The sequence below is a fragment of the Nonomuraea jabiensis genome, assembly GCF_014204795.1.
GTDB lineage: Bacteria > Actinomycetota > Actinomycetes > Streptosporangiales > Streptosporangiaceae > Nonomuraea > Nonomuraea jabiensis.
Window position 1 is genome coordinate 12,250,646 of sequence record NZ_JACHMB010000001.1, and the last position, 57,671, is coordinate 12,308,316.

Annotated in this window: 47 protein-coding genes and 1 pseudogene (2 of these 48 running past the window's edge); 24 read left to right on the top strand and 24 right to left on the bottom strand. The window is 70.6% G+C overall.

Annotated elements, in window-relative coordinates; all coding sequences use genetic code 11:
* Positions 1-1,073, bottom strand: the 5' portion of a protein-coding gene (locus HD596_RS55890; protein WP_185077502.1) for an acyl-CoA dehydrogenase family protein. The gene continues 586 nt to the left of window position 1, outside the view; 1,073 of the gene's 1,659 nt are visible here — the first part of the coding sequence; its start codon is at positions 1,071-1,073; its stop codon lies beyond the left edge, outside the window.
* A 31-nt stretch (positions 1,074-1,104) separates the two neighbouring features.
* Between HD596_RS55890 and HD596_RS55895 the strand changes: the two genes are divergently transcribed.
* Positions 1,105-1,857, top strand: coding sequence for a PaaX family transcriptional regulator C-terminal domain-containing protein (locus HD596_RS55895; protein ID WP_185077503.1), 753 nt, complete (start codon positions 1,105-1,107; stop codon positions 1,855-1,857).
* A 6-nt stretch (positions 1,858-1,863) separates the two neighbouring features.
* Here HD596_RS55895 and HD596_RS55900 read toward each other — a convergent pair whose 3' ends face one another.
* Both HD596_RS55900 and HD596_RS55905 read right to left on the bottom strand, forming a co-directional pair.
* Entirely contained in the window at positions 1,864-2,847 is a 984-nt protein-coding gene (locus tag HD596_RS55900; RefSeq protein WP_185077504.1) for a hypothetical protein, read from the bottom strand.
* A 317-nt stretch (positions 2,848-3,164) separates the two neighbouring features.
* Complete coding sequence (locus tag HD596_RS55905) at positions 3,165-4,055, bottom strand: helix-turn-helix transcriptional regulator (protein ID WP_185077505.1); 891 nt, start codon at positions 4,053-4,055, stop codon at positions 3,165-3,167.
* A 270-nt stretch (positions 4,056-4,325) separates the two neighbouring features.
* On the opposite strand from HD596_RS55905, the gene HD596_RS55910 reads away from it, so the two are divergent.
* The 3 genes from HD596_RS55910 to HD596_RS55920 all read left to right on the top strand — a co-directional run bounded on the left by HD596_RS55910 (position 4,326) and on the right by HD596_RS55920 (position 6,626).
* Complete coding sequence (locus tag HD596_RS55910; protein WP_185077506.1) at positions 4,326-5,342, top strand: zinc-dependent alcohol dehydrogenase family protein; 1,017 nt, start codon at positions 4,326-4,328, stop codon at positions 5,340-5,342.
* Between the two features lie 97 nt (positions 5,343-5,439).
* Positions 5,440-5,817 (top strand): DUF2255 family protein, encoded by a 378-nt coding sequence (locus tag HD596_RS55915; protein ID WP_185077507.1) that lies wholly within the window; start codon positions 5,440-5,442, stop codon positions 5,815-5,817.
* A gap of 41 nt (positions 5,818-5,858) precedes the next feature.
* Complete coding sequence (locus HD596_RS55920; RefSeq protein ID WP_185077508.1) at positions 5,859-6,626, top strand: glucose 1-dehydrogenase; 768 nt, start codon at positions 5,859-5,861, stop codon at positions 6,624-6,626.
* Positions 6,627-6,983: 357 nt separating this feature from the next.
* On the opposite strand, the gene HD596_RS55925 is transcribed toward HD596_RS55920, so the two are convergent.
* On the bottom strand, positions 6,984-7,751 hold the full coding sequence (locus tag HD596_RS55925) for an SDR family NAD(P)-dependent oxidoreductase (protein WP_185079357.1): 768 nt from the start codon (positions 7,749-7,751) through the stop codon (positions 6,984-6,986).
* A gap of 56 nt (positions 7,752-7,807) precedes the next feature.
* On the opposite strand from HD596_RS55925, the gene HD596_RS55930 reads away from it, so the two are divergent.
* Both HD596_RS55930 and HD596_RS55935 read left to right on the top strand, forming a co-directional pair.
* On the top strand, positions 7,808-8,761 hold the full coding sequence (locus HD596_RS55930; protein ID WP_185077509.1) for an ArsR/SmtB family transcription factor: 954 nt from the start codon (positions 7,808-7,810) through the stop codon (positions 8,759-8,761).
* 111 nt (positions 8,762-8,872) lie between these two features.
* Complete coding sequence (locus tag HD596_RS55935) at positions 8,873-9,778, top strand: aminoglycoside phosphotransferase family protein (protein WP_313047240.1); 906 nt, start codon at positions 8,873-8,875, stop codon at positions 9,776-9,778.
* 83 nt (positions 9,779-9,861) lie between these two features.
* On the opposite strand, the gene HD596_RS55940 is transcribed toward HD596_RS55935, so the two are convergent.
* Both HD596_RS55940 and HD596_RS55945 read right to left on the bottom strand, forming a co-directional pair.
* Positions 9,862-11,268, bottom strand: coding sequence for a glutamate-cysteine ligase family protein (locus HD596_RS55940; RefSeq protein WP_185077511.1), 1,407 nt, complete (start codon positions 11,266-11,268; stop codon positions 9,862-9,864).
* Positions 11,269-11,303: 35 nt separating this feature from the next.
* On the bottom strand, positions 11,304-12,014 hold the full coding sequence (locus HD596_RS55945) for an SDR family oxidoreductase (protein ID WP_185077512.1): 711 nt from the start codon (positions 12,012-12,014) through the stop codon (positions 11,304-11,306).
* A gap of 104 nt (positions 12,015-12,118) precedes the next feature.
* Here HD596_RS55945 and HD596_RS55950 point away from each other — a divergent pair, with 104 nt between their 5' ends.
* Both HD596_RS55950 and HD596_RS55955 read left to right on the top strand, forming a co-directional pair.
* On the top strand, positions 12,119-12,949 hold the full coding sequence (locus HD596_RS55950) for a helix-turn-helix transcriptional regulator (protein ID WP_185077513.1): 831 nt from the start codon (positions 12,119-12,121) through the stop codon (positions 12,947-12,949).
* A 1-nt stretch (position 12,950) separates the two neighbouring features.
* The gene (locus tag HD596_RS55955) at positions 12,951-13,988 is read left to right on the top strand and encodes a zinc-dependent alcohol dehydrogenase family protein (protein WP_185077514.1); all 1,038 of its coding nucleotides are present in this window, start codon (positions 12,951-12,953) and stop codon (positions 13,986-13,988) included.
* Here HD596_RS55955 and HD596_RS55960 read toward each other — a convergent pair.
* A complete protein-coding gene (locus tag HD596_RS55960; RefSeq protein ID WP_246555491.1) occupies positions 13,966-14,406 on the bottom strand; it encodes a carboxymuconolactone decarboxylase family protein in 441 nt (146 codons plus the stop codon). The two genes, HD596_RS55955 and HD596_RS55960, sit on opposite strands and share 23 nt — an antisense overlap.
* Positions 14,407-14,587: 181 nt before the next feature.
* Here HD596_RS55960 and HD596_RS55965 point away from each other — a divergent pair, with 181 nt between their 5' ends.
* Positions 14,588-15,193 carry a response regulator transcription factor gene (locus tag HD596_RS55965; RefSeq protein ID WP_185079358.1) on the top strand — a complete coding sequence of 202 codons (606 nt, stop codon included), beginning with the start codon at positions 14,588-14,590 and terminating at the stop codon, positions 15,191-15,193.
* On the opposite strand, the gene HD596_RS55970 is transcribed toward HD596_RS55965, so the two are convergent.
* The 6 genes from HD596_RS55970 to HD596_RS65405 form a co-directional block, all read right to left on the bottom strand.
* Positions 15,179-17,140: a prolyl oligopeptidase family serine peptidase gene (locus HD596_RS55970; protein WP_185077516.1), complete on the bottom strand. Its 1,962-nt coding sequence runs from the start codon at positions 17,138-17,140 to the stop codon at positions 15,179-15,181. The genes HD596_RS55965 and HD596_RS55970 overlap by 15 nt on opposite strands.
* A complete protein-coding gene (locus HD596_RS55975) occupies positions 17,137-18,816 on the bottom strand; it encodes an ATP-binding cassette domain-containing protein (protein WP_185077517.1) in 1,680 nt (559 codons plus the stop codon). The genes HD596_RS55970 and HD596_RS55975 overlap by 4 nt, the downstream gene beginning before the upstream one ends.
* On the bottom strand, positions 18,813-20,504 hold the full coding sequence (locus HD596_RS55980) for an ABC transporter ATP-binding protein (protein ID WP_185077518.1): 1,692 nt from the start codon (positions 20,502-20,504) through the stop codon (positions 18,813-18,815). Before HD596_RS55980 ends, HD596_RS55975 begins: the two co-directional genes overlap by 4 nt.
* Positions 20,505-20,567: 63 nt before the next feature.
* Positions 20,568-20,699 carry a SapB/AmfS family lanthipeptide gene (locus tag HD596_RS55985; RefSeq protein WP_103955008.1) on the bottom strand — a complete coding sequence of 44 codons (132 nt, stop codon included), beginning with the start codon at positions 20,697-20,699 and terminating at the stop codon, positions 20,568-20,570.
* 3 nt (positions 20,700-20,702) lie between these two features.
* Entirely contained in the window at positions 20,703-23,228 is a 2,526-nt protein-coding gene (lanKC, locus tag HD596_RS55990; RefSeq protein WP_185077519.1) for a class III lanthionine synthetase LanKC, read from the bottom strand.
* Positions 23,229-23,353: 125 nt separating this feature from the next.
* Positions 23,354-24,475 (bottom strand): sensor histidine kinase, encoded by a 1,122-nt coding sequence (locus HD596_RS65405; RefSeq protein ID WP_185077520.1) that lies wholly within the window; start codon positions 24,473-24,475, stop codon positions 23,354-23,356.
* Positions 24,476-24,688: 213 nt separating this feature from the next.
* Between HD596_RS65405 and HD596_RS56000 the strand changes: the two genes are divergently transcribed.
* The gene (locus HD596_RS56000) at positions 24,689-25,657 is read left to right on the top strand and encodes an aldo/keto reductase (protein WP_185077521.1); all 969 of its coding nucleotides are present in this window, start codon (positions 24,689-24,691) and stop codon (positions 25,655-25,657) included.
* Positions 25,658-25,696: 39 nt separating this feature from the next.
* Positions 25,697-27,376, top strand: coding sequence for a DNA polymerase/3'-5' exonuclease PolX (gene polX, locus HD596_RS56005; protein WP_185077522.1), 1,680 nt, complete (start codon positions 25,697-25,699; stop codon positions 27,374-27,376).
* Positions 27,377-27,767: 391 nt separating this feature from the next.
* Here polX and HD596_RS56010 read toward each other — a convergent pair whose 3' ends face one another.
* Positions 27,768-28,190: a YkvA family protein gene (locus tag HD596_RS56010; protein ID WP_185077523.1), complete on the bottom strand. Its 423-nt coding sequence runs from the start codon at positions 28,188-28,190 to the stop codon at positions 27,768-27,770.
* Between the two features lie 86 nt (positions 28,191-28,276).
* Between HD596_RS56010 and HD596_RS56015 the strand changes: the two genes are divergently transcribed.
* The 3 genes from HD596_RS56015 to HD596_RS56025 all read left to right on the top strand — a co-directional run bounded on the left by HD596_RS56015 (position 28,277) and on the right by HD596_RS56025 (position 33,064).
* Positions 28,277-29,386, top strand: a complete 1,110-nt coding sequence (locus HD596_RS56015; protein WP_185077524.1) for a serine hydrolase domain-containing protein — start codon at positions 28,277-28,279, stop codon at positions 29,384-29,386.
* 791 nt (positions 29,387-30,177) lie between these two features.
* Positions 30,178-31,224 (top strand): sulfite oxidase, encoded by a 1,047-nt coding sequence (locus HD596_RS56020; protein WP_185077525.1) that lies wholly within the window; start codon positions 30,178-30,180, stop codon positions 31,222-31,224.
* A gap of 142 nt (positions 31,225-31,366) precedes the next feature.
* Positions 31,367-33,064, top strand: coding sequence for a wax ester/triacylglycerol synthase family O-acyltransferase (locus tag HD596_RS56025; RefSeq protein ID WP_185077526.1), 1,698 nt, complete (start codon positions 31,367-31,369; stop codon positions 33,062-33,064).
* Here the strand turns inward: HD596_RS56025 and HD596_RS56030 are convergent.
* Positions 33,002-33,547: a TetR/AcrR family transcriptional regulator gene (locus HD596_RS56030; RefSeq protein WP_313047253.1), complete on the bottom strand. Its 546-nt coding sequence runs from the start codon at positions 33,545-33,547 to the stop codon at positions 33,002-33,004. The two genes, HD596_RS56025 and HD596_RS56030, sit on opposite strands and share 63 nt — an antisense overlap.
* Positions 33,548-33,673: 126 nt before the next feature.
* On the opposite strand from HD596_RS56030, the gene HD596_RS56035 reads away from it, so the two are divergent.
* Positions 33,674-34,603 (top strand): aldo/keto reductase, encoded by a 930-nt coding sequence (locus HD596_RS56035; protein WP_185077528.1) that lies wholly within the window; start codon positions 33,674-33,676, stop codon positions 34,601-34,603.
* Between the two features lie 191 nt (positions 34,604-34,794).
* On the opposite strand, the gene HD596_RS56040 is transcribed toward HD596_RS56035, so the two are convergent.
* Positions 34,795-35,805 carry a polyprenyl synthetase family protein gene (locus tag HD596_RS56040; RefSeq protein WP_246555492.1) on the bottom strand — a complete coding sequence of 337 codons (1,011 nt, stop codon included), beginning with the start codon at positions 35,803-35,805 and terminating at the stop codon, positions 34,795-34,797.
* Positions 35,806-36,099: 294 nt separating this feature from the next.
* Here HD596_RS56040 and HD596_RS56045 point away from each other — a divergent pair, with 294 nt between their 5' ends.
* Entirely contained in the window at positions 36,100-37,461 is a 1,362-nt protein-coding gene (locus HD596_RS56045; RefSeq protein WP_185077529.1) for a cytochrome P450, read from the top strand.
* Positions 37,458-38,996: a prenyltransferase/squalene oxidase repeat-containing protein gene (locus HD596_RS56050; RefSeq protein WP_313047259.1), complete on the top strand. Its 1,539-nt coding sequence runs from the start codon at positions 37,458-37,460 to the stop codon at positions 38,994-38,996. The genes HD596_RS56045 and HD596_RS56050 overlap by 4 nt, the downstream gene beginning before the upstream one ends.
* A gap of 46 nt (positions 38,997-39,042) precedes the next feature.
* Here the strand turns inward: HD596_RS56050 and HD596_RS56055 are convergent, their stop codons facing one another.
* The gene (locus tag HD596_RS56055) at positions 39,043-39,924 is read right to left on the bottom strand and encodes a terpene synthase family protein (RefSeq protein ID WP_185077530.1); all 882 of its coding nucleotides are present in this window, start codon (positions 39,922-39,924) and stop codon (positions 39,043-39,045) included.
* Between the two features lie 566 nt (positions 39,925-40,490).
* Between HD596_RS56055 and HD596_RS56060 the strand changes: the two genes are divergently transcribed.
* Genes HD596_RS56060 through HD596_RS56075 form a run of 4 tightly spaced genes read left to right on the top strand, consistent with a single transcriptional unit; the run spans position 40,491 to position 44,215 of the window.
* The gene (locus HD596_RS56060; protein WP_185077531.1) at positions 40,491-42,857 is read left to right on the top strand and encodes a sensor histidine kinase; all 2,367 of its coding nucleotides are present in this window, start codon (positions 40,491-40,493) and stop codon (positions 42,855-42,857) included.
* A complete protein-coding gene (locus HD596_RS56065; protein ID WP_185077532.1) occupies positions 42,854-43,273 on the top strand; it encodes a roadblock/LC7 domain-containing protein in 420 nt (139 codons plus the stop codon). The genes HD596_RS56060 and HD596_RS56065 overlap by 4 nt, the downstream gene beginning before the upstream one ends.
* Entirely contained in the window at positions 43,270-43,647 is a 378-nt protein-coding gene (locus HD596_RS56070; protein WP_185077533.1) for a DUF742 domain-containing protein, read from the top strand. The genes HD596_RS56065 and HD596_RS56070 overlap by 4 nt, the downstream gene beginning before the upstream one ends.
* Positions 43,628-44,215 carry a GTP-binding protein gene (locus tag HD596_RS56075; protein ID WP_185077534.1) on the top strand — a complete coding sequence of 196 codons (588 nt, stop codon included), beginning with the start codon at positions 43,628-43,630 and terminating at the stop codon, positions 44,213-44,215. Before HD596_RS56070 ends, HD596_RS56075 begins: the two co-directional genes overlap by 20 nt.
* 46 nt (positions 44,216-44,261) lie before the next feature.
* On the opposite strand, the gene pip is transcribed toward HD596_RS56075, so the two are convergent.
* The 5 genes from pip to HD596_RS56100 all read right to left on the bottom strand — a co-directional run bounded on the left by pip (position 44,262) and on the right by HD596_RS56100 (position 51,585).
* The gene (gene pip / locus HD596_RS56080) at positions 44,262-45,194 is read right to left on the bottom strand and encodes a prolyl aminopeptidase (RefSeq protein ID WP_185077535.1); all 933 of its coding nucleotides are present in this window, start codon (positions 45,192-45,194) and stop codon (positions 44,262-44,264) included.
* A 30-nt stretch (positions 45,195-45,224) separates the two neighbouring features.
* On the bottom strand, positions 45,225-45,773 hold the full coding sequence (locus tag HD596_RS56085; protein WP_185077536.1) for a dihydrofolate reductase family protein: 549 nt from the start codon (positions 45,771-45,773) through the stop codon (positions 45,225-45,227).
* Positions 45,774-45,885: 112 nt separating this feature from the next.
* Positions 45,886-46,068, bottom strand: coding sequence for a hypothetical protein (locus tag HD596_RS56090; RefSeq protein ID WP_185077537.1), 183 nt, complete (start codon positions 46,066-46,068; stop codon positions 45,886-45,888).
* Between the two features lie 273 nt (positions 46,069-46,341).
* Positions 46,342-46,587 carry a hypothetical protein gene (locus HD596_RS56095; protein WP_185077538.1) on the bottom strand — a complete coding sequence of 82 codons (246 nt, stop codon included), beginning with the start codon at positions 46,585-46,587 and terminating at the stop codon, positions 46,342-46,344.
* A gap of 147 nt (positions 46,588-46,734) precedes the next feature.
* Entirely contained in the window at positions 46,735-51,585 is a 4,851-nt protein-coding gene (locus tag HD596_RS56100; RefSeq protein WP_185077539.1) for a LamG-like jellyroll fold domain-containing protein, read from the bottom strand.
* 177 nt (positions 51,586-51,762) lie between these two features.
* Between HD596_RS56100 and HD596_RS56105 the strand changes: the two are divergent.
* Positions 51,763-52,726 (top strand): annotated as a pseudogene (locus tag HD596_RS56105) (helix-turn-helix domain-containing protein).
* Between the two features lie 60 nt (positions 52,727-52,786).
* Here HD596_RS56105 and HD596_RS56110 read toward each other — a convergent pair.
* Entirely contained in the window at positions 52,787-55,333 is a 2,547-nt protein-coding gene (locus HD596_RS56110; protein ID WP_313047267.1) for a polysaccharide lyase family 8 super-sandwich domain-containing protein, read from the bottom strand.
* 252 nt (positions 55,334-55,585) lie between these two features.
* Here HD596_RS56110 and HD596_RS56115 point away from each other — a divergent pair, with 252 nt between their 5' ends.
* Entirely contained in the window at positions 55,586-55,969 is a 384-nt protein-coding gene (locus HD596_RS56115; RefSeq protein WP_221520067.1) for a hypothetical protein, read from the top strand.
* 239 nt (positions 55,970-56,208) lie between these two features.
* Here HD596_RS56115 and HD596_RS56120 read toward each other — a convergent pair whose 3' ends face one another.
* On the bottom strand, positions 56,209-56,913 hold the full coding sequence (locus tag HD596_RS56120) for a TetR/AcrR family transcriptional regulator (protein WP_313047270.1): 705 nt from the start codon (positions 56,911-56,913) through the stop codon (positions 56,209-56,211).
* Between the two features lie 94 nt (positions 56,914-57,007).
* Between HD596_RS56120 and HD596_RS56125 the strand changes: the two genes are divergently transcribed.
* Positions 57,008-57,671: the 5' portion of an MFS transporter gene (locus HD596_RS56125; protein ID WP_185077541.1), read on the top strand. The gene runs 743 nt beyond the window's last position; only the first 664 of its 1,407 coding nucleotides appear in the window; the start codon lies at positions 57,008-57,010; its stop codon lies beyond the right edge, outside the window.

Consider the following 57,671-nt stretch of genomic DNA (forward strand, 5'->3'; position numbering starts at 1 on the left):
GCGGCCTCGACCTCGACGATCAGCTCGCTCAGCCTGCGGCGCATGAGCGGCTGGTCGATGAGCGGCCGTCCGAACGCCTCCCGGGCCCGGGCATAGCAGATCGACTCCACGAGCGCGCGCCTGGCCACGCCGACGCCCATCATGGCCACGCCGAGCCTGGAGGCGTTGGTGAGCTTCATCATGGTCCCGAGCCCGGAGCCGGTGGCGCCCTCTCCGAAGAGCGGGAACGCCTCCGCGCCGGTGAACTCGACCTCCGCCGACGCGACCGATCGGGTGCCGAGCTTGTCCTTGAGCCGCCTGATCCGTACGCCGTTGCGGCTTCCGTCCCGCTGCTCCCGCAGCACGAGGAACGGCGCCACGTTCCCGTCGGGGCGCCTGGCCAGCGCCACGAACGCGGAGCCGTTGGCGTTGGAGGCGAACCACTTGAGGCCGGTCAGCAGCCACGCGTCGCCGGCGGGCACCGCCGCGGCCTCCAGCGCCGCCAGGTCGGAGCCGCCCGTCCGCTCGGTGAACATCTGAGCGGCCTCGCCGGAGTAGTAGCCGTTGGCGAAGATCTCCCGCACCCGATCGCGTACGTCCTCGGGCGCGTACTTCTCGGCGAGGGAGACCACCATGTCCCCTCCGGTGCCGAGCGCGCAGCCCATGCCGATGTCAGCCTGATCGAGCAGGTACGTCCAGGCGGCGGCGAGCGCGGCCGGGTTCGCCCCGTGTGACCGGGCCTCGGCGGCGAAGGACGGCGAGGTGAAGTTGTCCTCCATGAGCGCCCGCCGGGCCGCGTGGAACGACGGCGGCATGACGACCTCGCTGATGTCCCTGCCCCACTTGTCGTACCTCTCCAGCCGCGGCGGGTTGCGGTCGGTCTCCTCGGCGCACTCGGCCACGAGCCCGCCCATCAGCGCGCCCAGCCGGTCCAGGCGCGGCTCCGCCCAGGCGAAGCCCTCGCCCAGGTGGTGCCGCATGAGCAGGCGCAGCGTGGGATCGCAGGTCCACCAGTTGCGCCCGGCGGCGCCCTGGTAGCGCTCGGTGGCGTAACGGTCGCTGCGGTCGAAAGGTTCGATGAGATAGCGCCCCATACTCGCGAGTGTTACATATACTCGACACGCGATGGAAGAGCGTAACACCCTGAGCGCCCGATCGGCCGTGCTGAGCGCGCTGCTGGGCAGCCACCCGCCGCGGCTGCCCGCCCGGCAGCTGGTGCGCATCGGCGCGCTGTTCGGGATCGCCGAGGGCACCGTACGGGTGGCGCTGTCCCGCATGGTCGCGGCCGGAGACCTCCTCCAGGACGGCCGCTTCTACACGCTGTCGGAGCGGCTCGCCGAGCGCCAGGCCAGGCAGGACGAGAGCCGCGACCCGCACACCAGGCCGTGGGACGGCACGTGGGAGGTCGCCGTCGTCACGACGGAGCGGCGCGCGCCCGCCGACCGGGCCGCGTTCCGGGCCACGATGACCGCCCTGCGCCTGGCCGAGCTGCGCGAGGGCACCTGGATGCGGCCCGCCAACCTGGTGCGCGCCTGGCCGGAGGCCGTCACGGCGCAGTGCACCCTGATCGACGGCCGCCCGCACGACGACCCCACTCCCCTGCTGTGGGACCTGGACGGCTGGGCGGCGGAGGCCCACCGGCTGGAGCGGGACCTCGGCAGAGTCCTCGACCGGGCCCTCGACCGCGCCTTCGACCGGGCCGGCGGCCTGGCCGAGGGCTTCCTGGTCTCGGCCGCCGTGCTGCGCCACCTCCTGGCCGACCCGCTGCTCCCCCAGGAACTGCTTCCGGCCGGCTGGCCGGGCGCGGAGCTGCGCGCCCGCTACGACGACTTCGACCGCCACTACCGCGAGGTGCTGTACGAGCACCTCAAGGGCTGAGAGCCCCTACAGGGGCACGCCGAAGATGATCCGGCGGTTCCTGAACTCGGTGACGCTCCACAGCTTGCCGCCCTGCACCGTCAGGTCCTCCGGCCCGACGGGGAACGCCCGCGTCTGCAGCTTGCCGTCGGTGTAGACGAGCAGCTTGCCGTTGGCGTTCGCGCCGGCCGCCTGGCTCAGGTACCACTTGCCGCCCCACGAGATGGCCCCCTGGATCTTGGGCTGTCCCATCACGAAGGCGTCCTCGGGCTCGCCGCCGGACAGGCCCAGGGGCCAGCGGCCCACCCAGCCGCCCGGGTCGTCCTCGCGGTACTCGCCGGTGACCAGCCGCGGCGTGCCGCCGCTGCGGTCGATCGAGACGAACGAGAAGAGCGGCCCCGGCTTCGCGACCTTCCAGAAGTCGGTCTGCGGGATCACGTACCGGTAGCCGAAGGCGTGGAACTTGCCGCCGTGCCGCCCGACCTGCTTGGGGTCGCCCAGGTCGTTCTGGGCGGTGCGCAGGTCGAGCACGTGCTTCAGGTCGAAGACGCGCAGCCCCCGCTTGGTGTCGGCGATGTAGAGCAGGTCGCCGTCGCACGCGACGCCGCCCGCGTGGATGTCGATCGGCCCGTACGAACCATCCGGCTTCGCCACAACCAGCAGCGCATGCTGATATTTCAGCGTCTTGGGGCTGAGAAAGGACAGCCTGATGCCCCGCTCGCCCGCCTCCGGCTTGAAGTACCAGGTCGCCAGGAACGCCGGCACCCCGATGGAGCCCGACTCGTCCGAGCAGGTCAGCCCCTGCGGGTACCAGTCGACCGTGTCCTGGTCCTTGCCGTCGAAGGCGTACCACTCGGCCGGTTTCGGGCTCATCGCCCCGAGCGCGCCCGGCGCCCCCTTGCGCGTCGCCAGCCGGTTCGCCTGCGCCAGCACGGCCTCGACGCCGGCGCTGCCGATCTCCCCCGCCAGCTTCGCGGCCCCTTCGGCAAGATCGCCCGTTTCCCGGCGCAAGGCGAAGGGCGCCTTGTTTGTGGGTACCATCCCCGTTGCCGCCATAACTTCCTCGCTTTGCCGTCCCTTGACCTAGTTTGACGGACGGAGTGCGATAGAAGTTTGCGTTCAGGCGGACGATCTCGCCACCGGCCTGCCGTTCTGGCTCGGCGGGCCGGGCTTTCCCGGCGTACGGTGCGGCCGGTGCACGTGGCCCCGCCCGGTACCCGGCCGAGGCGCTGACGTGGCTGTTCGCGGCAGCGGCGGAGGCGTCCGTCGGCGAGGGGTCAGCGCCTGGACGGGCATCTCGGCGTGAAGGGGATGGCGCAGGTGCTGGGTCAGCTGCTGGAGGGTGGTGCGGGTGAGGGCGTCCGAGGGGTGGCGGTCCAGGAGGCGAGCAGGCGCAGACCTTCTTCGGAGGGGGATCCGGGCTCGGCGGTGTAGATGGTGAGGGTGAGGCCGGGTTCGGCGGCCATCTCCAGGCCCTCGTAGGCGAGGGTGAGGTCGCCGACGGCTTGGTGGTGGAAGCGTTTGGTGCCGGTGCCGTGGGTGCGGACGTTGTGGGCGCCCCAGCGGGTGCGGAACTCGTCGCTGCGGGTGGACAGTTCGCCGACCAGGTCGTGCAGGTCTTTGTCGTGGGGGTTGCGGCCGGCCTCGGTGCGCAAGATGGCGACGGAGACGTCGGCGGCTTGGTCCCAGCCGGGGTAGAAGCGGCGGGAGGCGGGGTCGAGGAAGTTGAAGCGGGCCAGGTTGGCCTGGTTGCCGGGGGTGGCGTAGACGTCGCTGAAGAAGGCGCGGCCGAGCTGGTTGACGGCGAGGATGTCCAGGCGGCCGTTGCGGACGAACGCCGGTCCGGCGGTGATGGCGTCCAGCGTCCATTGCAGGCTGGGGTGCGGCTTCCACTGGTCCTTGGTGCGTCGGCGGCGGGGGCGGGTGAGGGCGTCGGTGCCGTCGGCGGCCTGGGCCAGGTTCAGCAGGTGGGCGCGTTCGGCGTCGTCGAACCGCAGGGCGCGGGCGAGGGCTTCCAGGACGGATGGGGAGACTCCGGCGAGGTTGCCGCGTTCAAGCTTGGCGTAGTACTCCACGCTCAGGTCGGCCAGGGCGGCGACCTCGCTGCGGCGCAGTCCCGGCACCCGGCGCCGGGAACCCGGCGGCAGCCCGGCCTGTTCGGGGGTGATCTTCGCGCGCCGCGAGGTCAGGAACTCGCGGACCTCTTCACGGTTGTCCACCCCTCGACGGTACGTCCTGCCTGCGGTTGTAGAGGTGTACTGCCAGTACGCCCCTTAGCCGTGCCTGGTTACGCGCGGCCACAGCGGGTTACCTAGGAGGTGTGGCGCTCCTCTGGCCGGATGTGAAGCCGATGACCGGAGGGGCTCCTACCCGGTCCGGGCGGTCGGCTACCTGACGCCTCGGGCCCCCAACCGTACACGGCGCCGCCACGCACCCTGTCGAGGACTGGGCCGGCGGCGCCCGTCCCACCACGCAAAGGACCCTTTTTCATGCGCGGAGCAGTGATCCACGCCCCCGGCGACATCCGTTTGGAGACCCTGGACGACCCCAAGATCCTCAACCCCACCGACGCGATCATCCGCACCGCGGTGACGTGCGTGTGCGGCTCGGACCTGTGGCCCTACCGCGGCGCCGAGCCGACCGGCGAGCCGCATCCGATGGGGCACGAGTACGTCGGCTGGGTGGAGGAGGTCGGCTCGGAGGTGACCGCGGTCAAGCCGGGACAGTTCGTCGTCGGGTCGTTCGCGACCTCGGACAACACCTGCGCCAACTGCCGCAACGGCTTCCAGTCCAACTGCCTGAACCGCGAGTTCATGAGCACCTGCCAGGCCGACTACGTCCGCATCCCCAACGCCCAGGGCACCCTCGTCGCCACCGACGGCGTGCCCGGTGAGGAGTTCTGGCCGGGGCTGCTGGCGGTCTCGGACGTCATGGGCACCGGCTGGTGGGCCGCCGACGCCGCCGAGGTCAAGCCCGGCTCCACCGCCGTGGTCGTCGGCGACGGCGCGGTCGGGCTGTGCGCGGTGATCGCGGCCGAACAGATGGGCGCTGAGCGGATCATCGCCATGTCCCGGCACGAGCCCCGCCAGAAGCTGGCCCGCGAGTTCGGCGCGACCGACATCGTCACCGAGCGCGGCGAGGACGGTGTGGCCCGAATCAAGGAGCTGACCGGCGGGATCGGCGCCGACAGCGTGCTGGAGTGCGTCGGCACCGCCCAGGCGATGCGCCAAGCCCTGCACTCGGCCCGGCCGGGCGGCAACGTCGGTTTCGTCGGCGTCCCCCACGATGTCGCGCTCGACGGGCAGGAGTTGTTCTTCTCCCACGTCGGCCTGCGCGGCGGCCCGGCTCCGGTACGCCGCTACCTGCCCGACCTGATCGACCGGGTCCTGACCGGCGCCATCGACCCGGGCAAGGTCTTCGACCTCACCCTTCCCCTGGACCAGGTGGCCGAGGGCTACCGGGCGATGGACGAGCGCCGCGCGATCAAGGCCTTGCTCCAGCCATGACGGGTGGTGCGGGTGGGCGTCCACGGCGAGCACCACATGGGCCTCGTGCGCAAGCGAACAGCTCTTTCCATACCTCGCACAGCGCAGGAATCCAGCCATGAGCACGTGGAACAGCGACGAGTTGGACCGCATCGCCACTGCCGACGAGCTTCGCGTCGCGCCTCGCCGCAGCGACGGAACCTTCCGCCGCCCGACCACCATCTGGGTCGTGCGTGATCGCGACGACCTGTACGTACGGTCCTGGCGCGGCGTACAGGGCAGCTGGTGGCGCACCGCCCACGACACCCACGAGGGTCGCATCTCCGCAGGCGGCGTGGACGCCGAGGTCCCCTTCGTCGAGGTGACCGACCCACGCGTGAACGACCAGGTCGACGCGGCGTACCGCACCAAGTACGGGCACTACAGCGGCTACGTCGAGCCGATGGTCGCCGACGACGCCAGGGCGACGACGCTGCGTCTCACCCCCAGGTCCTGACCATCCATCGATCACCCCGTGATCATGAAGGAGCACCAAAAGTGAATCCCACCTACGACTTCTCCGGGCAGGTGGCCCTGGTCACCGGCGCTTCCTCCGGCATGGGCCTGGCCGCCGCCCGTGCCTTCGCCGCCTCTGGCGCCGCTGTCGCCCTGGTCGACATCAACGCAGGCGCCGTCGAGCAAGCCGCCAAGGAGCTCACCGACGCCGGCCACCAGGCCTTGGCCCTGGCCTGCGACGTCACCGACGAAGACCAGGTCGCCGCCGCTGTCGACCGCACGGTGGAAACCTTCGGCCGCCTGGACATGGCCTACAACAACGCCGGCATCCAGGCCCCTCCGGCCGGCGCCGCCGACGAGACGGCCGCGGACTTCGACCGTGTCAACGCGGTCAACCTGCGCGGCATATGGACGTGCCAAAAGCACGAACTGCGGCACATGCGTACCCAAGGCTCCGGCGCGATCGTCAACTGCTCCTCCCTCGGCGGCCTGGTCGGCCTGCCCGAGCGGGCCGCGTACCACGCCTCCAAGCACGGCGTGATCGGCCTGACCCGAAGTGCCGCGGTGGAATACGCCCCCAGGGGCATCCGCATCAACGCCGTGTGCCCCGGCGTCATCGAGACCCCAATGGTTGCCGACATGCTCGAAGGTCAGGCCGAGGCCATGGCCGAAATCATGAAACAGCAGCCCATCGGCCGCCTGGGCACCGCCGACGAGATCGCCGACGCCGTCCTGTGGCTGTGCAGCCCGGCCGCCGCCTTCGTCATCGGCGTCGCCCTGCCCGTGGACGGCGGATTCACCGCCCATTGAGATCGTTCCATGCTGACCTTGCAGGTCAGACGGCAGTGCTCTTCCTCTTACCGACGGCCCGTCCGAAGCTGCACGGCCGTACCGGCTCCATAAGCAAGCACTCGCGGCACCGCCCTCGGCGGCGACTTGCCGTAGCTACAGGAGTTCGGGGCCACTTCCGAGTGCTTGAATCGCCTCCGCGCACGTCGACGGCCCCCGGGCGACGAGCAGCGCTACCAACCCGGGCGCGCCGGCTGCGGCGAGGAGCCCCAGGCCCGTGAGCGCCAGCAGGGTATCGAGGGGCTGACGGCTTGGGGGAAATGGACGTTGCCGACCGCCACCCGCGGACAAGGGCCAGCAGCGGAATCAGGGGCATGGTCAGTCCACCGGTCCGCCGGCGACGTAGACGACCTGACCGGAGACGAACCCCGCCTCCGCGCTGACCAGATAGGAGGCGGTGTGTGCGATGTCCTCCGGCCGGCCGACCCGGCCGACCGGGATGGATCGGGCCGCGAGGCGCTGGTGTTCGGCGAAGTCGCGGCCGAGTCGGCGTGCCGTGGCCCGGGTCATGTCGCTGACGACGAAGCCGGGCGCGATGGCGTTGGCGGTGATGCCGTGCCGGCCGAGTTGCAGGGCCAGCGACTTGGTGAAGCCGATCAGACCGGCCTTGGCACTGCCGTAGTCGACCCGGTCGGCGTCGCCGACCGCGGAGATGCTCGACACGTTGACGATCCGGCCCCATCCGGCCTCGATCATGTACGGGGCGACGGCCCGGGTGAGGAAGAACGGTCCGTTCAGGTTGACCCCGACAACCGTGTGCCACTGGTGCGTGGCCAGTTCCACCAGATCGGCCTGCGGGCCGATACCGGCGTTGTTGACCAGCACCGTCGGCGGCCCGAGCGCGGCGGTGATACGGGCGACGGCAACGATGACCGCGGCCTCGTCGGAGACGTCGGCCGTGCACGCCATCGCCCTTCCGCCATCGGCGATGATCGCTTCGACGGTGGCGGCGCAGCCGGCCTCGTCCAGGTCAATCACCGCGACCGCCAGGCCTTCGCCCGCCAGCCGCCTTGCCACCGCGGCGCCGATGCCGCGCGCCGCCCCGGTCACGACGGCGATGCGCTGTCCATGAGCTGCATGGTTCATGGGCGCAAGCCCAGCGCATCGGCCGGGTGTCGCCAAAGGATGTAGCGTACAGCTTAATGATCAGCTACGGGCTCAGCGTCGAGGACCTTGCCGACACCCGGTTCGCGATCTCGCCGCTGTCCGAGACGGTGTTCAGCCTGCGGGTGCTGCGGGAGCCCGGCTTGCACGCGCTGCACCTGCCGTGGCGCAGGGCGGTGCTCGGCGAACTCGACGCGGCCGACGTCGACCTGCTCCTGTCCCTGGTCGGGGAACGGCTCGTCCTGCCGGACTTCCTGACCCCTCGGCCGACGACGTTCGCCCCGGCCTTCGAGGAAGAGCTGGCCCTCGTCCGGCAGACAGCCCCAGAGCACGCCCGCCGCGACCTGCTGGCCGCGCTTGTCACCGGGCCGGTCCCCGCTGACGACGCCGCTGCCGCCAGGTTCCGCGACGCGACCTGCGAGCTGCTGCAGCGCTACTGGGAGCTGGCCATCGAACCGGTCTGGCCCAGGATGCGGCTGATCCTGGAAGCCGACATGACCTACCGGGCACGGCAACTCGCCATGGGCGGGGCGCGCCTGCTGTTCGCCGACATGCACCCGAACCTGCGCTGGCATGAGGGGGTGCTGTACATCGCCAAGATGATCGCACGGCACCACGTCCCCTCGTCCGGCCTCGGGCTGCTGTTGATGCCGTCGGTGTTCGCCCACAAGCCGGCCCCGCCCTTCCACCCCGACGTACCGCCGAGCCTGGTCTATCCCAGCCGCGCCGTCGCCACGTTGTGGACGCCGCCCCCGGCTCCGGACACGACCGCTCTGACCAGGTTGCTCGGCGCGCCCCGCGCCAGGCTGCTCCACCTGCTCGGTGAGCCACTGCCGACGATCGAGCTCGCGCGCCGCCTGCGCGTCACCTCCAGCGCCATCTCCCAGCACTTGCGCGTCATGCACGCCACGGGCCTGGTCATCCGGGTCCGCCACGGACGGCAGGTCCTGTACCGGCGCAGCCCGCTCGGTGACCAGCTCGCCGCCCCTTGAGCACGTCGAGGCATGTGACAGTCCGGCCGGAGAAATCCGGTCGACAGGCACGCCACGGTGCACTGTGATGGTCAAGCCCGCCCGCCGCCCGGAGCGGGCCGATCGCAGGAGGTGCTCTTGGCAACCGTGAGAACCGCGCACACCCGCCCCACGATCAATGCCGCACTGGTCAGGAGGCTGGTCGATACGCAGTTCCCACAATGGGCCGCGTTGCCTCTGGAGCTGCTCGATCCGGCCGGCTCGGACCATGTGATCTACCGGCTGGGCGAGCAGCTGTCCGTCCGGCTGCCCCGCCACGACGGCGCCATCGGACAGGCCGAGAAGGAACGTGAGTGGCTGCCCCGGCTCGCCCCGCGACTGCCCCTGGCCATCCCGGTACCGGTAGGAGTGGGCGAGCCCGACTTCGGCTATCCGTGGCGGTGGGCGGTGTCCCGCTGGCTGGAGGGCGAGGTGGCGACCGTCGAGGCACTGGCCGACTCGTCCGCGGCCGCCGTCCGACTGGCGGAATTCCTGGCCGCCCTTCAGCAGTTCAGGTCCGAGGACGTTCAGGCCATGGAGGCCCGCGAGGACCTCATCGGCCGGCCGCTGGCCGACCGGGATCGCGCGACGCGGGCCGCCATAGCAGAGGTCGGCGACGCCTTCGACACCACTGCCATGACCGAACTGTGGAACGCGGCCCTGAACGCCCCAGGATGGGATCGACGGCCGGCCTGGTTCCACGGCGACTTCCACACCGGCAACCTGCTGACCGTCGACGGCCGGCTCAGCGCGGTCATCGACTTCGGCGGGCTCGGCATCGGCGATCCGGCCTGTGATCTGACCATCGCCTTCACCCTGATGTCGGCCGACAGCCGGGCCGTCTTCCGCGCCACGCTCGATGTGGACGACGCCACCTGGACCCGGGGTCGCGGCTGGGCCCTTGCCACCGGTCTGAACGCCTACACCACCTATGCCGCCATCAACCCGAGGGTCGCCGCGCAGACCACCCGTCAGATCACCGAGGCCCTCATCGGCTAGAACAGACTTCGGTGGAAGGCCGGAGCCCGGGATCCGTACTGGTGGAAGCCTCCTGGCAAGCCTGGCGGGCCCAGTTTCCCCACCTAGGGACCAGAGGGCCACAAATGCACCGGAAGCCCCGACAGTGACAGCTCGCGGTAACGCTGGACGAGTCGTTCCCTGTCGCCCTCGAAACGCTCCAGAGCCTCCCGCTGCCAGACCGCGCCCGTGCGGCGCAGCCGGGTGCGCTGCGCGATCACGTCCAGCGCGCGGTCGGCGTCCGACGGCGTCACCCCCGCCCCGAGCAGCCCTTCCCGCGCCTCGGGCAGCAGGCGGAGCACCAGGTCGGCGGCCTCGAACTCGACGTCGGAGCCGGGCCAGGAGAGCTTGGCGTCCAGCCCGTGCATGGCGGCGCGGTAGAAGTTCTGGTACGCCTCCCCGAACCGGAAGCCGGTCAGATCCCGCTCCGCCTGCGACAGCGTGAGCCCGAGCAGGAACGCGGTGTTGGCCGCCATGTCCGCGCACGACGGGCCCGCCGGCAGCGCCCGCATCTCGATCCGCAGGTGGCCGCCGTCGGCCGGGTCGTACACGGGCCGGTTCCACTGCCAGATCGTGCCCTGGTGCAGCCGCAGCTCCGGCACCTCGTACGGCTCCGCGTCGTCCCTCAGATCGGGCAGCACGGGGTCGTAGTCCCGCACGTACCGCTCGAACAGCTCATACGCCCCTTCCCGCACCCAGTCGGAGCCGAACGTGACCCGCCCGTCCCTGCGCTCGCGGCGCTGCACGTCCCGGTCGTCGGCGGCCTCCTCCATCAGCGCGATGCGCGTCTCCTCCCACAGCCGCCTGCCGAGGAAGAACGGCGAGTTCCCGCAGGCGGCCAGCACCGGGCCGATGGCGAGCTGCGCGGCGTTGAACAGCCGCGCGAAGCGCTCGGGCGGCGTGCGGATGTGCACCTGCCAGGAGGTGTTGGCGCTCTCGAGGATCACGTCCTCCACCGACAGCTCCAGATCGTCGATCTTGACCAGGAACGGCTCCAGCCGCAGCCGCCTGATGCCCCTGCTCATGGCCCGGTAGCGGTTCTGGTCGCTCATCGCGCCGACCGTGAAGTCCTCGGCGTCGAGCGTGGGCAGGATGCCGATGGGCAGCGCGCCCCCACCCTCCACCGCGCCGTCCACCTTGACGATCGTCTCCTGCACCTCGCCGCTCAGCCGCTCGAAGGGCCGGCCGGCCAGCGGCGTCGGGGTGAGGTTCACCTCGAGGTTGTAGCGGCCCAGCTCCAGGACCACGCGGGGGTCGCCGAGGGCTTCGAGCACCTGGCTGTTGCGGGGCAGCGGCCGGCCCCGCTCGTCGATCAGGAACAGCTCCAGCTCGGCCCCGATGGTGGCCGGGCCCTGGCCGAAGCCGGGGGTGGCGAGCAGCTCGCGCAGCACGCCGAGCTGCTCCCGGATCCGCTCCCCGAAGGCGGCGTACTCCGCCTCGGTGAACCGCTCCTTATCTAGGTCTTGTCCCATCACCCCCTTCTGTCCTATTCACCAGGGTTGACACCTCACCAATTGACAGATCCTCGGTCTTCCAGGAACGCTCCGGTGGGGCCGTCCGCGTCGAGGGTCGCGAGCCGCACGGCGATGGCGGCGCCCTGCTCGGCCGTCCGGAACCCGCTGTGCCCGTTGAGGTCGGTGGCGCAGTAGCCGGGGTTGGCCGCGTTCACCTTGATCGGGGTGTCGATCAGCTCCTTGGCGTAGCTGACGGTGACCATGTTGAGCGCGGTCTTGGAGGAGTTGTAGGGCATGATGTTGACGTCCCAGTAGGGGCTCTCCCGGTCCATCGCCCTGGCCAGCGAGCCCAGCTCGCTCGTCATGTTCACGATCCGGCCGGCCTCCGACTCCCGCAGCAGCGGCAGCATCGCGTTGGTGACCGTCACCACGCCGAACACGTTCGTCTCGTAGACCTCCCTGAGCACCCCGGCGGGGGTGGCGCTGGGGTGCGGGTCCATGAAGCCGCCGGTGATCCCGGCGTTGTTGACCAGGATGTCCAGCCGGCCGTACTCCTGCTCGACCCACTTCGCGGCGGCGGCCACGCTCGCCTCGTCGGTCACGTCGAGCCGCACGTACGGCTGCCCCAGCCGCCCCGCGGCGGCCCGCCCGCGCTCCTCGTCGCGCGCCCCCACGATCGTGGTGACACCCTGCTCGGCCAGCAGCCGCGCGATCTCGTAGCCGATTCCCTTGTTGGCGCCCGTGATGAGGGCGATCTTCGTCATGCCGTCCACGTTCGCCCAGGTCGCAGCGGATCCGGGAGAGACCTGGGGAGGCTGGTATCAGCGGTGCCACCCACGCGCGGCCGGACATCACCGAGGATGGAGGCATGAACCGCGACGAACTCGCCGACTTCCTGCGCGTCAGGCGCTCCCGTGTCACCCCCGCCGAGGTCGGCCTGCCGGGCGGCGAGCGGCGCCGCACGCCGGGCCTGCGCAGGCAGGAGGTCGCGCAGCTCGCGGGCATGTCGATCGACTACTACATCCGGCTGGAGCAGGGCCGGGGCCCGCACCCGTCCAGGCAGGTGCTCAACGCGCTGGCCCGGGCGCTCATGCTGAGCCAGGACGAGCGCGCCCACCTGCTCCACCTGGCCGGGCACGCGGTGGAGACGCCCCGGATCCGGGAGGACCTGCCCGAGAGCCTGCTGCACCTGATCGGGTTCCTGGAGGAGGTCCCCGCGTACGTGCTGGACGCCAGGTACGACCTCCGCGCCTGGAACCCCCTGGCCGGCGCGCTGATGGGCGGCCTCGACACCGTGGGCCCGGACGACCTCAACGTCATCCGCTGGGTCTTCATGTCGCCCGACATCGCCGAGCACCTCAGCGACGAGGAGAAGGGCCGCTTCGCCCGCGCCTCCGTCGCCGACCTGCGCGCCGCCGCGGGCCGCTACCCCGACGACCGCAAGCTCCAGGCGCTGGTCGCCGAGATGCTCGCGCTCAGCCCGCACTTCGCCGAGCTGTGGGCCAGGTACGAGGTCGAGATCCGCAGGGAGCAGCGCAAACAGGTCACGCATCCGCTGGTCGGCACCATCGACGCGATCTGCCAGGTCATGCCCGTGCCCGACCGTGACGACCTCCGCCTCGTCCTCTACACCACCGAACCCGGTTCGCCCTCCCACCAGGCCTTGCGCGACCTGCGGCAACTGACCCTAAGCTCATGAGATGCGAGCGGTTGCGTTTGACATCTTCGGTGGTGAGCTCGACGTGCGCGAGCTGCCCGACCCGTCCCCTGCCCCGCACGGAGCGGTGATCAGGGTCGAGGCGACGGGGCTGTGCCGGTCCGACTGGCACGGCTGGCAGGGCCACGATCCCGACATCAAGGTCCTGCCCCACGTGCCGGGCCACGAGCTGGCGGGCGTCGTCGAGGCGGTCGGCTCCGACGTGCGCGGCTGGCTGCCGGGGGCGCGCGTGACGGTCCCGTTCGTCTGCGCCTGCGGGTCGTGCCCGTCCTGCGTCACCGGCGACCAGCAGGTGTGCGAGCGGCAGACGCAGCCGGGCTTCACCCACTGGGGCTCGTTCGCCGAGTACGTGGCCATCGACCACGCGGACGTCAACCTGATCGCGATCCCCGAGGACATGGACTACGCCACGGCGGCCGGGCTCGGCTGCCGCTTCGCCACCGCCTTCCGCGCCGTGGCGCAGGTCGGCGAGGTGCGGCCGGGCGAGTGGGTGGCGGTGCACGGGTGCGGCGGCGTGGGCCTGTCGGCCGTGATGATCGCGACGGCGGCCGGGGCCCGCGTGGTGGCCGTGGACATCAGCACCGACGCCCTGCACCTGGCCGAGCGGGCGGGCGCCACGCACTTCGTCAACGGTTCGGCCGGGGACGTGGCGGCTCAGGTCAGGGAGCTGACCAGGGGCGGCGCCCACGTGTCGATCGACGCGCTGGGCAGCCCGCAGACCTGCGCCGCCTCCGTCGAGAGCCTGCGCCGCAAGGGCCGCCACGTCCAGGTGGGGCTGCTGCCGGGCGGGCCGACGCCGGTGCCGATGGCCCGCGTGATCGGCCACGAGCTGCGGCTGCTGGGCAGCCATGGCATGGCCGCGCACGCGTACCCGCCGATGCTGGAGATGATCAGGGCCGGGATCCTCCATCCCGACCAGCTCGTCACCCGCACGATCGGGCTGGCCGACGCCGGCAAGGCGCTGGCCTCGATCGGCTCGGTGCCGGGCGTCACGATGATCACTCCTCGAGCTCCACTCTGAGGGTCCGGAGCACGAGCGCCAGCATGGTGTAGTGGGCCACGAGCACGATCAGCTCGATCCTGCCGGGCTCGTCGTAGCGGTCGCAGAGCGCCGTCCAGGTGGCGTCGGTCAGGTCGCCGGCGTAGTGGAGGTCGTCGGCGACCTGGAGCACGAGCTGGTCCTCGACCGGCCACAGGGCGTCCGGGTGGCTCACCGAGGCGATCTCCAGGTCGCTGAGCCCGGCCTCGCTGCCCAGGCGCGCGTGGTGGGCCCACACGTAGGCACTGCCGGTGTGGTAGGCGGTGCGCAGGACGGCCAGTTCCCGGTCGCGGGCGGGCAGCGTGCCGTCGAGCAGCGCGCCGCCGAATCCCAGCCACTGCTTGAAGAGCGCGGGGTGGCGGGCCAGCGTGGTGAACACGTTCTGCGGATTCGCCTTCATGAAATCGTCCCATTCTTCGGGCGGGAGAGGGCGAACGCGTGGTTCCATGTCGGTGACCATTCCCCAAAAGCAGCATGTTTGGTCTGACGGTTATTCGGCAGGACTTTTCACACTCAGGTCAATAAGTCAGGATAAGGGGGCCCGCAGACGTTGCAAGCCTGGCCGACCGCAAGGACGCATGGTGATTCGAACGTTGCTCGCTGAGGACATGAACCTGGTACGCGGGGCGCTCGTGGCGCTGCTGGCTTATGAGGAAGACATCGAGGTTGTGGCCGAGGTCTCCAGGGGAGATCGCATCCTGGCCGCGGCCAGGGCCTCCCGCCCGGACGTGGCCGTGATCGACATCGCGTTACCCGGCAAGGACGGGCTCTCCGCCGCCGGCGAGCTGCACGCGAAGCTGCCCGAGTGCGGGGTGCTCATCCTGACCGGCGTGGGCACGCCGGGCCTGCTCAGGCAGGCGCTCGACGTGCACGTACGGGGCTTCATGGCCAAGGACGCGCCGCCGGACCGGCTGGCGGACGGGATCCGCCGGGTGGCCGAGGGAGAGCGGGTCATCGACTCGGAGCTGGCCATCGCGGCCATGCGGCCGCCCGAGGCGCCGCTGACGCCGCGCGAGCTGGACGTGATCGGGGCGGCGGCGGACGGGGCGTCGATCGGGGAGATCGCGGCGTCGCTGTTCCTGTCGGAGGGCACGGTACGCAACTACCTGTCCAAGACGACGGCCAAGCTGGGCGCCCGCAGCAGGATCGACGCCATCCGCATCGCCAGGGAGTCAGGCTGGATCTGAGCCCAGGACATTCAGGCCCGTGTGCGCGGCCAGGAAGGCGAGGGCGTCCGCCGCCAGCGCGACCGACCTGCTGGCCGCCCGCGCGCCGTGGCCCACGTCCGGCTCGTGCCGGAGCAGGATCGGCCGGTCCCCGCCGGCCGCCCACTGCAGGGCGGCGCACATCTTGCGCGCGTGCATCGGATCGACCCGCGTGTCCCCCTCCGAGACCGTGAACAGCGTCGCCGGGTAGTCCGTCCCCTTCCTGACGTGGTGGTAGGGCGAGTAGGCGAGCAGCCAGGCGAGCTGTTCGGGGTCGTCGGGGTCGCCGTACTCGCCGGTCCAGGAGGGGCCGAGGCCGCTGAGGTGGTAGCGGGCCATGTCGAGCAGGCCCGCCGAGCACACCGCCGCCGCGAACAGGCCGGGCCGCTGGGTGAGGGCCGCGCCGACGAGCAGGCCGCCGTTCGACTCGCCCCAGATGCCGAGCTGCCCGGGGGTCGTCCAGCCGTCGGCGATGAGCTTGCCGGCGGCGGCCGCGAAGTCGTCGAAGACGTTCTGCTTGCGCTCCAGCATGCCGTCCCGGTGCCACTGCTCGCCCTCCTCGCCGCCGCCTCTGAGGTTGGCGACGGCCAGCACGCCGCCCGCCTCGACCCAGGCCAGGGAGTCGGCGGCGTAGCCGGGGCGCAGGGGGATGCCGAAGCCGCCGTACCCGGTGAGGATGGTGGGGCGGGGGCCGCCCGCCGACGGGCCCGCCACGACGACCATGCGGACGCGGGTGCCGTCGGCCGAGGCGTACTCGACGTGGTGGCTGCGCACGGCGGGCCTGCTCACGCGGCCCGGCGGGGCCGCCCAGAGGGTGGTCTCGCCGGTGCGGACGTCGTGGCGCCAGACCTCGGAGGGCGTGACGGCGTCGGTGTAGGCGAACCACGCCTCGCAGCCGCCGCCGGGGCGCGAGGTCAGCGAGGCGACCGTGCCGCTGCCGGGCAGCGGCACGGAGCCCAGCCGCTCCCCCGTGCGGGCGTGGTGGACGGCGATCTCCCCCACCGCGTGCCGGGTCCGGGCGACGAGCAGCCGGTCGCCGTCGAGCACCGTGAACGCGCCCAGCACCGCTTCGGGGTCCTCGGGGATCAGCTCCCGCCACGCGCCGGGCTCCGCCGGATCGGCCACGCAGAGCCTGCGCCGCGGCGCGTCCCGGTCGGTGACCAGGTAGAGGCGGCCGTCGCAGGCCACCGCGGCCGCCAGGGCGTCGGGTACGGGGCGGGGCTCGCCCCGGCCGCCCGGCTCGGCGAGCCAGAGCGAGCCGCCGGCCGAGATCGTCAGCCAGCGGCCGTCGGCGCTGAGCTGCACGCCGTACCGGAGCGGCCCGCGCGTGAAAACGGGGACGTCCGCCGCGTCGCCGATCCTGTGCAGGTAGACGCCCTCGTGGAAGCGTACGTAGTAGAAGGCCGCGCCGCCCGGCAGCCAGGCGACCGCGGAGTAGCGGCAGCCGCCGATGGGCCCGTCCACGACGGCTCCGGTGTCGACGTCCCTGACGTACAGGTCCGCCTTCTCGTCGCCCCGGCGCGAGATCTGGTACGCCAGGAGGCGCCCCTCCAGGTCGGGCTGCCAGTCGTCCAGCGTCGTGAGCCCCGTGGGGTCGAGGTCCATGGGATCGAGGACGACGCGGTCGCCGCAGTGGAGGACCGGGTGTTCCTGGGAGGTGGTCTGGCGCAGGTGGAAGCTCCGCTCGCCGCGCCAGACCGGCGGGGTGACCAGGCCCGTCTCCCTGAGTTCGGTGAGCCGGGCGCGGAAGCGCTCGCGCTGGGGCAGGCGGGCGGCGTTGTCGCGCCATAGCCGGTCCTGCTCGGCCAGCCAGGTCTTGGTGCGGGGGTCGTCGGGGTCTTCGAGCCACCGGTACGGGTCGTCGATCTCACTCGGTGTCGAGCTGCCGGGGAGGCGCTCGGCGCGCGGATACTTGTCCAGAAATTTCATGACACGGGCTCCGGGTGCCAGTGGCCGGCCAGGTCGGCGTACAGCGGAGAGGTCCTGATCAGCTCGTCGTGGGTGCCGATGGTCACGCGGGTTCCGTCCATGAGGAGGATGCGGCGGGCGCGCAGCGCGGAGGTGAGGCGGTGCGCGACGACGACGAGCGTGCCGCCGCGCCCCGCGAACGCGTTCTCCGCACGTGCCTCGGCGGCGGGGTCGAGGTGGCAGGTGGCCTCGTCGAGGATGACCAGGGGGGCGGGGGTGAGGTAGGCGCGCACGAGCGCGATGAGCTGGCGCTGCCCGGCCGACAGCGCCGCCGGGTCGAGCCGGGCCCCGTAGCCGCCCAGCTCGTCCACCAGCTCGCGGGCGCCGACGGCCGCGACGGCCTCCTCCAGCCTTCCCTCGCCGTCCGGCGTGCCGAGGGCGGTGAGGTTCTCCATGAGGGTGCCGCGGAAGACGTACGCCTCCTGGGGGATCAGCACGCGGGCGGCGGGGTCGATCCGGTGGGCGGGGACGCCGCCGACCAGCACCTGGCCCGCGCCGGGCCGCAGCATGCCGCTGACCAGGGCCGCGAGCGTGGACTTGCCGGCGCCGCTGGGCCCCACGACCGCGAGGTGGTCGCCCTCGGGGATGGTGAGGTCCAGGCGGTCGACGACGGGGGCCGAGTGCGGGCCGTACGCGAAGGTGACGGCCGACAGGCGCACGTCGCAGGCGCTGGGGCGGATCCCGGCCGCGGGCGGCGCGGCGGGCGGGGCCGAGGCGGCGATGCGGCCGAGCGTGGCGGCCAGCCGGATGCCGCTGACGCCCAGGCCCTGCACGAGGCCGCCGAGGGCGGGGGCCAGGGACTGCGTGACGTACGCGAGCGTGCCGGCGATGACGCCGGGGCCGAGGCCGGCGTCCAGCAGCCGCGGGGCGCCGGCCAGCACGAGGACGACCGGCAGCCAGCCGCCCACGGCCAGGGCCGCGGTGCGGGCGGCGGTCACCCGGGCGAGCGCGCGGGCGGCGGCGGCCTGCGCGCGGACCTGCCGGTCCAGCCGCTCGGCCACGGGTTCGCGCAGGCCGCACGCCTCGATGTCGCGCAGCCCGCCCGCGGTGGCCGTCATCTCGTCGGCCAGCCGTTCGTCGGCCAGCAGGAACGCCCGCTGCCTGCGTGCGAGGGCGGGCAGCGAGGCCAGGAACAGCCCGAGCCCGGCGGCGAACGGCGGCAGCACGAGGGCGAGCGCCTGCGGGGCCAGCGTCGCCAGGCCCAGCACCACGCCGGCCACCGTGAACACGAACCCCCTGACGGTGGTGACGACGGCCGCGAAGGCGTCCCTGGCCAGCTCGACCTGGAGCGTCACCCTGGCCACCGCGGCGCTGTCGCGGCTCGCACCCCTCAGGGCCCCCTCGACGACGCGCGTCAGGAGGTCGTCCCTGAACGGCTCCGCCACCGCCGCGACGGCCAGCACGACCTGCCGCGCGGCCACCGCCCCGACCAGCCACGCGGCGCCGAGCGCGGCCAGCCACGCCAGCCCGGTCGCGGGTTCGGCCCTGGCGAAGCCGTCCTCGATGGCCCGGGCGATGGCGTACCCGATGAGGAACGCGGGCGCCGCCTCGAGCACGGACCAGAACCCGAGCGCGGCCAGCCGCCGCGGCTCCCGCCACAGCGCCCGCCAGAACACCGTCCGCAAGGGGCTCTTCATGGCGCGCCTCCCTGGGCTCCCTGGGCTCCCTGGAAGACGGCCCGGTAGGCCGGGTCCCGCCACAGCACGTCGTGCGGCCCCCGGGCGCGTACCTTCCCGCCCTCCAGCCAGACGACCTGGTCGGCGCGGGCGGCCGTGGCGAGCCGGTGGGCCGCGATCAGGCGGGTGCGGCCCCGCCGATCGGTGGTGAGCGCCCGGCCGACCTCGCGCTCCGTCACGGTGTCGAGGCTGGAGGTGGCGTCGTCGAGCACCAGCAGCCGCTCCCCCTGCGCGAACGCCCTGGCCAGGCCGATCCGCTGCCGCTCGCCACCGGACATCGGGGCCTCGCGCAGGGGCGTGCCGTAGCCGAGCGGCAGCCGCCGTACGAACGCGTCCGCGCAGGCCGCCTTCGCCGCCTCGACGGCGGGGGGCCCGGCGGCCGCCGTGATGGCCTCCGCGACGGTCTCGCCCAGCAGGACCGGGCGTTCGAAGGCGTACCCGATGGCCCTGCGCAGCTCCTCCCGCGACAGCTCGCGCAGCGGGACCCCGTCGAGCAGGACCGCGCCCCGCTCCGGGTCGGTCAGGCGGCCCGCCAGGGCGGCCAGCAGGGACTTGCCCGCGCCGGAGCGTCCGACCACGGCGGTCACCGAGCCCCCGGGCAGCGTGAGGTCGCCGACGGTCAGGCCGTCCACGGCCACGTCGCGGAACTCGACCGTGCCCGGACCGGGCGGGAGCGTCCGCGTGCCGTGCGCGACGGGGGCGAGTTCGAAGATCTCGGCCACCCGCCCGGCGGCTGCCCGTGCCCGGGCCAGGCCGCCGACGTAGCCGAGGGCGGTGCTCAGGGACGCGCCGAGCACGGCGTAGCGGGCGGCGGCGTACAGCTCCCCGACCGTGAGCCGGCCGGAGGCGAGCATGAACCCGCCGACGATCAGCACCGCGACCTCCAGCAGCGACACCACGAGCCCCGACTGGACCGCGGCCCCGGCGTTGGCCCGCCACAGCGACATGCCGTGGGCCCGCAGCCGGGGCAGCGGCTCCAGCACGCGCCGCGCCTCCCGGGCGGCGGTGCCCGCCGCGGCGATCGTGCGCGCCCCCTCCATGGCGTCCACGAGCCGGGCGGCGATCTCCCCCTGCACCTCCTGGTATCCGCCCGAAATCGCCGTCGTCGCGCGGAGGAAGGCGCGCAGGACGAGCAGGATGACGACGATGCCCACCCCGAGCGTCAGCGTCAGGACGGGCGCGATGAGCGTGAGCGCGACGAGCGCGCCTGCCGTGGGCACGAGCAGCGCGAGGGCGCCGGTCACCGTCTCCGGGGCCCGGCCCGCCTCCTCGGCGTTCAGCCCGGCCCGGGTGACCAGCTCGCCTTCCGGGAAACGCCGGGTGGCCGCCGGTCCGGCGCCGAGCACGTGGCGCAGCACCCCCAGCCGCAGCCTGGCCGCGGCGAACGCGCCGCAGGCGCCGCGGGCCCAGACGCCGAGGCTCTCGCAGAGCACGACGGCGGCGACGGCGCAGGCACAGAGCGCCAGCCAGGACGAGCCGTCCGGCCGGCGCAGGACGAAGGCGTCCACGGTGCGCCCGACGAGGTACGGGACCGCCAGCTCACCGGCCGCGCCCACGAGCGCCGTGACGGCCAGGACGGCGGGCCAGGGGCCGCTGCGCCGTACCGTGCCGACCACCAGCCGATCACCAGCGCGGTCTCCTGCTCGCACCCGATGCCTCCTAGGAGTCGGCGTCCCCGCGCCGTGGCACGGCGCGGGGACCGATATCGCGGATCAGTGGCAGAGCGCGACACTGAGGTTGCTGGGCTTGCCTGAGTGACACGAGAGAACCGTCAGCGTGCTGCCACCACTGGCGACGTCGCTGGCCGCGGGCGCCTCGAGACCCTGCAGGTCGAGAAGTACCATCCGTTACACCTCCTTCCGGGACTCGTAGGGGGCGGGCCGCCCGGGAGCGGCCGCCAGGAACGGCAGGTGGCCAGGCTGGTCGCCCAGGGCCGTGCCGAGGGCGAAGAGCACGCCCGCCGTCCCGGTCGCGAAATCCATGGAGAGGCGCAGCAGCTGGTCGCCGGGGAACGCCAGTCCCCCGCCGTACGGCAGCGCGTGCCATCTCAAGCCCTTGACGTGCTCCCGCGGGTCGCCCGCGCGGGCCGCGAGCATGCCCGCGCGGCCGGTGAACAGCCCCGCCTGGACGAAGAAGCCGGCGTGCCCGGCCAGCCGCAGCTCCTCCAGCGCTGTCGCGAGCTCCTCGTCGTGGTGGTGGCCGAGGTAGCGCTCCAGCACGAGGGCGATGCCGGCCGACCCTTCGTCCAGGTACGGCAGCAGCCGCCAGCCCTGGTTCACCTGGAGCGAGCCGTCCGCGGCGTGCCGGCAGCGCCGCAGGTCCTGCCGGAGCGCGGTCGCGGCCAGGTCGAGCAGGGCCCGGTCGCCGGTGTGCTCGTACGCGTGCAGGAACAGCAGCGCGGGCCCCGACGAGCCGTACATGAGCCCGGCCCTCGGGTGGGTGCCGCCGCTGAGCTCGGCGACGGGTTCGGCGAGCCGCTCGGCGCAGATGTCCACGGCGCGCAGGGCGAGGTCGGTGCGGCCGAAGTTGAGGAGGTTCAGCCCGATGCCGGACAGGCCGGAGAACAGCGCCGACTCCAGCCGCTCCCATTTCTCGCGCAGGCAGGCGTCGACCAGCTCGTGCGCGTGCTCGTGGTGCCCGAGCAGGCCGAGGACGTACGCGATGCCGTGCAGCCCGTCGTACAGGCCGAGCCCGGAGCCCTGGACGGGGCGCAGGGCCCGGTCGCGTAACCAGCGCTCGTACTCGGGGAACGGCCCGAGGCCGGCGCGGTCGAGCGCGAAGAGCACGCCGGCCGCGCCGTAGGCCAGGTTGAGCCCGCCGCCCGGCCGGAACTGGGCCACGTCGCCGGGGAAGAGCCGGTCGTCGCGCGCGGGCGTGGCGGCGGCCACGATGGCCCGGCACATCGCCTCCCGCAGCTCGGGCCAGGTCTCCGGCACGGTCACGGGCTCGACGCGGCCGAACACGGGCCCGCCGATGGCCGCGACGGCGGCGTCCACCGTCGCCTCCGGCACGGGGAACGTCTCCTTGACGATCTCCCCCAGCTGGGCCGCCTTCGCCCGGTGCAGCGGCAGCATGATCGTGCACTGCGGCGCGAACAGGCCGAGCCGCAGGCAGGCCAGCGCGTAGCGGTCCACGTCCACGCCCTGGCGGTCGGGGGGCGCGATGAAGGCGGGGTGGGCCAGCGCGGCGCGGGCCCCGTCCGTGACGAGGGTGGCGACCTCGTAGTCGATCAGCGCCACCCGGCCCTCGGGGGTCAGCAGGATGTTGTCCGGGTGCAGGTCGCCGAAGACGACCCCGCGCTCGTGCAGCGACTCGACGGCCCGCTCCACGCTCTCCAGCGTCTCGACCGCCCACGCGGTGTAGTCGGCCAGGTCCTGCCCGGTGCGGTCGGCGCGGGTCAGCGGGTAGCGCTGCACGAGCCGGCGCTGCAGCGGCGTCCCGTCCACGAACTCCTGGACGAGGAATTCGTGCTCGCCCAGGGTGAAGTAGCCGCGCAGCGCGGGCGCGGCGGGCAGGCCCTCCAGGCGCCGCAGGATGTCGCGTTCGTGGCGGAGGCGGGTGACGGCGTCGCGTCCGGCCGCGTCGAGCCCGGCGTGCGGCCGGGCCTCCTTGAGCACGACCCGCTCCTCCGTATGCGTGTCCCGCGCGAGGTAGACGCCGCCGCCGTTGGAGAAGTGCAGCACGCTCTCGACCCGGTACGGCAGCCCGGTCGTCGTCACGGCGTTGCGCGCGGCCAGATGCGGCTCCAGGAACCCGGGCAGCGTCGTCCACGGCGGCACCGAGAACGTCGCGCCGCGCACGTCGGGCACCAGCCGCCCGTCGCCGTCCTCGACGGCCAGCACGCGCTCGCCGGAGCCGGACAGGCAGTGCCGCTCGGCGAACCCGCCGTACCTGACGAACAGGGGGCCGGCGCCGTAGCGCAGGTCGCTGAGGATGTACGGGCCCTGGACGCCCCGCAGCAGCTCGTCGAGCTCCTTCAGGACGAGCTCCAGCTGGCCCTCGTCCCTCGGGTAGACGGTGATCAGCTTGCCGCTGGAGGCCCGGGAGGCCGCCTTGGAGTTGACCATGACCAGGACGGGGGTGCCGCGCAGGAACTTGAACGCGATCCGGCGCGGGAGGCAGTAGTCCCACACGGCGGCGATGGCCTGCTCGGCGTCCTCCACGCGGGCGGACACGTGGATCTTCCAGCCTTGGGCGGGCAGGGGCGGCTCGTTGTCGGGGGCGAAATAGCACCACGTGTCGGTCAGGGCGGTGGACCAACCGTCGGGCAGGGGTTCACGCAGAATGGGAAAGTCGGCGTCTTCGGCCGTGCCGTGTTCGAGCGAGTCGTAGAAACGCGGATCCACCAGGCAGTACAGCTCGTACTTGTCCATCTGGCGCCGACCTCCAAGGCGATGTCCCTTAGAGATTGCCGCCCGGGGCGGGATTCGGTCTAGTTACACGTAACAACACCGAAATATGGTTATTGAAATTGCATTTGTGTATTTTTCACAATTGGCTATTTCTTTCGTGGGACGTACGCGCTGAAGGTGAACTGCCCGGTCCGGGAGGAGGTGGCCTCGAGCCAGCCGCCGAGGCCGGAGACGCGTTCGGCCAGGTTGAGCAGGCCGTGTCCCGCGTCGCCCGGGCGGCTCGGCGGGCGCACGCCGTCGTTCCTGATCGTCAGGCGGACGAGGTGGTCGCGTTCGAGGAGCTGGATCGAGCACTGCCGGGCCTCGGCGTGCCTGAGGACGTTCGTCACGCCTTCGCGCAGGGCGTGCGTGAGCGCCTCCTCCACGTCGCCGGGAAGGTCGGGGCAGGACATCTTGATCTGGCAGCGGACCCGTACCGACTCCAGGAGCGAGCGGGCCGAGCCCAGCTCCGCCGCCAGGGAGGAGCTGCGCAGGCCGTGGGCGACGGCCCGGACGTCGGTGGACAGGGTGCGCAGCAGCTCCAGCGTCTCGGACGACTCCTGCAGCGCCCGCTTGTCGCCCTCGGCCACGAGCCGCTCCAGGAGCTGCGCCTTCAGCACCAGGACGGTGAGGCGGTGGCCGACCAGGTCGTGCAGGTCACGGGTGAAGCGGCGGCGCTCCAGGGCGACGGCCTTGCGCATGACCTCGGTACGCGCCTCCGTCAGCCGCGTGACCTGCCTGCCCAGGGTCACCAGCGCGTACTCGACGACGCCGAGCACCGGGACGGCGAGCGCCCAGGCCGGCTCGATCATCGCGTGCTCCGGCGCGGCCAGCATCACCGGGCCGCAGGCCAGGGCCAGCGCCAGCAGCACGATCGAGCGGATCCGGCCCGCCATCACCAGCAGCGCGCCCGACAGCAGGGCGCACACGGGGGTCCACGCCGCGCCGAACACCGTCAGCGGCAGGTACGTCAGCCACGCCTGCACGGCCACGATCCACCACGAGCCGGCCCGCCGTACCGGGGTCTCCATGACGAACCTGACGTGCAGCGTCAGCAGGACGAACAGCGTCACCCCGCCCGCGATCCCCACCCCTGACCGCAGCAGCCCGACCTGGACCGGCACCGTCACGCCGACCAGCACCGCCGCCAGCCCGAGGCCGCCCAGCCAGCCGGGGTTCTTCAGTTTGGAACGTGCCCACGACAGAAGTGCACGGTGTGCGCCCTCCACCTCACCCCCGGTATCCGGATCCGGCCGTGTCGCGAGAGCCCCGCCCGCCGTTGCCTCGCTTCTCCCTAATCGACCCGATCGGGCCGGCCTCTGTAAAGGCCGTTGCCGCTTTTGGACACCCATGACTTCCCGTCGGGCCGCCGGTTAACCAGACCCATCCGTTCCCTCCCAGGGGGCGACGAACCACCGCAAAGCCCACCCTAGGGTGGGCGTATGGAATACACCCGACTTGGCAACACCGGTTTGAAGGTCTCGAAGATCTGCCTGGGCATGATGAGCTACGGCGACCCCGCCAGGCAGGAGTGGGCCCTGGCGCTCGACGAGGCCGAGCCGATCATCCGCAGGGCCGCAGACGCGGGCGTGACCTTCTTCGACACGGCGGACGTCTACAGCCAGGGCGCGAGCGAGACCGTGACCGGCGAGGCGCTTCGCGCGATCTTCGGCCGCCGCGAGGACTACGTGCTGGCCACCAAGGTCTACTTCCCCATGGGCAGGGGCGCCAACGACCAGGGGTTGTCGCGCAAGCACATCCACGCGGCCGTCGACGCCTCGCTCCAGCGGCTCGGCACCGACTACGTGGACCTGTACCAGATCCACCGGTGGGACGACGAGACGCCCATCGAGGAGACCATGGAGGCGCTGCACGACGTGGTCAAGGCGGGCAAGGCCCGCTACATCGGCGCGTCGAGCATGTGGGCCTGGCAGTTCTCCAAGGCGCAGCACGTGGCCGAGAAGAACGGCTGGACGAAGTTCGTCTCGATGCAGAACCACTACAACCTCCTCTACCGGGAGGAGGAGCGGGAGATGCTGCCGCTCTGCGCCGACCAGGGCGTGGGCGTGATCCCGTGGAGCCCGCTGGCGCGCGGCGTGCTGGCCAGGGCCGGCTCGTCCGCGACGACCACGCGGACCGGGTCGGACGGACGCATCGACTTCCTGTACGACCCGGAGAACGACAAGACGATCCTCGACCGGGTGGCGCACGTCGCCGCCGAGCGCGGACTGCCGGCCGCCCAGGTGGCGCTGGCCTGGCTGCTCCACCAGCCGGCCGTGACCGCGCCCATCGTGGGGGCCACGAAGGACCGGCACGTGGACGACGCGGTGGCGGCCGTGTCGGTGTCGCTCTCGGAGGCCGAGCTGGCCTCGCTCGGCGAGCCGTACCGTCCCCGTGAGGTGCGCTTCTGACGGTCCTGGATTGTCGGGGCCGACCTTTAGGGTTGTGCCATGCGGGCAAATGAGGAGGCGGCGTCGGCGCTGCAGGAGTACGCGGAGCTGTTCGCGCTCTGCGGCGGCGACGCCTTCCGGGTGCGGAGCTACCAGAAGGCGGCCAAGGCCATCGCGGGGTTCCCCGAGGACATCTCGGTGGTCGACGTGCGCGGCGTCCCCGGGGTGGGTGAGGCGATCGCCAAGAAGATGGAGGAGTTCCTGCAGCGCGGGAGCTTCCGGCAGCTCGACGACCTGCGCGGCCGGGTGCCCGAGGGCGTGCGCGCGCTGACGCGGGTGCCGACGCTGGGGCCCAAGACGGCGATCATGCTCTTCGAGGACTACGGCATCGACTCCACGGTGGCCCTGCGCGAGGCGATCACCTCCGGCCGCCTCGACGGCGTCAAGGGCCTCGGCCCCAAGACGCTGGCAAACCTGCTCAAGGGCATCGAGCAGCTCGAGCAGTCCGGCCGCCGCGTCCACGTCGGGGTCGCCATGTCGCTGGCCGAGCAGGTGATGGCCTCGCTGGAGGCCGAGCGCATCGCGTACGCGGGCTCGCTGCGGCGAATGAAGGACACCATCGGCGACATCGACATCCTGGCGGTCGCGCCCGAGTCCATCATGACCGCCTTCCGCGCCCAGCCCTACGTCGCCGAGGTCATCGCGGCGGGCGACAAGAAGACCTCGATCCGCACGACGTCCGGCATCCAGGTCGACCTGCGCGTGGTGCCCGCCGAGTCGTGGGGCGCGGCGATGCAGTACTTCACGGGCTCCAAGGAGCACAACGTCGCCATCCGGGAGATGGCGGTGAAGAAGGGCTGGAAGCTGTCGGAGTACGGGCTGTTCGAGGGCGAGCGGGTGATCGCCGCCGCCTCGGAGGAGGACATCTACGCCGCGCTCGGCATGCAGTACGTGCCGCCGCCCATGCGCGAGGACGGCGGCGAGGTCAAGGCCGCCCTGCGGGGCGAGCTGCCGGAGCTGGTGGAGCTCGCCGACCTGAAGGGCGACCTGCACACCCACACCGACCTGACCGACGGCATCGCCTCGCTGGAGGACATGGTGGCGGCCGGGCACGCCCGCGGCTACGCCTACTACGCGGTCACCGACCACGCCCCCGACCTGGCGATGCAGCGGATGACGCTGGACAAGGCGCTGGAGCAGCGGGGGCAGGTGGCCGAGCTCCAACGGAAATATCCCGACATGCGGATCCTGCACGGCACGGAGCTCAATATCGCCCCCGACGGCTCGGTCGACTGGCCCGGGGAGGTGCTGGCCGGGTTCGACGTGTGCGTGGCCTCGGTGCACTCGCATTTCGGGATGTCACGCGACGAGATGACCCGGCGGTTCATCGCCGCCTGCGAAAACCCGTACGTGGACATCATCGGGCACCCGACGACCCGCAAGATCGGCAAGCGCCCGCCCGTGGACGCCGACTGGGACGCGATCTTCCGGGTGGCCGCCCGTACCGGGACCGCCATGGAGATCGACTCCTTCCCCGACCGGTCCGATCTGCCGTCCGACCTGGTGCGACTGGCCAAGCACCACGGGGTGAAGTTCTCGATCGACAGCGACTCGCACGCGATCCCGCACCTGGGCAACCAGCGGTTCGGGGTGGGGCTCGCGCAGCGGGCCTGGCTGACCACGGACGACATCATCAACACCTGGCCCCTGGACCGCCTCCTGAAATTCCTCGCCCGCTAACCGCCACCGCCACCGCCACCGCCACCGCCACCGCCACCGCCACCGCCACCGCCACCGCCACCGCCACCGCCACCAGCCGATCGGCCGAGCGCGGGCGGGCGTTACGGGCGCGGGAGGATCGTGGCGTGGGCGACTTTCCGGCGCGGACGGCGTGGGTGGCGTCGCGGCACGGTCGGCATCACGGCACGGCCGAGTTTCCGGCGCGGGACGGATTACGGCGCGGGCGATTTCCGGCGCGGACGGCGTCGCAGCCCACCCGAGGTCGCGACCCGGCCGGCGTTGCAGCGCGAACGGCGTTGCGGCACGGCCGACCTTCGGCACGGGACGGCATCGCCCAGTGGGCGGCGTTGCGGCGTGGGGAGGCTTGGGACGGACCTTGTCGTCAATACCTCTAGCCGGGGCCGCCGCTCAGGCCGGTGAGCCGGACCAGTGCGGCGAACCCGTCCGCGCTGCCCGGCCAATGCCGCTCCACCGCCGCCATCCCGGCCCGCCGGACGACCGACCGCAGGACGGCGGCCACGATGATGGCGTCGTCGGCGTACCCGAGCACGGGGATGAAGTCAGGGATGAGGTCCAGCGGGAAGGCCAGGTAGACCAGCAGCAGGCCGAGCCGGATCCGTACGCCGCGCGGCAGGGTCCGGTCGGCGGCCAGCCGCCGTACGAGCCGCAACATGTCCGGCAAGAGCCGCAGAGACTCGCGCAGCAGCCCGCCCCGCGGACGGACCACGGCCAGCGCGACCACCAGCGCCAGCCACGACACCGCCAACGCGACCACCAGACCGATCACCAGGTCCCACCACCACGTACCGGTCACGACCCCTCACCTTCCCCGGCGGAAACGGTCAGGAAACACCTGCCGCCCTACAAAGGATCCCGCACCTCACGAAGGGATCCATCACCATGAACCATGCCATTACGGCACGCCTCGCCGGCCTGGCCTGCGCGATGCTGACGTTGGCCGCCGCCACGCCCGCGACCGCCGACGCCCCGGAGATGGCCGACGTGCAGCAGGCCCTGGACGCACTCGCCCGGACCAGCGGGGTGGTGGGGACGATCGGGGAGGTGTACGTGGACGGGAAGCGCGTCGGCCAGGGCTCGGCGGGGTCGCGGCTGCTCGACGGCAAGGGCGGACGCATCCCCGTCGGCTCCCGCTACCGGATCGGGTCGCAGACCAAGCTGCTGACCGGGACGGTGGTGCTCCAGCTGGTCAAGGAGGGCCGGCTGGGGCTGGAGGACAAGCTGAGCGATCTCCTGCCGGAGATGGCGAGCCAGGACATCGTGGAGCGGGCCGACGAGATCACGGTACGGCAGCTGATCCGGCACACGTCCGGCATCCCGAACTGGTTCACTCCCGATCTGGTCGACATATACGACTTCACCACCTATTACCCGCCGATCGACCTGGTGAAGAAGTCGCGCAGCCAGCCGCGTACCGGGCAGCCGGGCGAGAAGTTCTCGTACTCCAACACCAACTACACGCTGCTCGGCATGATCATCGAGAAGGTGACCGGCCGCTCGCTGGCCTCCGAGTTCGGCCGCCGGCTCTTCGGTCCGCTCGGGATGAGCCGTACGTACCTGGCGGTCAAGCCGCCGCAGAGCATCAAGGGCCCGCACGGGCACGGCTACAGCACCGACGACCAAGGCAAGGTGCACGACATGGACCGCCTCAACGCCAGCTACGGGAACGGCTCCGGCGGCGTGATCTCCACCTCGCACGACATCAGCACCTTCTACCGCGCCTTCCACCAGGGCAAACTCCTCCCGCCGCCCCTGCAGAAGCGCCTCACCGACCCGCCGGAGAACACCCCTTCCCAGCCGCCCCTGTGCGGAGGCGAGCCGGAGTTGCGGGTGATCGCGGGCGGCACCACCAGCTTCACCTCCGTCACCTTCAGCTCCCCTGACGGCCGCATCCAGTTCGCGACCTCCACCACGACGCACACCCAGGACCCGGCCGCCATCGGCCGAGCCATCAACCAGGCGGCGAAGAGCGTCCTCTGCCCCGCCAAGTAGACCGGACCGCCCGCCTGCCGCCCGCGCGCCCCTCCAAAACCAAGGCCACCGACTCGGGGTCCCGGCCCAGGCGATACCGCGCCCAACCCAGCCGAGCCGAATCCAGCCGACGACGGAGTCACGACTCGCCGCCCAAAGACCACAACCGCCGCCCCACCGACCGCCCCCACCTCTCACACATCGCCACCTCCGCCCCCAGCGAGCCGACCAGACGCGGGGGCGCCGGAGGCGGGGACGGTGGACGCGAGGGGCCGGGTGCAGGGCGGTGGACGCCGGGCGGTGGACGGCGGGGCAGTGGACGGCGGGGCAGTGGACGGCGGGGCAGTGGACGGCGGGGCAGTGGACGGCGAGGCAGCGGACGGCGAGGCAGCGGACGGCGGGGCAGTGGACGGCGAGGCAGCGGACTCCGGTGGCCAGCGCGGTTAGCGGTCTGGCTTCCAACACCGGCGCTCGCACCTCGCCGCTTCCGCCCCCAGCGAGCCGACCGGACGCGGGACGCCGGATGCGGGTGGCCAGCGCGGTTGGTGGTCCGCCCTGCAGCGCCGCCGCTCGCACGTCGCCGCCTCCCCCGATGGGCGGGCGGGCGCGTGAGGGGGCGGGCATGGGGTGGGTGCTGGTGGAACGATCCAGGAGGTCGTTGTGGGGGCGGCGGGTGGGGTAAGAGGCGGGGTGGGGGGATGGAACGTTCCCGTAGTGGTCGGACAGAATTCGGCAACGAGGGACGCCACAGGACAGCACGAAGGGATTAAATGGTTTACAGGTAGGAAATAGCTCTTACGGAGGCGGTGTCCATGAAGCAAGCACTGGCGACGATCGTGAAGCCGCTGCCCGACCAACTGTTCAGGGTGCACGGCGCGAGCGCGGAGATGCGGTGGGAAGCCATGTCCGGGCAGGGGTACCACACCCCGAACGACCGCTTCTTCGTGCGCAACCACACCGCCACCCCGATCATCGACGTCACCACCTGGCGGCTCCTGGTGCACGGGGCGGGCGTTCGATGTCCGCGTGAGTTCGGCTACGACGAGCTGCGGGCCATGCCGTCCCGCACGCTCGACGTGGCGATCGAGTGCGCCGGCAACGGGCGGCGCTTCTACGGCACGCAGCAGCACGACGCCGCACCCGGCACGCAGTGGGGGCTCGGGGCGATCGGCGTCGCGCGGTGGCGCGGGGTGCCGCTGAGGTACCTGCTCAAGCAGGCCGGGGTGCTGCCGGGCGCGGTGGACGTGCTGCCCACGGGGCTGGACGCGCCGTTCGAGGGGTACGGGCACGTACGCCGGCCGCTGCCGATCGACAAGGCCATGGACGACGTCCTGGTCGCCTATGAAATGAACGGCGAGCGCCTGCCGCCGGACCACGGATTTCCGGTGCGGCTGGTGGTGCCGGGATGGGTGGGAATAGCGTCGATCAAATGGCTCGGCGAAATAGAAGTTTCAACGAAAGAGCTCTTCACGCCGTGGAACACGGTCTTTTACCCGGACGTCACGACACAGCCGGTGAAGAGCGCGTTCGAACTCGCCTGGAATGCGCGCCTGCCCCGCTCCGGCCCGCACATCGTGCGCGGACGGTCATGGTCGGGCAGCGGCAGGATCGTCCGGGTCGAGGTCAGCTTCGACTCCGGACTGAGCTGGCGGACGGCCGAGCACCACGGACAGCACCTGGTCAGCGCCTGGCTGCCATGGCACATTTCATGGGCCCCCCAGCGCACGGGCGCGCACGTGCTCATGGCGCGCGCCACCGACGAGACCGGGACCACCCAGCCCCTCGTCACGCCGCGTCATCCGTTCGGGTACCACTTCGACGCGGTCGTGCGGCATCCCGTCGACGTGGTCATTGGATAGGTAATTGTCACCGACCGAGGCTGAGCTGGACATTCGCTAAAAGCTGGTACGGCGCACCTGAATTCATCTGAAAGACTCGCGCGGAAACCTTCCAGAAATCCCGTCGTGCAATGCTGCACAGATCATGGGAAAAGGAGAGCAGATGCGCCAGCTGACCGCACTCGACGCCCAGTTCCTCAATGTCGAGACCGCGACCACCGCCGCCCACGTGGCCGGGCTGGCGATCCTCGACCCGGCCGACGGCGCGGTCAACAGGGCCGCGCTGGCGGAGCTCCTCCTCGAACGCCTGCACCTGTCGCCCGCGCTCAGCCTCCGGCTCGCCGCGGTGCCGCTCGGGCTGGACCATCCGTACTGGGCGGAGGACCCCGACTTCGACCTCGGCAACCACCTGTTCGAGCTGACGCTGCCCGCTCCTGGGGACGACTGGCAGCTCGCGGACGCGGTGGCGGAGATCCACGCGCGGCGGCTGGACCGGGCGCACCCGCTCTGGGAGATGCACCTGATCAACGGGCTGACGGACGGCCGGGTGGCCGTCTACACCAAGGTCCACCACGCCGCCATCGACGGCGTCTCGGGCGCGGAAACGCTCGCCACCCTGCTCGACCTCACCCCGGACGGCCACCTCAAGAGGCGCGACATCCCGACCGCGAGCGCCGACCGCCTCCGCCGCTCCGGCCCCCGCCCGACGACCGCCCCCGCCTCCGTCCCCGCCTCCGTCCCCGCCTCTGCCTCCACCCCCGTCCCCGTCCCCGTCGCCGTCACGAAAGGCTCCCGGGTCACGAAGGGCTCCCCGGTCGCGAACGGCTCCCACGTCACGAACGGCTCCCGCGTGGCGAACGGCTCCCGCGTGGCGAACGGCTCCGGCGCCCCGGAGGGCGTCCCCGGGCTGGCCGCGATGCTGGCCGGGGCGGCCATGCGGACGGCGACCCACCCCGTGCGGGCCGTCCAGTCGGTCGTCAGGGCGGCCGAGGACCTCGACGCCATCCCGCTGGCGGCGGGCATCCCGGGCGCGAAACTGATCGCCAAGGCCGCGCGGCTGGTCGCCGGCGACCGGCACGAGCGCCCCGAGCTGCCCAGCCTCGCCGTCCCCCGCACCCCGTTCAACGGCCCGATCAGCGCCCGGCGCCACCTGTCGTTCGGCTCACTGTCGCTCAAGGACGTCAAGAACGTCGCCAAGGCCCACGGCATGAGCGTCAACGACGTCGTCATGAGCCTGTGCGCCTCGGCCCTGCGGTCGTGGCTGCGCGAGCGCGACGCGCTGCCGGAGACGCCGCTGATCGTCGCCGTCCCCGTGGCTGTCCGTACGGCCGGCGCCAAGGACCTGGTCGGCAACCAGATCTCCGCGATGGTCGCCCCCATGCCCACGAACGTCCCCGACCCCAGGGAGCGCCTGCGGGCCGTCGGCTCCGTCATGGGCCGGGCCAAGCGGCGTTTCGCCCTGGCCCCGGCGACCTGGCTGAGCGAGCTGTGCTCGGTGCTGCCCGCCCCGATCACCAGCCTGGCCACCCCGGCGATCTTCCGGCTGGCGAGCCGGGCGTTCCCGCCCATCAACCTCATCATCAGCAACGTGCCGGGCCCGCAGTTCCCGCTGTACCTGTGCGGCGGGCGGGTGCTGTCGTACTACCCGCTGTCCGTGCTGACCGACGTGAGCGGCGGCCTCAACATCACCTGCTTCTCCTACGACGGCATGCTCGACTTCGGCATCGTGGCCTGCCCCGAGCGGATGGACGACGTGTGGGGCCTGCTCGCCCATCTGCGCACGGCGCTGGACGAGTTGTTAGACGAGCGAGTGGGCGATGAGTTCCGCGACGGCGTCGGGATCGATCTGGTGGCCCGTTAGCTGGCAGAGATTTTCCTGGTAGAGCAGGACGGCGGCGAACGTGGCCGCCGCCACCTCCAGCCTGGCCGCGTCGCCGCGCGCCCCGGGCAACGCCAGCTCCAGCGCGAACCTGGCGCGCCTGATCAGCTCGCCGTTCAGCCGCCCGAGCCGTTCCTTGACCGAGCCGTGCGTGTCGGCCTCCCTGAACAGGATGCGCCGCATCGCCGGTGAGGCCCGCAGCGGCAGGCCGCGGGCGAGCTTGGACAGGGTACGCGCCGGATCGCCCGGCACGGCGTCGACCTCTCGCCCCTCCTCGACCAGCGTGCGCTCGTCGACCAGGGCCACCAGGACGTCGATCTTGCGCGGGAAGTAGTGGAAGATCAGCCCTTTGGGCACTTTCGCGAGCCGGGCGATGACCGCGGTCGGGGTGGCCTCGTAGCCGCCGCCCGCGAACAGCTCTTCGGCCGCGTCCAGGATGCGCGTACGCGCGTCACCGATCACCACAGCTCGCACCATAGCGTCACCCGCGACCGCCTCGCCATCCCGTGGAAGCGAGAGCCCCGTGCCCACCCGCCGCCGTTCGAGGGGGTGCCATCGGGCCTGTTCAAGGGAGGTGCGGATAATGGCGGAATGAGATCGATAGGCACCACGGAGCTGTCCGTTTTTCCGATATCGCTCGGTACGAATGTCTTCGGCTGGACCGCCGACAAGGAGGCCTCTTTCGCCGTCCTGGACGCGTACGTGGAGGGCGGCGGCAACTTCATCGACACCGCCGACGTCTACCCGTACTGGGTGACCGGCGAGTCCACGTCAGAAATGATCATCGGCGAGTGGATGCACGTGCGCCGCAACCGCGACTCGCTCGTGCTCGCCACCAAGGTCGGTATGCTGGAGGGCCTGACCGGGCTGGCCCCGGCGACGATCCGGACGGCGATCGAGGACTCGCTGCGCCGGCTGCGTACCGACTACATCGACCTCTACTGGGCACACGTGGACGACCACGACACGCCGCTGGTGGAGTCGCTGGCGACGTTCGACGCGCTGGTCCGCGAGGGCAAGGTCCGGTACGTCGGCGCGTCCAACTACGGCGCGGACCGGCTGGCCGAGGCCCTCAAGACCTCCAGTGACGAGGGGCTGACCCGGTACGTGGCGCTGCAGCAGCAGTACAACCTGGTCGAACGCGGCTACGAGGGCGAGCTGCGGGACGTGGTGGCCCGGGAGGGGCTGTCCAGCACGCCGTACTTCGGGCTGGCGCGCGGCTTCCTGACCGGCAAGTACGCGCCCGGGGTGACGATCGACAGCCCGCGGGCCGGGATGGCGGCCGAATACCTGCAGAAGGAGCACGGGCGCCGGGCGCTGGAGGCGCTGCTCAAGGTGGCGGCCGAGCAGGAGGTGGCCCCGGCCACGGTGGCGCTGGCCTGGCTCGCCGCCCAGCCGACGGTCGCCGCCCCGATCGCCAGCGCCCGCAACGTCGCGCAGCTCCAGCCGCTGCTGGCCGCCGCCGAGCTGCCCCTGACGCAGGAGGAACTCGCCCTCCTGGACGAGGCCTCCCGAGCCTGACGCCTCCGCCGGGCCGTGCCCGCCCGCAACGGACACGGGCCGAACGCAGGCACGGCCCGAATGCAGGCACGGCCCGAACGCGGGGCACGGCCCGAACGCGGGGCACGGCCCGAACGCGGGGCACGGCCCGAACGCGGGGCACGGCCCGAACGCGGGGCACGGCCCGAACGCGGGGGCGGGTCCGCGGGGCTTCAGCGGGCGCGGTCGGCCAGGGAGACGCACAGGGCGCGCAGGTCGGCGGCGTCCGGCAGGTGCTCGTCCATCACCCCCACCGCCGCCGCGACGTACCGCTCCGCCTGGACCTGCGCGGCGGCCCGGCCGCCGGCCTCCTCGACGAGGCGGGCGGCGTGGTGGACGGAGTCCTCGTCCGAGACCCCCTCCGCGAGGAGGTCGGAGAGCTCGCGGGCGGCGGGGTGGTCGGCGGCGAGGGCCGCGAGGACGGGGAACGTCTTCTTGTCGCGCCGCAGGTCGGAGTAGACGGGTTTGCCCGTGACGTGCGGCTCCCCCCAGATGCCCAGCATGTCGTCGATGATCTGGAACGCCACCCCCAGATCGCGCCCGGTCTCCCACATGAGGTCGCCCAGCTCGGGGGCGCCGCCCAGGGTCACCCCCGCCGCCGCGGCGGCCGCCAGCAGGCTGCCCGTCTTGCCCGCGACCATCTCCGTGTACTCGGCGATCGTGACCACCTTGGGCCCGCGCCACGGCCGGTTCTCGAAGGCCATGTCCGCGGTCTGCCCGTTGACCAGCTCGATCAGCGCCCTCGACAGGTACGACATCGCCTCGGGCCGTCCGGCGAGCTGGTTGACGGCCAGGGCCAGGAGGGCGTCGCCGGTCAGGAGCGCCGGCCCGACCCCGTACGCCTTCCAGAGCGCCTCCCGGTGCCGCCGCCGCTCGTCGTGGTCGATGATGTCGTCGTGCGCCAGCGAGAAGGCGTGCACCAGCTCCACCGCCACCGCCGCCGGGAGGGCCGACTCGGCGGTGCCGCCCACGGCCTCGGCGCTGAGCATCGCGATGGCGGGCCGCACGCCCTTGCCGCCGTCGCCCTGGTGCGGCCTCCCGTCGGCATCCGCCCAGCCCAGCGCGAACGCGGCCATCCGGGCGCCCCACGGATGCAGGACCGAGACAGCCTCGCGGAGAGCCGGTTCGAGCAGATCCCGGCAGCGGGCCACAGCGCCGCCGCCCGAGGGATGGCTGGGATTCAAACGGCGCTCCTACCCCGGTACGATCTTGAATCTACATGCACAAGCATGTGATAATCCACCCCATCGATTGACATTTGTCAGGAAATGTCCGCGGCGTGAGACGGACACGGTACGCGATGGAGGAAGCACTCGTGGCGATGGATGCCACCCCGCCCAGCGGGCGAACCGCCACCACCTCCCAAATTATGACAAATCGGACACTTAATTATAAATCGTCCTTTCCGTGGTAATTGTCCGCCTCGCGTAGATCGCCCTGAATCGGAGCGCAGCCATGTCGCACGCCAAGGAACGTCCGTGACCAAACCCGAAGTTGTCCCCTTTTACCGGGCCATCCCCCGGCTGGTGAGGAACCCCGTCACCGAACTGGCCCGGATGGGCACCGACGCCGCCGGGCGGGTCGTCCGGCTCGACCTCGGCCCCTTCCGCCCTTACCTGATTTCGCATCCGGACCACGTCCAGCAGGTGTTCAAGACGGACTGGACCAACTTCGTGCGCGCGGGCATGTTCTGGCAGCCGCTCCAGCGGCTGATCGGTCAGAGCATCATGGGCGAGGGCGAGGCCTGGGAGTCCGCCCGGAAGATCCTCCAGCCGCTCTTCACCGCGCGCTACACGGCCACCCTGGCCGAGGACATGGCCGACATCATCGCCGAGCGCATCGTCGAGCTCGACGACTTCGCGCTGGCGGGCCGCCCGATCGACGTTGAGCACCAGATGACCTCGATCGTCAACCAGGCCGTCATCAACCTGCTGTTCGGCGGCCGGATCACCCGTGACACCGCCGAACGGCTGGCGCCCGAGTTCGCCACGTGCGCCAGTTCCATCGGCTTCCGCATGCTCTTCCCCTCCGTGCCGTACTCGATCAGGGTCCCTGGCGACCGCGCCTTCCTGCGATCCACGAGGAAGATCCACGAGATCATCAACCCCCTCATCGAGCGGGCGCAGCGCGAGAACATCGAGAGCAAGGAGACCAAGGAGGTCGTCTCGGCGCTGCTCACGGCCCGGCTCGAGCAGGGGGGCCAGGCCGACCTGCGGCAGATCCGCGACGACCTGGTGAACATCTACGGCGCCGCTTCGGAGAACACGGCGATGTCGCTGATGTGGCTGTGGGCCGTGCTGCACGACCATCCAGAGGTGAACGCCCGGCTGCAGGAGGAAATCGACCGGGTGATAGGCGGCGGCCCGGTGCGGCCGTCGCACGTCGCCGAGATGCCGTATCTCCGTATGGTCCTGCAGGAGCTCGTGCGGGTCTACCCGAGCGCCTGGGTCGTCCCACGCCAGACCGTGGCGGACACGGAGATCGGCGGCGTCCGGATCAAGGCCGGCTCGCAAGTGCTGATCAGCCCCTACGCCACCCACCGGCTGGAGGAGTTCTGGCCCCGGCCGGAGGAGTTCGACCCCGAGCGCTGGGCCAACGAGAAGGCCGGAAGCCGGCACCGCTACTCGTTCATCCCCTTCGGCGCGGGCCCGCACGTCTGCCTCGGCCAGCACCTGTTCTATATCGAGGCGTCCCTGTTGATCGCCAACCTGTTCACCAGGTACCGGCCGGCGCTGCCCTACCCGCAGAAGCTGACGCCCGTACTGGGGGGAGCCACCTTGCGGCCCAAGGAGAAGCTCTTCCTCCAGCTGCACCCGATCGAACGGAATCTCGCGGCGTGAGCATCGGCGAAGCAGCGGACATCACCACGGAAGCGGGCGACCTCGTCGCGAGCCTCATGCTCAGGCCGTGGGGGCAGGTTTCCCCTTCGGTCTACGAGACCGGCCGGCTGGTCTCTCTCGCCCCCTGGCTGACCGGCCACCTGGAACGCATCGACTACCTGATCCGCACGCAGCGGCAGGACGGCGCCTGGGGCGCGCCCGACGGGTACGGCGTGGTGCCGACCCTGAGCGCCACCGAGGGAATCCTTTCCGCGCTGACGCGCGGGGACCGGGGCACGGACCGTGAGCGCCTCGCCGGCGCGGCGGACCGCGGCCTGCGGGTGCTCGCCACGTGGCTGAGCAACCCGCTCGAGCTCCCCGACATGCCGGCGATCGAGCACATCATCCCCTCGCTGGTCGCCCGGATCAATCAGCGCGTCGAGGGCTTGCCGGGCCGGGCGCCGATGCCGTTACCCGAGGCCATGAGCTACGACACGCTCCACATCGTCAGGTCCTGGGTCAAGTCCGGCATGGAGCTGCCGCAGAAGCTGCTCCACGCCCTGGAGATCGCGGCCGACGAGGCCGCCGGAGCGCCCGGCATCCGGCCCACGCCCATCGGCAGCGTCGGCGCCTCGCCCGCGGCGACCGCCGCCTGGCTGGGAGAGAGCGGGGGACCCGACGCCCACGAGCCGGCCCGCGGACATCTGGAGGCGGTGGTCCGGTTACACGGGGGCCCTGTACCCGTCGGGCTGCCCATCACGGTGTTCGAGCGTGGCTGGGTGCTGAGCTGGCTGCTCCGGGCGGGCGTGCCCGTCGAGGTGCCGCCGGAGATGGTGGCCGACATCAGGGCGGCCATCGGTCCGACCGGCACGCCCGCGGGATCCGGACTGCCCGCCGACGCCGACACGACATCCGTGGCGCTGTACGCCCTGGCGCTGTTGGGCGCGCCGCACGAACCGGACAGCCTGTGGGGGTTCCGCTCCGGCACCCACTTCTCCACCTGGCCCGGCGAGCAGGGCGTCTCGGTCAGCGTCAACGCGCACGTGCTGGACGCCTTCGGCGAGTACGTCCGCCGCAGGCCCTCCGCGGCACCGCGCTACAACGAGACGATCGCCGAGCTGGCCGCCTGGATCCGGGATTGTCAGGGTCCGGAGGGGAACTGGACGGACCGGTGGCACGCGTCGCCGTACTACGCCACCGTCAGCTGCGCGCTGGCGCTCGACGCCTTCGGCGGTGACGCCTCGCAGGAGGCGGTGCGCGCGGCCGCCGAGTGGACGCTGGAGACTCAGCGGCCGGACGGCTCCTGGGGCCGCTGGGAGGGCACGGCCGAGGAGACCGCGTACGCGATGCAGATACTGCTGCTGACCCGAGGACGTACGGATCCGCGCCACATCCGTGCGGCGGATCGGGGTCACGAGTACCTGGCACGCTCGACCGGCGGCGACCACCCTCCGCTCTGGCACGACAAGGACCTGTACGTTCCGCTCGCCGTGACCCGCGCCGCGGTGATCGCCTCCTCGCACCTCATCCGGCAGGCCCGGGCGCAGGCGGTCTGACTCTGATGAGCATCCGCTCCACATCCGGTCCCGCGACCGTTCCGGCTCAGACGGTCCAGAAATCACCGCCGTTGAAGTAAAAACCCCAGGTGATCATCATCTGGCGGCGAAGGTCTTCTGCCACGCCCGGACAGGACTGTGCGAGCCGGTCCAGCATCGGGTCACATGCCTTGCGTTCTTCGGCGATCAGTTCCCGCAGAGCGTGCTCGTCGAGCCCGAGCATCCGTGCGTTCAGGTCCTCCCACTGGCGGTCGCGTTTGAAGGTGCGCAGGTCGTTGACCAGACGCATGACCCGTTGAGTCGCGTTGGCGGCATCGATGATCGCCGGCAGGTGCTCGCGCGTGGCTTCCGGTTCGTCAGTGCTGATCAAACGGGCCACTCCGACACAGGTGGAGCCGAAGTTGGCCGCATTGCCCAGGTACTCCTTCACGGTGGGTACGGCGGCGCTCTGCCGGGCCGCGGTCTTCCAATCCCATTCCCGCGCCATCGCATCGAGCATCGCGGCCACCTCGGTGCGCCACACCGGTCCCAGATGACCGAACGCGGGCGCGTGAGCCAGGTCATCGCGGATGTGAGCGAGCAGCCGGCCCAGGGGCGTACGCGGGTCGTCGCCGGCGATGACGTCCTTGCATTCCTCGACGATGGCCCGTACCTGGGATCGCTGTGTCGCATCACGGTCGATGGCCGCGTCGAGCGGGAAAATCCAGAACGCCAGCTGGGAGGGACTCCGCAACACGCCCGGATCATGGCGCGGGGTGCCATAGACCATCATGTTCGCGATCTGACCAGGGGTGTCGGCGAACTCACCAGTGTCGAAGAGTTCGGGGTAGCGCGCGGCAGTGCGGCGAAGGTCACGGGCACAGTCCGCCGCGCGGGCGGACAGCGCACCGGACGAAAGCTCGTCAGGGAGGGACGGCGAGGGGTTCATGACGGCTCCTGTCAGGTACTCCCAGCCAAAAGGGGCACCGGGTTGCAAACTGCGCGTTGATCGAATTGGTTAATGGTCACACCGCAACTGAGATGACACAACGCGGGCGGCGCCCACGGCACACGCCGGCCCGGCGCCGGCAGCGGCGTGCGTGGCGGGGAAGCGGGGCTCCGCACCCCGCGACTCGAGGCGCCCACCGCCCGCCGGGCGTCACCGGAGGTGCGGACATGTACGGGCGGGACGCGGAAGCCGACCCCAGGACGTCGCGGCGGTCCTGCCGTGGCACGCCCTGCCGGCTGATGCGATTGTTCAAGAAGACGCTCTGCGCTGTTACGAATGCTGAAATGCCTGGAGGCAGGGCTGGTCACGTGCGGCGTATACCGACACTCACCATCTTTTGGTGCAAAATTGACTAACAGACTGTCAGAAGCTGACATCTGTGATTACTGTTTCTTGAGAGGCGGTTTGCGAGTGCGCTAGAGTTCCTTGATCGATACTGTAGGTAACGTCGCCGCACGTAAGGTGTCCGGCACACCAGATATGACTTGCACAGGGTGGGTAACATAATGCGCTTCCGCAAGACGGGGCTGCGGACCAAGATCACGGCTCTGCTACTCTCCCTGACGGCCTTGTGGGTCTTCGCTGCGTGGGTCACCCTCCGTGAGGGAGTCAACCTCCTGTGGGTCTCCCAGCTCGACTCCGCCATCGCGACCCCCAGCGATCCGGTGCTCCTCGGCCTGCAAAAAGAGCGCCGGCTTTCGGTCGTGAGGCTGAGCGAGAAGACCGCTCAAACCCGCAAAGAGCTCGAAACGCAGCGTAAGCAGAACGACCGGGTCATCGCCGATTTCCAGGAGTCGGTCAGCGCCGGGCTGGTCAGCTTGGCGTTGGACGATCAGGGCGAGAAGCGGCTGGCCGACCTGCTCAAGCAGCTCGAATCGGTCAAGGAGATACGCAAGGCCATCGACACGGGCCGGCTCAGCCGCATACAGGTGATGACCGAGTACAACGACGTCATTGACCCCATCGACAGTCTCTACGGGTCGATGGCGACGCTCGACGACAAGGAAGTCGCCAAGGACGTCCGCACCCTCATCGCTCTGAGCCGCGCCAGAGAGCTCCTCGCCCGGGAGGACGCGCTGCTTGCCGGCGCGCTCGCCGAGGGGCGGCTGACCCCCGCCGACCAGGCGCAGTTCAGCCAGGCCGTGGGCGCCTGGCGGATCGTCGCCGGACAGAACGCGGCCGAACTGCCCGATTCCGAGAAGGCCGCCTACGACAAGCTGATCAAGAGTAGGCAGTTCGTCCAGCTCCAGAACATGGAAACGCAGGTCATGGAGCATGACCCGGCCGCCCTGAGCCTGCCGTTCACCGGTGACGAGTGGAAGGCGACGACCGACCGCGTCCTGACCGACTTCAACGGCATGGTGCTCAGCGCGGGCGACCGCATGGTGGACCGGATCGTGCCCGTCGCCGTCAACGTGATCGTCCGGCTGGTCCTGGCCGGTGGTCTCGGGCTCATCGCGGTCATCGCCTCGATCATCCTGTCCATCACCACGGCCCGCGACCTGCTCTCCCAGCTGCAGAAGCTGCGCGACGCCGCACACGAGCTGTCCGACGACCGGCTGCCCGGCGTCGTCGAGCGCATCGGCCGCGGCGAGGACGTCGACCTGGCCAAGGAGGTGCCCGCGCTGGACTTCGGCGACGACGAGATCGGCCAGGTGGGCCAGGCGTTCAACACCGTGCAGCACACCGCCATCAGCGTCGCCGCCGAGCAGGCCGAGCTGCGCCGCAGCATCCGCGACATCCTGCTGAGCCTGGCCCGCAGGACGCAGGGCCTGGTCCACCGGCAGCTCACCGTGCTCGACGTCATGGAGCGCCGCGAGACCGACCCCGAGGAGCTGAAGGAGCTCTTCCGGCTCGACCACCTGGCCATCCGCATGCGCCGCAACGCGGAGAACCTGATCGTCCTGTCCGGCTCGGCCCCCGCCCGTACGTGGCGCCGCTCGGTCCCCATGGTGGACGTCGTGCGCGGCGCGCTGGCCGAGGTCGAGGACTACACTCGCGTCACGCTCCTGCCCATGGGCGACGTCGTGCTCGTCGGCCGCGCCGTCGGTGACGTCATCCACCTGCTCGCCGAGCTGATCGAGAACGCCGTGTCGTTCTCGCCCCCTTACACGAACGTGCAGGTCAGCGGCCAGCTCGTGGCCAACGGCTACGTGATCGAGATCGAGGACCGGGGCCTGGGCATGAAGCCCGAGGACCTGGAAGCCGCGAACGAGCGCATCGCGGACCCGCCCGAGTTCCGCATCACCGGCACCGCCCGGCTGGGCCTGTACGTGGTCAGCCAGCTGGCCAGGCGCCACGACATCCAGGTGGTGCTCAAGGCGTCGCCGTACGGCGGGACGACGGTCGTGGTGCTGCTGCCGCAGGAGCTCGTACAGCTCGATCCCACGCCCGAGCCGCAGGACGGCGGGCGGCACGAGCGGCTCCCGCGCCGGACGACCGCGGTCGCCGCGGCGGCCACCGGAGCGGCCACCGGAGCGGCCACCGTGTCGCGGCAGGCGGCCACCGGGGAGAACGTGCGCACGCTCAAGCCCGCGCGCCCGACCCCGGTCCCGGCGCCGGTCCCCGAGCCCATCCCCCAGCCTTCCCGCCCGATCACCGCCGTGGAGACACCACCCGAAACGCCGGCCGAACCGGAGCAGAAGCCTGTGACCGAGTTCACGTCGAACGGGCTGCCCCTGCGGGTGCCCCAAGCCAACCTGGCGCCAGCGCTGCGGGACGACACGCCCACGCAGCCCGACTTCGAGGAGGACGATGACGAGCGCTCGCCGGAGGAGATCCGCGCGATGATGGGATCTCTGCAGTCAGGCACCCGTCTTGGCCGCACCGAAGCCGCCAGGATGCTGGATGAGCAGTCTGGAGATGAGGCATGACCCCTACCTCCGGCACCGACCTGAACTGGCTGCTCGACGACCTCGTCGGCCGTGTCAAGGAGGTCGAGCACGCCATCGTGCTGTCGTCCGACGGCTTGCTGATGGCCTCCTCCGCCGCGTTGCAGCGGACCGACGGCGAGCACCTGTCCGCCGTCGCCTCCGGGCTGCAGAGCCTGGCGAAAGGCGTCTCGGACCACATTTCCGGCGGCTCCGTGCGGCAGACGGTCGTGGAGTGGAAGAACCAGTTCCTCATCGTGACCACGGCGGGCGAGCGCGCCTGCCTGGCCGTCCTGTGCGCGCAGAACGCCGACATCGGGCTGGTCGCGTACGAGATGGCGATGATGGTGGCCCGCGTCGGCCAGTACCTCACCTCGGGTGCCCGCAACGCCGAGGCCGTCGCCAGGAGCGACCGGTGAGAGGCGCGGACGAACCTACGGATGAGCACTGGGTGGATCCGGAGATCATCCGGCCTTACGTGGTCACCCGCGGCCGTACGCAGCCCGTGCACGGCCGGTTCGACCTGATCTCCATGGCCCTTGCGGTGGGTCCGCCGCCGGGCCCCGACGCCGGGCTCGACCCGGAGCACCTGCGCATCATCCAGCTCTGCCGCGAACCCAAGTCGGTCGCCGAGATCGCGGCATACCTCGACCTGCCGGCCGGCACGATCCGGGTGCTGCTCGGCGACCTGTTCGACCGCGAACTCGTCTCTGCCCAGGAACCACAATCCGAGGTGGACATGCACGACATGAAGATGTACAGGGCGGTGCTCGATGGTCTTCGCTCGCTCTGAGCGTCCGCGCCTGCCGACGGCGATCAAGATCCTGATCGCGGGCGGCTTCGGCGCGGGCAAGACGACGATGGTGGGCGCTGTCTCCGAGACCCGGCCGCTGCGCACCGAGGAGGTCCTGACCGACCGCGGGATAGGCGTCGACGACCTCACCTCGGTGGAGGCCAAGCGCACCACCACCGTGGCGATGGACTTCGGCCGGATCACGCTGGGCAACGACTACGTCCTGTACCTGTTCGGCACGCCTGGCCAGGAGCGTTTCTGGTTCGTGTGGGACGAGCTGGCGGAGGGGTCGCTGGGGGCGGTCATCCTGGCGGACACGCGGCGCCTGGCCGACTGCTTCCCGTCGGTCGACTACTTCGAGCGGCGCGGGACGCCGTTCGTGGTGGCCGTCAACTGCTTCGAGGGGTCGCCGACGTTCGAGCTGGACGAGGTACGGCTGGCGCTCCAGCTCAACCCTTCCGTCCCCATCATCATGTGCGACGCCCGCAAGAAGGACTCGAGCCGCGAGGTCCTGATCGCCCTGGTCAAACACTCGGCCCGGCTCCGCGCCGAGCCGGTCGGCAGCTAGCCCCCGGGGAGGCGCCCGTTCGTCAGGGGCGCCTCCCCGGGGTTCTTCAGCGGAATCGGTCCGTCGCGGCGACCACCTCCGCCACCATGTCCTTCCCGCCGTGGCCCTCGCCGCAGACCACGAGTTCGCTGCCGGGCCAGCTCTTGTGGAGCTCCCATGCGGTCTCCAGGGGCCCGCTCACGTCGAGCCTGCCGTGGATCAGCACTCCCGGGATCCCCTTCAGCAGGTGAGCCTGCTCCACCAGGTCGCCCTTCTCCGGCAGGAAGCAGTCGTTGCCCCAGTAGTGGGTCACCAGCCGCGCGAACGTCATCCGGAAGACGGGGTCCTGGAAGCGCGGGTTCGGCTGGTACTGCGGGTCGAGGCTCACGTGCGTGTCCTCCCAGTCGCACCAGTCGCGGGCGGCCTTCTCGCGCGTGCTCGGGTCGGCCAGGAGCCTGGCGTAGGCCGCGGCCAGGTTCCCGTCGCGGTCCTGCTCCGGCACTCCGTCGCGGAAGCGCTCCCACTCCTGGGGGAAGACCCGTCCCACGTCCCGGGTGATCCATTCGATCTCCTTGCGGCGGCCCGCCGTGACCGCCAGCAGGATCACCTCGCTCACCCGCTCCGGGTGCCGCTGCGCGTAGGCCAGGCTCAGGGTCGAGCCCCACGACTCCCCGACCACCTGCCACTTCTCGATGCCCAGGTGCGCGCGCAGGAGCTCCATGTCGGCGATGAGGTGCCAGGTGGTGTTGACCGACAGGTCGGTCTCGGGCAGCCCGGCGTTCGGCGTGCTGCGTCCGCACCCCCGCTGGTGGAACAGGACGATCCGGTACGCCTCGGGGTCGTGGAAGCGCCGCCAGTTCGCCGAGGGCTCGCCCCCGGGACCGCCGTGCACGATCACCGCCGGCTTGCCCGCCGGGTTGCCGCTCACCTCCCAGTAGACCTGGTTGTGGTCGCCCACGTCGAGCATGCCCTGGTCGTACGCCTCGATCGGTGAATACATAGGCGCCAAGGTAACGCCTGCCGGGCGCCGCTACATGCCCTCAGCCGGGACGTAGGTCAGGTTGAGCACGCCGGTCTCGAACGTCTCCGACCTGACCAGCTTCAGCGCGTGGGTCGGGGTGTCCTCGAACAGTCGCTGTCCACGGCCGACGGCGATCGGGTGGACGAGCAGGTTGAGCTGGTCGAGCAGCCCCTCGGCCAGCAGCCACCGCACGGTCGTCGCGGAGCCGGACATCTGGATGTCGCCGTCGATCCGCTCCTTGAGCTCGCGCAGCCTGGCGGCGACGTCGCCGTTGACGACGGTGGTGTTCTCCCAGTCCGCCTTCTCCAGGGTGCTCGACACGACGTACTTGGGAACGGCGTTGAGGGTCGCGGCGACCTCCTTGTCGCTCTCCGCCGACGTCCAGTACGCGGACCACTCGTCGTACAGCCTGCGGCCCATCAGCATCGCCCCCGCGCTCCGCATGCCCGCCTCGACGACGGCGCCCATCTCGTCATTCCAGTACGGGAAGTGCCACTGGTCGGGCGACTCGACCACGCCGTCGAGGGAGATGAAGAAGCTCGAAATGATCTTGGCCATGGTTCCGTTCCTTGCATATTTGGAGGAGTTCGCCCTGTTCGGCGCGTGCTCAGAGCATAGGCAGGCGGGAACGCGCACCTCTTGTACAGAAGCGACACCGCCTCCGCCGGCCCTACTCGGCAGAGTCCAAGGGGCTCGTCCGGGCCGTCAGCACTTCGAGGCGCACCGGTTCGACGAACCGGCCGGTGGGGTCGGCGGCGAGCAGAGCGTCGGCGATCTCCCGTTCGAAGGCGGGCCGCCGATCACCAAGCAACCGTCGTAGCGGCAGCGACGTCGAATAGCTGACACAGGACACGCGAGGCAACGATGCCAGAAGCGCGGCGACAAAGCCTCGGGGAGCGCACCGGCGTCTAAGGCGAAAGCCGTTTGAGAACGGTGATCTGGTGGCGGAGAGCGAAGATCTCGGCGCTCTCGATCCTTCATCGGCAGCCACCGCAGCGCGGCAAAGGTGGTCGCGACAGTCCGGCAGGGGGCGGCGCGGCTCGACTGGGGCGTCCGTCGCCGAGGTGAGGACAAATCAAATCGTCCGTTCAGACCGAGCCATCGAACCGCCGCCACGCATCGGCTGTCACAACGTACGGCGTTCTCTGCGATCGCGACCATCACGGATCGCCGCTTCGATCCGAAGGCCAACGCCCGCCAAAACCATGACCAGAAAGACAGCCAGCCACGGGAGCTCCGGGTTTATGGGGTGCCTGGCGAGTTCTAATATTGCGAGGGCGAAGCCGCCGACAGCAGCAAGCGATCCGATCACCCGTGGCACCACAGCCGAAGAAGCGTCAGCTCGTTCGGCACCCTTCTTCGTTTCAGCCATGCCGACATGGTCTCACGCAGGTAACGGCCTTCCCGTCGCGGCGATACGCTGATATCTGATTGTGATTTCCATTTCTCGCCGACGCGAGCATGATTGATTTCCATAAAGAGGGCGGGGAGCTCGCGCCGCCCCGCCCTTTACGCCGACCTACAGGGTCTGCTCAGGGAAGCACCATCGACTGGACGTTGCCTCCAAGTCGGTAGCCGTAAGCACTTCAGGGATTATGACGTAGTTGCCGGGAGCGTCGCCGCCGGTGCAGGACAACCCACTGCATTTGTCGAACTCTCTCATTATCGTGACGGAGAGCGTTTGCCTGATGGGATGCCAGCTATATGTCTTCGTCTTTGTCTTTCCGCCCGACTTGTATGTATAGGTGAACTCTATGTCGAGCTCACTCATCAAGGTGTGCCGGTACTCGTCGATGTTGCACTTATCCAGCCAGGCCTCTTTACAGTAGCCCCGCGCGCCGGTGAACACATCGCGGATGACCCTGTTGTCCACGACCTTCTTAGGGTTGAACTCACCACAGTCCTCGCCGACCTGGGCTGTCAGTTCCCCACTCAGGCCGCCGACGACCGTTGGACTTCCCCCGCGCGTACCCTCGATTCCGACCGAAGCGCCGACGGTCGCTGATGTGCGCTTCCAAGTGAAGCATGCCTTGCTGGCCGCAGTCAGCTTCGCGTTCGGCTCGTTGATTCGAGGATTCTCGTCGCTCGGATGCCACCCTGTCAACTGCTTGGCAAACGCAGATTTCCAGGTGACGTTGCCCTTGCTGTCGTATTTCATACCGTATTTTGGATGCTTCGAAGCAATGCTCACGGTATTAGTGAGATTGCTTATCTTCCAGATCTGATCCTTCTCCAGGCTCCCCGTGGCTTGACTTTGGGGCCAGACGGAATGAATCGACGACTTGAAGAACCAGCCCTTCGCACCAAGGTTGTCGACGACCGCACACGTGAGGGAGGCAGGCTCCTTCACGATATAGGGAAACGCAGCGCACACTCGCGAACTCGGTTCGCCGTCTTCGCAGCTCGGGCCGGCTGCCAGGGTCCCGGGCAGCGAACCATCTATCTCACCGGGACAACCGGGATCAAAATGGTCTGAGCTGTCCTCTTCGGCATCCGGTGGCACCTCGATCCTGGTGACGTTGCCGCAGCGGTCGAAAACCGTAACAGTGATGGTGTACTCGCTAGGTTCGACCTGTCCGCCGGCAGCGCTGCGTTGCCGGGCCGCCGAAGATGAACCATCTGGGTCGGTGGAGGTCTCCGTCCATTTCCGCGTCACCATCGCGCTCACCCTGACTGTGCCGTCCGGGCCATCTTGAGGGACGACGTTCTCCAAGATCACCCGAGAGTCCGAACGCACGATCTTCTGCGCATCGAGCACTTGCTTCTTGGCGATCAACGTGTCATTCAGCAGGGAAATCTGCGCGGTGATGCTCGATGACGGAGCGACCCCGGGCGCCTCCCATACATTGGGCGCCCGCCCCTCCAGTACAGCGTCTTGGGCAGCGAACCAATTCTTAACGCGATCTGTGTAATCCTGCACGGTGGAGGCGGCGGCAGCAGCGGATGCAGGGGGCCGGCCATCGGCATGCGGGTTACATTCCTGATCTTCCGGCGGAGGGGGTGGAGCCGCCTTGGGCGTCACCGTGGCCGATTCCCATTCGCCGACGCCGATAGCAGTGCGTGCCCGGACCCGGACCGTGTAGGTCTTGCCGTTGGCCAGCCCGCCGACCGCGACAGTCGGATAAACGACCTTGAATTCCTTGACCGGGGTGCCGTTTTCCAACGCCTGAACGTCATACCCGTCCAGCATGATCAGGCCGCCGTTGCTTTCTGGGACTCCCCAAGAGGCGACAGCGCCGGAGTCACCCGGAGACACGCTGAGATTGAGTACCTTACCCGGCGGGCCGGCCGGTACATATGTCAGCGCGAGCGAGATCTGCTCGCTAGCCGTAGACCCTCCGATGGTAGCCACCTCATCCCGATTCGAGGTGACCAGGTACCAGGTGTACTGGCTGCTCGCTATGTCTGCCTGCGGATCGGCGACAGGGAAAGAGAACGACAGACTGGCGTCAACGTCTCCCGCCAGATCCGACGCCTTCGTCTCTCCGGTCACTTCGCTCTTCAACGGCATGGCAGTGAAGACGGTGTCAGGTGGGCATGCTCCTCCTGCGCAGTTGGGAGTTCCCAACTTCAGGAGTGCTTCGGCAAAAGCAGCGCCATCGGGCACTTCGTCAAGCTTGACGCCGACGACGCTCACCGTCTTGTCCAGCCCCGCACCGCCGACTTGCAAGTGGTCTGTGTCGGTGAGTGCGCAAGGTGAGCCGCCACAGGCGGTGGGCTCGGTTCTGCCGGTTTTGAGGACGAAATTGTCCTTACCGAGGGTGAGATGCCTGGTGTCTTCGACCGGCGGCGGAGGAGGGGTGCCAGGGGTTGTGAAGGAAACTGCGGTGGTCTTGGGAGTGCATACTTCCTCGATACCCGATCCGTCCGATGTAGTGGCGCTGGTTGCCTCTCTCTGCGCGGTAGCCGCGGCTGCCGTTCCACCGATAGGGGTGTTCATGTCGGCGGTGATTTGGGCAGTGGTTTGGGCCCGGTTATAGACACGCACTTCGTCGATGGCGCCGTTGAAGTACTCGCCCCATTTGGCGTTGCCGCCAATGCGGAGCGCGCCACCGTCGTCCACCAGGCTGCCGGTCATAGCTAGTTGTCCGACTTGGGTGCCGTTGACGTACAGCTTGGCTACGCTGCCGTCGTAGGTGACGGCGAGGTGGCTCCAAGCGGATGCCTGCAAGGCGGTGGCGCCGTTGACCGTCTGGTGGCCGGTGACATCGGGCTTGAGCAGCCACGCTGATGGCGCTGTTCCGTTGGAGGCGTACAGGCCGTAGGCGGATCCAGCGGTGTGGCCCTTCATCGCGACGGTCCGCCAACTGGACACGGTGGTGGGGTTGACCCAGGCGGACAAGGTCATTCCCGTAGTGAGCCGGAGCACACTGCTGTGGGCGATGGTGACCAGGCTCGTGCTGCCGTTGAAGGACAGTGCCTTACCGTGTTTGCCCGCGACCCAGGTGGTGTCAATGGTGCTGCCAGGGCCGGCTTTGCCAGTGACGTCGGCGATCGTGGCCCCGCTGCCTTCATTCATACCGTAAGCCGCGACAAGACCTTCTGGTAGCGGATTCGGTGTGGGGGTCGGCGTAGGTGTGGGGGTTGGTGTCGGGTCCGTGGGGGTAGATCCGACGTCTTGGCCGACAGCGCAGGCCACCATCTGCCACTTGTAGGTAGTTCCGGGTTGCACGGTGTCGGAGGGCAGCTGGAAGGAGGCGCGTTCGCCACCGTTGACGGCGCGGGTGCCGATCGGCGCCGCGCCGACGGGTGTGCCGTTGTTGTCGTACAGATAGTACTTTGCGGTCACCGAACCGCCTGAGGGGCGGTTGACCATGCCGGACAGGATCGGTTGGGCGGGATCGACCATGCCCGTCTCGGTGTCTGTGGGAAGCATCGGCGCGTCCGAGGTGATCCGATAGGCCGGGCTCTCATTGCAAGAGGGCGGGGTGATGCCGCTCCGGCAGGCCTTGACCACGAACTTGAAGCTGGCCGGGTTGTCCAGAGTGAAAATCTTGTTCAGTGCCTGACCGGACGGGATGTTGTTGTGGGTGGTGGTTCCGGGAACACCGACCAAAGCGCGGACCTCGTCGGCGGTCAGTACACGCTGGTAGGCGTGTACGTCGTCGACGGCGCCGTCGAAGGTCGCGTTCTCGGCGAAAACGGCGCCACGGCCGATCTCGAAAGCGCCGCGAGCATCCCAGCTGACCGTGTGGTCACGTTCGGCGGCCAGTTCCCCGTCTACGTACAGGCGCATCTTGTGGGCGGTCGCGTCGTACTGCGCTGCGAGGTGCTGCCACTGGCCTGCCTTGGCCAGGGTCTTGGGCTGGATGGGGACCGGCTTGATGCTGGTCTGGCTGTCCACGTCCATCAGGGTGAGAGACCATCGCTGATCCAGCTCGGCCGCGCTGGAGGTGAGGTAACCCAGACTGAAGGCGGGCCGGTAAGTGCCCATCTGCGACAGGACGGCCTGGTCGGTGGCAGTGGAGTCGAGCCGGACCCATGCTGTCACCGTGTAGCTCTGGTTGGTGTTGAGAACGGGTTTGCCCGTGCTGATCAGGCCACCGGGCGACAGCTTGACCGCCTGTCCGAGCTGTCCGGGGACGCGGCTGTAGGTTCCGCTGAGCGTGGCGTTGAATCCCTTGCCGGTGGAATCAGCCGCGCCGGTGCCGGAGGTCTCATCCAGCTTCCACAACCCCGTTTCACCCGCCGGCAGCTGAGCAGCTGGAGGCGCCATGGTGGAGTCATTGACCTTCACGGTGTAGTCCAGGCCGGTTGCTTCCGGGACACTGGACTTGTAGGTCACCTTGACGTTGGTGCTGCGGGCAATTGCATCGTTGCCGCTGATGGAGTCGATCGACTCGGCGGCGACCGTGGGGATCTCCGGCGGCAGCACCCAGTCAACGCTCAGCTTGGGAACCCTCGCTCCGCCCCACAGCTGGGACCAGAACGAGTAGTCCTCGCCGAAGTCTTTGGGGACCGGCAGTTCGTCACCCAGCCGAAGCTGCAGTCCATGGTTGGCGGTGCCGGCGGCCCAGGCGCTGGTTATCGCGGTGAGGTCCCAGCTCCAGATGGCTCCGTCCGTCCTGACCTGGGCGCAGGGGTCGAGCGAGGAACGTCCCTCGGCGGTGGTGGCCGGCTGATTCGCCCAGAACGTGTTATCGGCCACCCACGGCTCAGTGATCCGGTAGGCCGTCATCGCCTGCAGGGTGCCACACGTGGTCGCGTTGCCGTTCAGGGACAGTTGCATGGTGGCCTTGACCACATTGCGTCCAGCGATGGGAGTGGTGTCGAACGCCAGCAGTGCGCGCGTCGCCTGCTCATTGGAGTAGCTGCAGTTCCCAGCATCGTGGCAGATGACTTCCGGCGTTACGACCGTCCTGTTCGGCATGGGCAAGGGGATGGGGCACGCCCGAGAAGCAGAAGCGGCGGGAGCGTGCACGGCTGCAGGCGGCAGAGTGGTTTGAGGAGTCGACCAGGGTCGGTCGCGGCGTGCCCACGTGTGCACGAGCGGCCGGCGACCCGCTGGCGCAACGCCTGGATTGACACCTACAGGTACTTTTCTGCCATGGGTCTCCACCGGGTGGTCGCGCTCGTCATGGCGCCGCAGTCCACGTTCGAGCTGGCGTGCGCCGCTGAAGTCTTCGGCGTCAGCCGTCCCGGGCTGCCCGCCCGCTACGCGTTCACGGTGTGCGCGGAGCGACCCGGGCCTGTGCCCACCCTGGCCGGCTACGACATGCTGGTGTCCGAAGGGCTGCAGGTGCTCGACGCCGCGGACACCGTCGTGGTCCCCGGCTGGCAGCGGCCCGACGAGCCCGCCTCGCCCGCCGTGCTCGACGCGGTACGCCGGGCGCACCGTCGCGGCGCCCGCATCGCCGCGATCTGCTCGGGCGCCTTCCTCCTGGCCCAGGCAGGCCTGCTGGACCACCGCAGGGCGACCACCCACTGGCGGATGGCCGCCGAGCTGGTCACCCGCTTCCCCGCCGTCACGGTCGAACCCGACACGTTGTACGTCGACCTCGGCGACGTCGCCACTAGCGCGGGCACCGCAGCGGGCATCGACCTGTGCCTCCACCTGGTCCGCGCCGACCACGGTGCCGCGTACGCCGCCCAGGTCGCCCGGCACATGGTCATGCCGCCGCACCGGGAGGGCGGCCAGCTCCAGTACGCCGCCCCCGCCCCCGCCGGCCGGCCGCTCGACTCGCTGGCCCCGATCCTGGACTGGGCAGCCGAACGGCTGCACGAGCCCATCACCGTGGACGATCTCGCCGTACGGGCCGGGGTGTCACCGCGAACGCTCGCCCGCAGGTTCGCCGGCGGGCTCGGTGTCAGCCCCGGCAGGTGGCTGCTCCAGCAGCGCATCGCGGCGGCCCGGGCTCTGCTGGAGGAGACGGACCCGCCCCTGGAGGCCGTCGCCGCCAGGGTCGGCTTGTCCTCGGCCACCAACCTGCGCAGGCGTTTCCACTCCATGATGCGCACCACACCCCGCCGCCTACCGGCGCTCCTTCGGCCGCCCCAAAGCGGTCCATTGAGCCCATACCAGTTCCGGGTGCGGTTCGGTCGCGAGCTCGACGCGGCCCTCGCCCGGCACGTCAGCGCAGGGTGACGGTGAAGGTGCGGCCGTAGGCGTGCCGGGTCGTCGCCTGGACGAGGGTGCCGCCCGGCACGCGCCGTACCGTCACCCCCTCGTCGGCCGTCTCCGGCCTGAGGGGCGCGCCGGGCAGGACGACGGAGACGCGGTCGCGTTTCATCGTGGGGTCCGACAGGGCGACGGCCGTGCGCTCGCCGGACCTGACGATGACCGAGGCGGGGCCGTCGACGATCAGGTGCCCGGCGTGGCGGGGGCCGTCGGAGAAGACGTTGGCGGCGACGATCCCGAGCGTCTTGTGCCTGACGGCCTGCACGTGCCGGTCGTTGGCCAGCACGGTCAGCGGGCCGTCCGCGTAGCGGCGCAGGCGGGCCTCGGTCGCGTTCGGGACGAGGGCGTAGGCGAGGGCGGGGACGTCGCCGGTGGCGGGGTGGGCGATCGAGGCGGTGAAGACGTTCTTGGTCACGCCGGTGTCGGGGTTGGACGTGCGCACGACCCTGCGGCTGCGGGTCACCGTCTCCAGCCCGGCCGTGACGGGCTGCCGGGTGAGGAAGGCGTACCCGATGGCGGTGGCGCGGGTGCCGTTGGCGTAGCGCAGCCAGCGCGGCGGCGTGGTGTCGCCCGGCTGCCAGGCCCGGCCGCCCCAGCTCTCGCCGGTGAGCGCGACCGCGTCGCCCGGGGCGGCGATGCGGCTGTCCACGGTGGTCACCGCGGCGCGACCGCCCTGGCCGGAGACGCCCGCGGCCAGCACCACGATCTCGTCGTCGAACATGAACCAGGACTTGGTCGCGCGGGCGTTGCGGTAGACGACGAAGTCGTCGGGAAGGATGCCGGCCTGTTTGGCGGTGTAGGCGGCGTCGTCGGACTGGACCAGGCCGGCCGCGCCGTACGCGCCGAGCGTCGCGCCGCCGGAGAAGGCGTTCCCCGCCTTGGGGAAGTACACGTAGGTGTTCTGGGACTCCGAGGAGGAGGTGAAGTTGAGCGGGTGGCCGGGGTTCTCGTACCAGAGCCGGCCGTACAGCTCGGGCACCGTCCGCCGCTCCTCCACCGGCGCGGTGATCCCGGCCAGCCGGTACGGCGAGACGGCCGTGTAGTAGTCGACGCCGAACACCTCCCGCTGGTCCTCCCCCGCCAGGTAGAGGTAGTACGCGCCGTCGCCCTGGAACCACGGCATGAGGTTCTCGCCGCTCATGTACTCGTATTTGCTGATCCGCTCGGAGCTGCGCGCCAGGGCGAAGGCGTAGCCGGGGCGCCGGTGGACGGTCCTGTCCATGGAGTTGAACGCCACGCAGCGCGCGGACGGATTGAGGTCGGCGGCCGGGATGGCGGAGTCGGCGCGGATGGCCGCGTACCGGGCGACGCTGACCGGGGAGACGAAGGCGGCCGTGTCGGCGGCCGGCAGGAACCTGACGTACTTCTTCAGCGCCAGAGCCTCGGCGCCCTCGACGTGGTCGGCCAGGTCGGCGATGGCCTCCACGACCACCCCGACGTCGGCGTAGCCGGTGGTCGTGCGCGAGACCGCCCGCCCCTTGACGATCTCCATCATCCAGCCCTCGAAGATCAGCGGGGCGAAGCCGTCGGAGACCCAGCGGTACACCACGCCGGCCAGGTCCTCGGAGGTGCCGCCGCTCACCGCGCCCTCCAGTGTCTTGAGCGTCTGTACGACGCGGGTGAGCAGGGCTTTGCCGTACGAGCCGGTGTAGGCGACCGAATGGTGCTGGATGAAGGAGCCGTCGCGGTAGTAGCCGTCGGTGTTGCCGTGCTGAAGGTTGTAGGGGTCGATGGTGGCGAAGACGGTGGCCTGGTCGGAGATGGCCTTGCCGACGCGGGCGTCGTCGCCGGTGAGCGCGCCCTGCACGATCCGGTTGGCGGTGATGTCGGCCAGGTTGGCCCCGGTGTGGAAGCGCGAGTCGAGGTCGACGTCGCCGTTCTTGCCGTTGCGCAGGTAGGCGTCCATCGAGGCGACGTACGTCGCCGTCAGGTCGGGCCGGTCCGTCCGCACGCGTTCGGCCAGCAGGGCCAGGGTCCGGCTGACGTGGGTGGAGATGCCGATCTCCCAGGTGTGCCAGTTGCCGTAGTAGCCTGCCGCCTGGTCGCCGTAGTAGCGCTCGTGCAGCCACTGCAGACCGTCGAGGACCCGCCGCTGGACGGCGGCGTCACCGTCGAGCTGTCCGCCCGGCGTGCGGCTGGCGAGCGCGATCTCGAACAGGTACTGGTACGCCAGCCGCAGGTTGGCGTCGTCGGTGCCCAGCTTCAGCCCGGAGAACAGCTCCCCGGCGCCCGCCTGGTCCATGGCGGTCAGCCGTTGCCGGGCGGTCGCGGTGATCGCCGCGAGCTTGCCGGCGACCTCGGGGCGGGCGTTGACGTCCGGGGTGCCCGCGAAGATCGCCACGGTGTTGGCGAGCAGCCGCGCGTGGTCGATCCCGGCGGCGGCGCGTACGGGGGTGGCCGCGGCGAGCAGACCGGCGGCGGGGAGCAGGGAGAGAACCTGGCGACGGGACATGTGCGGCACGGCGAGCTCCAGGCCGTTGGGGGGATATGCCGGGCTCACCTTACATGATCCCTTTCACCGGTTCAGGGAACGAGAAGCCCATGCTCCCAGCCCGGCGGCCCGCCAGCGCTGAGCGACACCGAGCTCGGCCGCTTTCGCACGCCGGCTGCGCCGCCCGTGGGGTTCACCTCGCCGTCCGAGTCCTACCGCAATCTGCCCGGCTGGCCGCCATCAAGGCCCGCAGTGATACATGTGACGGGGAGGACGTGTCCGGCGTGCCGTAGATCGTGATCATGTTGGGAGGGGTGCGGGGTGGCAGGGTCGGTTTGGAGGCCGGCGGCGGCAACGCCGGCCGATGTGACGCGGGCGCGGGCCGAGACGGCGATGAGCCTTCCAGCTCCGCTGCTGGCGCTGTGGAGCGTGCGGGACGGCCTGCTCACGGAGTCCGGTGTCGCGGTGTACTCGGCAGGGGACATCGGTGAACGCAACGCCACGTACGAAGTCGCGCGGTATGCGCCAGGATTCCTCCTCGTCGGCGATGACAGTGGTGGCCGCGGATTCCTCGTGCGTGCCGATGACCCGGACTCCGCCGTGTTCTCCTCCGGTCTGGGCGATCTGGAGCCTGCGGGCTTCGACATCGTGTCCGCGGACCTCGCGTCCTGGATCGAATCGCTCGGTCCTGCCCCTTCCTGCTGACAAAGGGCGCCCTCCGAGGGCGGGGAAAATGCTTCTCGCGGTGCGGATGACCCGGCAGGGCTGGGAGGAGGCTCTGTCCCGGGCCGTGCTCACGACCGCGGATCCGGCAGCCGGTCCGCAAGGCCGCGGTATTGGCACAGACCGGGCACGCTGCCAAGGCCCAGCGGCTGTTCCCCGCAGAGCGGGTGTATCCGCTGCCACGGACGCTGGAAAGCCTCCTTTCCCCGGCTGGATGAGCCTTAGGCGGGTGAGGTCAGGCCCAGGGACGTGATCAGGGCGATCATCTCGTCGTGGTAGATCGCGGCCGGATCGCGGGTGAGCGTGCGCAGGTGGCCGTAGATCTCCAGCGCGACCAGGCCGTGCATGCGGCCCCACACCCGTAGCGTGAGCGCCACCGCGTCCGGCGGCAGGTCCGGGAACGTGGCCTGGATGTCCGCCGCCAGGCCGGGGTCGAAGTCGGACCAGGTGTAGGAGCCCGGGTCGGGCCCGGTCCAGGCCGCCGCGACCAGGCCCGTGAGCCCCCGGCACGCCCGGTGCTCGGCCTCCTTCGCCGGGGTGTCCTCGGGGGGCTGGTAGCCGGGGACCGGGTCGCCGTAGATGAGGCGGAAACCCTGCGGGTTGGCCAGGGCCCACTCGCGTACGGTCTGCGCCCAGGCCAGGACGCGACCGCCGGGGTCGGTGGCGGGGACGGCGTCGCGGGCGGACTCCGCCCTGTCCACCAGGGCCGTGTAGAGGTCGGCGATGAGCGTGGTGACCAGGTCGTCGCGGGTGGCGAAGTAGCTGTAGATCGCGCCGGCCGTCATGCCCATGTCGCGGGCGATGGCGCGCAGCGAGATGGCGTCGGGGCCGCCGGCCGCCATGAGCTTGAGCGCGATCTCCTTGATCTCCGCCGTGGTCTCCGCGCGCAGCCGCTCACGCCTGCTCATCGTCGTCTGATCTCCCACGCTTGACAGTCTACAGCGTTGGGCTACTGTTCCCCGTGTACAAATTGAACGGCGTGTAGGAAGTTCGCGCCGTGCAAGGAGAGGGGATTATGGAGTGACGCTTGCCACCTCTCGAGCGCCGACCGACGCGGGCCGTTCCGGGCCCAGACTGGCGCTCCTGGCGTTCACCCAGCTCATCGTGGCTCTCGACTACAACATCGTTTACGTGGCGCTGCCCGACATCGGGACGGCGCTGGGCTTCAGCGCGCGATCCGTGCAGTGGGTGGTGAGCGCGTACGCCATCGGGCTCGGCGGGCTGCTGCTGCTCGGCGGCCGGGCCGTGGACAAGCTCGGCGCGCGGCGCACGTTCATGCTCGGCCTTGCGCTGTACGGCGTGGCCTCCCTGGCCGGCGGGCTGGCCCCCGGCTCCGGCGTGCTGATCGCCGCCCGCGCCGTCCAGGGCGTCGGCGGGGCCCTGCTCACCCCGGCCACGCTCGCGCTGATCTACCGGGGGTTCGAGGAGGGGCCCGCGCGCAACCGGGCGCTGGGCGCCTGGGGCATGGCCGGCAGCGCCGGACTGGCCGCCGGGTCGCTGCTGGGCGGCGTGCTCACCAGCGCCCTGGGCTGGGAGTGGGTGTTCTTCGTGAACGTCCCGCTGGCCGTCGGCGCCGTCCTCGCCGCGCCCCGGCTGCTCGCCTCCGACGGCCGTCCCGCGTCCGGACTGCGCGGGTTCGACGTGCCGGGCGCGCTGCTGGCGACGGCGGGATCGACGCTGGTGG

Excerpts from the sequence above, each read along its gene's own strand:
- HD596_RS55955 (WP_185077514.1), top strand. The coding sequence starts at position 12,951 with ATGCGAGCGGTTGCGTTTGACATCTTCGGTGGTGAGCTCGACGTGCGC.
- HD596_RS56095 (WP_185077538.1), bottom strand. The coding sequence starts at position 46,587 with ATGGCTGAAACGAAGAAGGGTGCCGAACGAGCTGACGCTTCTTCGGCT.
- HD596_RS55925 (WP_185079357.1), bottom strand. The coding sequence starts at position 7,751 with ATGAACCATGCAGCTCATGGACAGCGCATCGCCGTCGTGACCGGGGCG.
- HD596_RS55975 (WP_185077517.1), bottom strand. The coding sequence starts at position 18,816 with ATGAAGAGCCCCTTGCGGACGGTGTTCTGGCGGGCGCTGTGGCGGGAG.
- HD596_RS56060 (WP_185077531.1), top strand. The coding sequence starts at position 40,491 with ATGCGCTTCCGCAAGACGGGGCTGCGGACCAAGATCACGGCTCTGCTA.
- lanKC (WP_185077519.1), bottom strand. The coding sequence starts at position 23,228 with ATGGACAAGTACGAGCTGTACTGCCTGGTGGATCCGCGTTTCTACGAC.
- HD596_RS55960 (WP_246555491.1), bottom strand. The coding sequence starts at position 14,406 with ATGAAGGCGAATCCGCAGAACGTGTTCACCACGCTGGCCCGCCACCCC.
- HD596_RS56055 (WP_185077530.1), bottom strand. The coding sequence starts at position 39,924 with ATGAACCCCTCGCCGTCCCTCCCTGACGAGCTTTCGTCCGGTGCGCTG.
- HD596_RS56015 (WP_185077524.1), top strand. The coding sequence starts at position 28,277 with ATGAACCATGCCATTACGGCACGCCTCGCCGGCCTGGCCTGCGCGATG.
- HD596_RS56085 (WP_185077536.1), bottom strand. The coding sequence starts at position 45,773 with ATGGCCAAGATCATTTCGAGCTTCTTCATCTCCCTCGACGGCGTGGTC.
- HD596_RS55895 (WP_185077503.1), top strand. The coding sequence starts at position 1,105 with ATGGAAGAGCGTAACACCCTGAGCGCCCGATCGGCCGTGCTGAGCGCG.
- HD596_RS55910 (WP_185077506.1), top strand. The coding sequence starts at position 4,326 with ATGCGCGGAGCAGTGATCCACGCCCCCGGCGACATCCGTTTGGAGACC.
- HD596_RS56020 (WP_185077525.1), top strand. The coding sequence starts at position 30,178 with ATGAAGCAAGCACTGGCGACGATCGTGAAGCCGCTGCCCGACCAACTG.
- HD596_RS55950 (WP_185077513.1), top strand. The coding sequence starts at position 12,119 with ATGAACCGCGACGAACTCGCCGACTTCCTGCGCGTCAGGCGCTCCCGT.
- pip (WP_185077535.1), bottom strand. The coding sequence starts at position 45,194 with ATGTATTCACCGATCGAGGCGTACGACCAGGGCATGCTCGACGTGGGC.
- HD596_RS56075 (WP_185077534.1), top strand. The coding sequence starts at position 43,628 with ATGGTCTTCGCTCGCTCTGAGCGTCCGCGCCTGCCGACGGCGATCAAG.
- HD596_RS55940 (WP_185077511.1), bottom strand. The coding sequence starts at position 11,268 with ATGGGACAAGACCTAGATAAGGAGCGGTTCACCGAGGCGGAGTACGCC.
- HD596_RS56000 (WP_185077521.1), top strand. The coding sequence starts at position 24,689 with ATGGAATACACCCGACTTGGCAACACCGGTTTGAAGGTCTCGAAGATC.
- polX (WP_185077522.1), top strand. The coding sequence starts at position 25,697 with ATGCGGGCAAATGAGGAGGCGGCGTCGGCGCTGCAGGAGTACGCGGAG.
- HD596_RS55915 (WP_185077507.1), top strand. The coding sequence starts at position 5,440 with ATGAGCACGTGGAACAGCGACGAGTTGGACCGCATCGCCACTGCCGAC.
- HD596_RS55945 (WP_185077512.1), bottom strand. The coding sequence starts at position 12,014 with ATGACGAAGATCGCCCTCATCACGGGCGCCAACAAGGGAATCGGCTAC.
- HD596_RS56025 (WP_185077526.1), top strand. The coding sequence starts at position 31,367 with ATGCGCCAGCTGACCGCACTCGACGCCCAGTTCCTCAATGTCGAGACC.
- HD596_RS56035 (WP_185077528.1), top strand. The coding sequence starts at position 33,674 with ATGAGATCGATAGGCACCACGGAGCTGTCCGTTTTTCCGATATCGCTC.
- HD596_RS55930 (WP_185077509.1), top strand. The coding sequence starts at position 7,808 with ATGATCAGCTACGGGCTCAGCGTCGAGGACCTTGCCGACACCCGGTTC.
- HD596_RS56100 (WP_185077539.1), bottom strand. The coding sequence starts at position 51,585 with ATGCCGAACAGGACGGTCGTAACGCCGGAAGTCATCTGCCACGATGCT.
- HD596_RS55985 (WP_103955008.1), bottom strand. The coding sequence starts at position 20,699 with ATGGTACTTCTCGACCTGCAGGGTCTCGAGGCGCCCGCGGCCAGCGAC.
- HD596_RS55970 (WP_185077516.1), bottom strand. The coding sequence starts at position 17,140 with ATGAAATTTCTGGACAAGTATCCGCGCGCCGAGCGCCTCCCCGGCAGC.
- HD596_RS56065 (WP_185077532.1), top strand. The coding sequence starts at position 42,854 with ATGACCCCTACCTCCGGCACCGACCTGAACTGGCTGCTCGACGACCTC.